The organism is Natronococcus jeotgali DSM 18795 (assembly GCF_000337695.1).
In the GTDB taxonomy this organism is placed as follows: domain Archaea; phylum Halobacteriota; class Halobacteria; order Halobacteriales; family Natrialbaceae; genus Natronococcus; species Natronococcus jeotgali.
The window spans coordinates 56,534-114,204 of sequence record NZ_AOIA01000031.1 but is presented as its reverse complement, the minus strand read 5'-3'; the positions used below and the strand labels follow the sequence as shown (position 1 = coordinate 114,204).

The window sequence follows — 57,671 nt, the reverse complement described above, 5'->3', positions numbered from 1 at the left end:
TTTTCCGGCTCCGAAACCCCGCTGTACCGACCGAAAGTCGACTAAAGAGTTCGTTCGAGTGAAACGAGTTCGGGGTCGGGAACGCGGCCGGCAGCTGCCGGGTCCGCGCGCCGGCGTTCGCCTCGACGCGCTCGATTTCAGTTCGCGAACGGCCGAGGAGGCTTTCGACTGTGGTATCCGCGGCCGTCGCGGCGTGTCCCGTCGCGGCGCGGAACCCGACTACCGTCGCGATAAGCGGCCGGCGTCGGCGTTGTCGCTCCGAAACAGTTAGACAGCTAAGGATTTCGGGGCTTCCGTCGCGGCTACGGAATCGACACGCTAAGGCGGGCCGGCGAGAAAGCCGAACCGATGGCGACGCTTTCGATCGCCGGCGGGCGAGTGTTGTTGCCCGACGGAACGGTGACGCGCGCGGACGTACTGATCGACCGGGACGAGGGGACGATCCTCGAGGTGGGCGCCGACCTCGCGGGCGGGGAGACCCTCGACGCCTCGGGCTCGCTCGTGACCCCCGGGTTCGTCAACGGGCACAGCCACGTCGCGATGACGCTGTTGCGGGGGTACGCCGACGACAAACCCCTCGACGCCTGGCTCCGGGAGGACATCTGGCCGGCCGAGGGCGAACTCACCGCCGAGGACGTTCGGGTCGGCGCGGAGCTGGGGCTGCTCGAGATGATCAAGGGGGGAACGACCGCATTCGCCGACATGTACTTCGAGGTGCCCGAGATCGTCGACGCCGTCGATCGGGCGGGACTGCGCGCGCGGCTCGGCCACGGCGTCGTCACCGTCGCCACGGACGACGCGGGGGCCCGCGAGGACCTCGAGACGAGCCTCGAGGTCGCCCGCGAGTACGACGGCGCCGCCGGCGGCCGGATCTCGACGGCCTTTATGCCCCACTCGCTGACGACCGTCGGCCGGGAGTACCTCGAGGAGTTCGTCCCGAAAGCCCGCGAAGCCGGCGTCCCGGTACATTACCACGCCAACGAAACCGCCGACGAAGTTACCCCGATCGTCGAGTCCGAGGGGGTTCGTCCCCTCGCGTACGCCGCCGAGCTCGGGATGCTCGAGTCCGAGGACTTCGTCGCCCACGGCGTCCACGTCGACGAGAGCGAGATCGGCCTGCTCGCGGAGGCGGGGACGGGCGTGATCCACTGCCCCGCCTCGAACATGAAACTGGCAAGCGGGATGGCCCCGGTCCAGCGCATGCTCGAGGAAGGCGTCACGGTCGGGCTGGGCACCGACGGCGCGGCCTCGAACAACGACCTCTCGATGCTCGACGAGGCCCGCGACGCCGCGATGATCGGCAAGCTCGCCGCCGAGGACGCGAGCGCGGTGCCCGCCGAACGGGCCGTCGAGATGCTCACGCACAACACCGCGGACGCGATCGGGCTCGCGTCGGGTCGCCTCGAGGCTGGCGCGCCCGCCGACCTCGCGGTGATCGACCTCGAGACGCCCCACCTGACGCCGGCCCACGACCCCGTCAGCCACCTCGCGTACGCCGCGGCCGCCGCCGACGTCCGCCACACGGTCTGCGACGGGCAGGTCCTCATGCGAGATCGGGAGGTACTGACCCTCGAGGAGGACGCGGTGCTCGAGCGAGCCGGCGAGGCGGCCGCCGCGCTCGCGGCCCGCGCCGAAGACTGACGAACCGGCTTCGGTAGCGTTTTGGCGCCGCTCGCACTCTGTCGACTCATGACCGACTATCCGCCGATCAGCGATCAGCTGGACGATCCCGACGCCGCGCGGGAGGAGGGTCGTCGCAAGATGGACTGGGCCGCCCAGCACATGCCCATCCTCGAGCACGTCCGCGAGGAGTTCGTCGACGAGCAACCGTTCGAGGGCGAACGGATCGCGATGGCGATGCACGTCGAGGCGAAAACGGCGATGCTCGTCGAGACCCTCGCGGAGGGCGGCGCCGAAGTGGCGGTGGCGGGCTGCAACCCGCTGTCGACCCACGACGACGTCTCGGCGGCGCTGGACGCCCACGAGTCGATCACCAGCTACGCGAAACGCGGCGTCGACGACGAGGCGTACTACGACGCCATCGAGGCCGTCATCGCCCACGAGCCGACCGTCACCGTCGACGACGGGATGGACCTGGTCGCGGCGATCCACGAGGACTACCCCGAGCTGATCGACGGCATCGTCGGCGGCGCGGAGGAGACGACCACGGGCGTCCACCGCCTGCGCGCGATGGACGAAGACGGCGCGCTCGAGTATCCCGTCTTCGCCGTCAACGACACGCCGATGAAGCGGCTGTTCGACAACGTCCACGGCACCGGCGAGTCCTCCCTCGCGAGCATCGCGATGACCACGAACCTCTCGTGGGCCGGCAAGAACGTCGTCGTCGCGGGCTACGGCTACTGCGGGAAGGGCGTCGCGAAGAAGGCCGCCGGCCAGAACGCGAACGTCATCGTCACCGAGGTCGAGCCCCGCCGGGCGCTCGAGGCCCACATGGAGGGCTACGAGGTCCTGCCGATGGCCGAGGCCGCCGAGAAGGGCGACGTCTTCCTCACGACCACCGGCAATCGAGACGTCATCGTCGAGGAGCACTTCGAGGCCATGCAGGACGGCGTCCTGCTCGCGAACGCGGGCCACTTCGACATCGAGATCGATCTCGACGCGCTCGACGACCTCGCCGTCGACCGCTACGAGGCCCGCGACGGCGTCGAGGCCTACGAGATGGCCGACGGCCGACGGCTGAACGTCGTCGCCGAGGGACGGCTCGTCAACCTCGCCGCGCCCGTCTCGCTGGGCCACCCCGTCGAAGTGATGGACCAGAGCTTCGGCATCCAGGCGGTCTGTGTCCGAGAGATGCTCGAGAACAGCGACGCCTACGACGCGGGCGTCCACGAGGTGCCCGACGAACTGGACCGGGAGATCGCCGAGATCAAACTCGAGGCCGAGGGCGTCGAGTTCGACGCACTGACCGACACCCAGCGCGAGTACATGGATAGCTGGGACCACGGGACGTGAGTTTCATCCCCTTCTAGTAGACGACCTCTCGAACCGTCTTTCTCGAGCCGATACGGAGAAAACCTTTTAACAGTTGTAGTTGGTTTCCCTTCCCGTGGGAACTAGCTGCGGTATATAGGTGAATGTCCGTCCTACGTATAGCTGTAAGAGGAGACCCATCATGACTACAACAATCAACCGACTCGAAAGCCGCCTCGGAGGCGTATCGGTAGACGGACGACCCCACCAGCTAAGCGTCTGGGCGATCTTCGGCCTCCGACTCGTCATGGGGTGGGTGATGCTCTCGGCGGGCTTCGGGAAACTCACCGAGGGATTCAGCGCCTACGGCTACCTGGCGAACGTCGATCCGGCGAGCCCGGCCAGCGGACTCTACGGCGCGATGGCCGAGAGCGCGGCGCTGATGGGAGCCATCGACGTGATCGTTCCCGCGACGCAGGTCCTGATCGGACTCGCGCTCGTCGCCGGGGTGTTCGTCCGGCTGGCCGCCCTGGGCGCCGCGACCCAGATGGCGTTGTTCTACTTCGGCAGCTGGGACGTCGCCGGCGGCCTGGTCAACAGCCAGTTCGTCTACGCCGCGGTCTTCCTCGCGCTGGGCGCGCTCGCCGCGGGACGGATCCTCGGCGTCGACCGCTACCTCGAGGATCGCCCGATCGTCGAACGGTACCCGAAACTCCGGTACCTGCTCGGCTGATCGATGATCGCTTCCCGCTACCGCTCTTTTCGTCCCCGTTTCAGTTGAAAGAGGAACGCCCAAGGGTTTCCTGTTCGTACGTCGAGATATGGCAACAGTAGACCGGGCGGGCGGCCAGGTTCGATCGCTACTCATCGCCGTCTTCCTCTCGGTCGCCGGGATCGTCGCATCGCAGTTCACGACGCTGCCGGCGTTTCTGCTCGATCCGACGCTGATCCAGTCTCCGGCCGACGCCTCTAACGCGTCGACGTTCGTCTTGCTCACGCTGAACTTCGTCGGGTTCTTCCTCGTCGGCGGGGCCTACCTCTGGTGGACCGACCGGAGCTGGGACTGGCTCGACCTGCGCGTGCCGACCAAACGCGGGTGGCTCTACGTGCTCGCGGGCGTCGTCGGGAGCATCGCGTTCATCGTGCTCGTCAACGCCGTCGCGACCCTGCTCGAGCTCCCCTCCTCCCAGAACCAGGTCATGAATCTCATCGGCGACGATCCGAACATGGTGTTGCTCATGATCGTGATCGTCTTCCTCTTCAACGCGCCCGCCGAGGAGTTCCTGTATCGAAACGTCGTCCAGAAGCGCCTGTACGCCGCCTTCTCCCGAACCGGGGCGGTCGTCGCCACGAGCATCATCTTCGCGCTGATCCACATCCCCTCGTACGCGCTGGCGGCCGACGGGAGCTTCGCGCCGCCGGGCGCGATCGCCGTTTCCCTCGCCGCCGTCTTCGGCGGGTCGATCATCTTCGGGACCCTCTACGCGAAGACCGACAACCTCCTCGTTCCGATCGCGGCCCACGCCACGTACAACGCCGTCCAGTTCGCCGCGCTCTATCTCGTGCTCCGCTTCGCGCCCGAGGAACTCGAGGCCGCGACGGCCGTCGCGGTCGACGTCCTGACGCTTCTTCCGTAGCGGTCCGCCCCGTTTATTACCGCCCGCCGGCGACTCACCGGTATGTCCCACGCGAAGGGCGACCGCCGCGAACGAGAGCTCGTCAACGCGCTCGACGAGGCCGGGTTCGCGGTCATGCGCGCGCCCGCGAGCGGTGCGGCGACCGACCGTGAACTCCCCGACGTGCTCGCCGGCGACGGCGACACCTTCTACGCGATCGAAGCGAAATCGAGCGCGGGCGACCCGATCTACCTCTCCGGCGAGGAGGTCGAGGCCCTGACCTACTTCGCCCGGAACTTCGGCGCGAAACCCCGGATCGGCGTCCGCTTCGACCGCGAGGACTGGTACTTCTTTCACCCAGCCGACCTCCACGTCACCGACGGCGGGAACTACCGCGTCAAGAAAGAAACCGCGCTCGCCGACGGCACCGACTTCCCCGAGTTCGTCGGCGACACGGAGAAGGTCACGCTCGCGGAGGTCGGCGACGACGGTCCCGACGAGGACGTCGTCCGCGTGCTCAACGCCGTCGAGCAGGGCGTGATGGATGTCGAGGAGGCGGCGGAGCTGCTCGAGTGAGTCACTCGCCGTCGACGGTCGCCGACCTCGAGAGCTCGCCGGGATCGATCGCCGCGTGTCGGACGATCGGGTCGAACGCCTCGAGCGCGAACCGGCCTCCGCCGGTTATCCCGCGCGCGTCGGGCGTCTCGAGTTCGGTCGCGACGAACCGCCGGGCGACGAGGGCCAGCCGCCCGTTCCCGTCCTCGAGTTCGGCTCGGGCCTCCTCGAGCAACAGCGCGGCGGTAAAGACGTCGAACACGTAGTGGGCGAGTCGCTTGGCCGACAGCTGGGCGTACTCGCCGTCCGCACCGGTAAGCGTCGACAGCGCCGCCAGCAGGTCGCGATACTCCTCCTCGACGGTCTCCACGGAGTCGGCCAGCGCCGGGTGCGAGGCCGCTTCGAGCCGGTTCTCGATCGCCTCCCGAAGCGGTTCGTGGGCGTCCTCGCGCTCGAGGGCCCGCAGTACGTCGCAGCGAGAGGACGTTCTCGGTCCCCTCCCAGATGGGCAACACCTGCGCGTCCCGGAGCATGCGGTTGGTCACGTAGTCGTCCACGTAGCCGTCGCCGCCGCGGATCTCCATCCCGTAGGAGGCGGTGTCGACGGCGATGCGGGCGGTTCGGAGCTTCGCGATGGGAACCAGCAGGCGCAGTAGCCGGGAGACGTCGTCGGCCCCTTCGCCCGCTCTGGCCGCGCGTTCTCGCTCCGAGAGCAGCCGCGCGGCCTCGAAGGTAAACGCCGTCGCTGCCTCGTGGGCGACGGTCATATCGACCAGGTCCGCCCGCATCAGGGGATACCGATCGATCGGCTGGCCGAACGCCTCCCGGTTCGCGGCGTGGATCTTGCTCTCGAGCAGGACTCGCCCGACGATCCCGCAGGACGCGGCGGCGTTCGAGAGGCGCTCGAGGTTGAGCATCTCGGTCATCTGTCGGAACCCGCTCTCCGCCTCGCCGACGAGGATCGCCTTCGCGCCGGTGAACTCGACCTCGGCCGTCGGCACCGAGATCGTCCCGAGCTTGTCCTTCAGCCGACGGTAGAGCTGATCGTTGACTTCGTCCGGCTCGAGGGGGCCGTCCTCGAGCAGACGGCCTTTGGTGACCGGCCCGCTTGCTGTCTCCGGATCGGCGTGGGGAACCAGAAACATCGAGAGTCCCGCCGTCCCGTCGGGCGCGTCAGCGGTCCGGGCCAGCGCCAGCGTCCCCTCGGCGTCGACGTTCGAGCAGAACCACTTCTCGCCGTACAGCCGCCAGCGGTCGGCCTCGGCGCCGTACTCGGCGCGGGTCTCGTTCGCGCCGACGTCGCTGCCGCCCTGCTTCTCGGTGAGGAACATCGCGCCCTCGATCAGGTCCTCGTACTCCCGGCTCGTCAGCGCCTCGTAGTAGGGCTCGAGGTCCTCGCCCCCGAACTTCTCGAGGACGAGGGCCGCGCCCGCGGTCATCGCGACCGGACAGTCGAACCCGGGGTCGGCGTAACACAGCAGGTACTGCATCGCGAGGGTATGCGACAGCGGCATCGGCTCGTCGCGGCCGGGCGGGGCCTCGAAGGCGTCGGCGACAATCCCCGCCTCGTAGGCCAGCCGTTCGTTCTCGAACTGCTCGGCCGGATACCGCACGAAATTCCGGACGTCGCCGCGCTCGTCGTAGGGATCCAGTTCGGGGCCGTGGTCGTCGACGTAGTCGGCGTTGTCCGCGATCGCGTGTCCGACCGTCTCGCCGAACGCCTCGAGGCGGGCCTCGGCCCACTCGTACTCGGCGTCGCCATAGATACGGCGGACCTCGCGGCGCAGCGCTCGATCCAGGGTCCAGTAGTTGCAGTGCCGTCCCTCCTCGTAGCGCCCGTAGTCGATCCCGTCGTCCATACCCTGGCACTCGGTGGCAGTGACCAAAAAACGAAAGCTATCCAACTCGTAACCCGTTTCCGGGCGTTGCTACGCCGTCGCGACGCGTCCCGGAACCCGCTTCTCGAGTCGGGTCCGCGGGAAGACGTAGACCCGCAAGGAGTCGGGGACGACGCCGTTGGGCGCGACCGTCGCGTGCGGGTAGACTGCCCCGACCACCGGGACGTCGGGTTCGTAGCGTTCGTTCGTCGCGTACTCGGCGACGGACTCGCCCGTGGCCTCGATCCGGACGGCGTCGGCCCGCAGGTCGGAGACGTCGACGACGGTGAGTCGGTCGCCGGTCTCGCGGTCGACGACGGCGTCGCCCGGGTAAAGCGCGTGGCGATCGCAGTAGATCGGGCCGGCCGCGTCCTCGTCGACGAACACTCGCTCGCTGCAGTCGTGACACTCGACGGCTCGCTCTCCGGGCGGCGGCGTCTGACCCTCGTTGATCTCGATGGCGACGCGACGAATGTGCTTGCACCTGACCCCGCGGAAGACGTGGTCGGGACAGGTACAGCGCCCGCCCTCGAGGTCGACGAGGTAGGTGTGGTCGCTGGCGGACTCGACCTCGTAGAGCCCGTCGCCGAGCGCCAGCACCGACATCGGTTCGGTGCGGGCGCGGCGCGAGCGCTCGGCCATGGAGTCGTCGGACGGTACCGGAAGCTGTGTCTTCGGTGACGCTTTTGTTTTCATGGGTTGCGTCGAAGCGTTGAATCGCCGGCTAACGGCCGGCTCCGTACTCGGCTAGCTATTCGACGATCCTAGGCGCTCGGTCGAAATAACGGGCCTGCTTTCACCAGCCTGCTCGAGATTTATATGAGGATCGTACTTTCAACAGGCTCGCAGGCGCTGTCGACGGTTTGCGTTCGGGGTTCGAGCGCGCGGCCGAACCCCGAGCGGCGCTTCGAAGCGCTTTTGGCTCGGCCGCCGGAACTCGTGGATAATGCTCGAGCGCGAGCGGATCATCGAAATCGTCGTGGCCGCCTCGGCCGTCTTCGTGATGCTCGGTACCATGATCGCCATCGGTTCCGAGTACGGGGGGCCCGAAAGCGCCCTCTCCGCGACGGGGGGCGAGATGCTCGTCGGCGCGATCGTCGGCTTCGTCGTCCTGCTGACCGCGGCCGGGATCGGCCTGGCCTACCTGCTGAACGACCCGGGCGACGGTCTCGAGGACGACGCCGACGCACAGAACGCGGTCTAGCTCGGCGCCGCTTCGTTGCGCGCCTCGGCGCCGCTTCGGCGGCTCAGTCCCCGGCAGCCGGCTCGCCCGATTCCTCGCGCCAGTCCTCGAGGTCGTCCTCGTCGGTTTGCTCGATCCGTTTCTCGTAGTACGCCATCGGGTGGGGAATGCGCTCGCAGAGGTCGTCCTTGTTCACGCAGTCGCCGTAGGACTGCATCGTCGCACACGAGGGCGGGGAGTACTCCGTCGGCGACGTTTCGCCGCCGATGTGATCGGTCTGGTAACGAGTCATCTCCTCGCCGAACGACGAGTTCACCCGGTAGAGCTCGACGATCTCGTCGGTCGACATCCCGATGCTCGTCAGGAACGCGGTGATCGCAAAGCGGGAGTGGTGCGGGAGGTGTTCGCCCTTCTGGATATCGTCGAGTAGCGCCTTCATACACGGCGGGAACAGGTCGGGGACGACGGTGTCGATCTCGCGAGTCAACTCGAGGTCGGCAAGCACCTCGCGGATCTCGGCGGCCTCGTCCTCGAGGCTCGTCGCGATGGCGTCGGGCACCGCGAAGGGAAGCCCCTCCTCGATCCGTCCGCGGATCGCCTCCCGGAGCAGCGCGTGCAGTTCGTCGTCCTCGATCGGCACCTCGCCGCCGGAGAGCGCGCGGTTGACCAGGCGCCACCGGTCGTCTCGGAGCCCGGCCGCCAGCGGCAGGTAGCGCCCGACGCCGATCCGGTAGCCGCCGTCCGTCGAGCGAACGTCGTCCTCGAGGTCGAACTCCCGGAGCAGGTCCTCGAGCTCTAGCCCGCTCGAGCTGACGCTTTTGAGTTCGACGGTGTCCTCGAAGTCGGCCGTGAACCGCTCGTAGGCGGCCTCGGCCTCGGCCCGGGCGTACTTGCGAACGAGGATCCCCTCGTCGACGAGCGAGACGAGCACGCGGGCGACGGGATAGGAGAGCAGTTCGGTGCGGGGGTCGCGGCGGGCGTCGCCGATCTCACCGTCCTCGAGCGCGGTAACCACGCGTTGAGTGGCTCGCTCGACGACCGCCCCGTCCTGTTCGACGATCGTCGCCAGATCGACGGCTTCGGTCGCCACGGCCTCGCGGGCGGCCTCGAGAAACGGGTACCGGGCGTGCAGTCGCTCCATCGGTAACGTAGTGTTACTCGGGGAGGTTAAGCGCCCTGATTGCGCGGCCGCTCCGAACCGTCGAACCAAAGCGCAGTTACCGGCGGTAAGACGACGCTACCGGTGCCGGGATTCGGCTCTGCCTCGAGGGTCGATTTCAAGGGCGTCCGCTGCGTCGGCACGGGTATGCCACGGGTCACTCGCGACGGCGTGTCGATCTACTACGAACGCGACGGCGGGGAGGGAACGCCCGTCGTCTTTCTGCAGGGACTCGGCTTCGGACGGTGGATGTGGCGCTGGCAGCGCGAGGCCGTCGCCGGCGAGTACGGCGTGATCGCCCCCGACAACCGGGGGACGGGGCGATCCGAAGCCGGGCTCCCGCCGCTGTTGCCCCGGCTCCCGCGCAGGCTCCGCGCCCCGCTGATCTTCAAGTTCGCCGGCTACTCGATCGGCGGGCTGGCCGCCGACCTCGAGGCCGTTCTCGACGACGTCGGGATCTACGACGCCCACATCGTCGGCGCGAGCATGGGCGGGATGGTCGCCCAGCGCTACGCGCTGGAGTACTCCCGCACGAAGACGCTGACGCTGTGTTGTACCACCCACGGCGGGGTCGACGCGGTCCCGATCCCCGACGAGACCCAGGAGCACATGTTCGACGTGCCCGACGGCGCGAACGAACGGGAGGTCGTCCGCCACCGGATGCGACCCGCCTTCAACGAGCGGTTCACCAACCGGAACCCGCACCTGATGGATCGCATCATCGAGTGGCGACTGGAGCAAGACGCCGGCGAGGCCGCCCGCGAGGCCCAGGCCGCGGCCGCCCTCGAGTTCGACGTCAGCGATCGCCTCGAACGCATTCGGGTGCCGACGCTGGTCATGCACGGGACGAACGACCGGGTTCTCCCGGTCGCGAACGGCAAGCTACTCGGCGAGAAGATTCCGGACACGCGCCTCGAACTCGTCGAGGACGGCTCGCACTGCTTTTTCATCGAGGACTCGGAGCGGGTCAACGAGACGCTGCTGTCGTTTCTCGCCGACCACGAGTGATCAGTCGCCGGCGACCGCGCCGGAGGTCGCCGGCGGATCCGAGACGCGGATCCGCCCGTCGGTCCGGACGTCGACGTCGAAGCCGGCGTAGGAGAACCGGAGGGTGTGCGCCCGGTTCCCGTCCGTCCGGCGGGCGTGTGCACACAGCGCGTCGATCGCGTCCGGATCGACGACGGCGTACAGTGGCTCGAGTTCGAGCGGATCGACGCCGGCGGCCGCGCCGACCGCCTCGAGAACGGCCTCGCTGGCGCTGTCGCCGGCGGGATCGAACGTCGCCTCGTACCGTCGATCGCTGGGGTCGCTGGTGGAGGGCATGCGCGTTCTCCCTACGCGGAGGGGACTGGTAGGGGCGGTGCTTACCATATCGACGTTTTAAGTCCTGGATCGAGTGAGATACCGTCGCACGCGAAGGAGAAGCGATCGAACGTGATCGAGCGAAAACGGCGGTGTCAGTCGCTCTGGATCCGCGGCGCCAGCATGTAGGTGACCTGGCCCAGTCCCTCCGCGAATCCGAAGTAGATCTTGACGGGGAACTCCTCGCCGAGGTCGAGGGTGACCTCCGCGTCGCCGGGGATCGCCTTGTTCATGTCCTTGAGGTAGTCCAGCGAGAACAGCGAGTGAGCGGGCCCGACCTGCAGGTCGATCAGGTCCTCCCGGGTAAGTTCGAGGTGGACGTCGTCGGTGTCGCCCTCCGCGTCGACGTAGAAGAACTCCTCGCCTTCGTCGACGCCCAGGGCGATGTGATCGGAGACCATGTCGGCGGCCGTCACCGAGCGGTTGACGTCTTTCCCCTCGAGGACGACCCGTGCGGGCAGGTCCAGTTCTGGGATGTCGGGCTCCTGGCGGATCGAGTCGGGGTCGATCAGCGCCAGGGTGTACTCGAGCCCGTCGATCTGGATGTGGAGCTTGCGGGTCTCTTCGTCGAGTTCGAGCTGAATGAGCTGTCCGGAGTCGGCCATTCCGGCGATGTCCTCGAGCCGCGAGAGATCCACTCCGATCAGTCCGCCGTCGGCCTCGTAGGATTCGAACGCGGCCGCCTCGAGCGAGAGATCGACCATCCCGACGTTCGCGGGATCGACGGCCCGGATTTCGAGCCCCTCCTCCTCGAGATGGATCTTGCACTCGTCGACCAGTACGCTCACCGAATCGAGCGCGCTGGTGAGCGTTTCCGCGCTCACGATGGCCTTGAACATATGGCTCGAGGTACGGACGGTCGGCATAAAAATGCACTCTTTACGCGCGGGCGATTCAAAAGAAAGCACGCGAGCGAACCCGGCTCAGTACTCCCCGCGCAGCCGGATCTCCCCGTCGGTGATCTCGTCGATCGCGTCGTTGCAAAGCGGGTACCCCCCTTAGGCGTCGCTGCCCCAGCCGAGTTTCGTCTTCGGTTCGCCGTCGATTCCCTCGCTCGGCTCGACGGAGGCGGTGTCGTCCTCGTCGCCGTCACCCGCCGCCGCTTTCAGTTCGGGTGGCGTTTCCATGGGCGAGCGTTCACGGCCCCACCCGTAAGTTACACGCCGGAACGCGCTCTCCCCGATCAGCAGGTCTTTCCGCTTCAGGTCCCTACTCGAGGTACGAATACGGCCGATCCGTCGCCGGCGTCGCCGACGCCGATCGGATCGGCGCGATCGAACCATGACACGGAAAGACCACTACTACAACAAGGCGAAACAGGAGGGGTACCGCAGTCGGGCGGCCTACAAACTCAAGCAGCTCGACGACCTCGAGAACGTTATCTCCGGGAGCGACACCGTCGTCGACTTGGGGGCGGCTCCCGGAGGCTGGCTCGAGGTCGCCGCCGAGCGGGTCGGTCCGCAGGGACAGGTCGTGGGCGTGGACCTCCAGCGCATCAAGGATCTCGAGGTGGGGGGCGGCACCGACCGCGTCGAGACGATCCGCGGCGACATGACCGAGCAACGAACCCGAGATCGGGTCACCGACGCCGCGGGCGGCGCGGTCGACGTCGTTATCTCGGACATGGCGCCGAACATGTCCGGCGAGTACTCGCTCGATCAGGCCCGGTCGCTGCACCTCGCCCGACAGGCGTTCGAAACGGCCCTCGACCTGCTCGACAGCGGCGGCAATTTCGTCGCGAAGGTGTTCGAGGGTCCCGACGTCGACGCGTTCCGGGCCGACCTCGAGGACGAGTTCCAGTACGTCCGGGCGACGGCGCCCGACGCTTCCCGGGAGTCGTCCTCGGAGCTGTACCTCGTCGCCAAGGGACGGCTCACCACCGCCCTTCGGCCCGGCGACGAACTCGAGGTCGAGATCGTCGACGTCGGCAGCGAGGGCGATGGCATCGCGTCGATCGACGGCTACCGACTGTTCGTCTCCGGCGCCGAGGCGGGCGAAACCGTCGCGGTTCGCGTCGGCGACGTCAAGCCCAACTTCGGATTCGCCGAGCGAATCGACCGGGACTGACGCCCCACCTTACTCGCGCTCGTAGCTGATCCGGACCGTCGTCACCGACTCCTCGCCCGTGGCGACGTACAGCTCCTCGAGCCCGTCGAACACTTCGGGCGGTAGCTCCGTCGTCTCGCCGGCTACGGCGAGTTCGTCGTACAGATGGGCCGTCGCCTCGTGAAGCGCGCGCTGGACCGTCTCCGTCGCGGGGAGTTCGACCGTCTCCGTCGGCGACTCGAGTTCCCGCTCGGTCGTTGGTGTCGTCATGGCACAGGGTACACCGTCGAACCCCCATAAGCAATCTGGTTCTGAGGATCGGTAATTACGACTCCCGTCGTTCGTCGCTCTCGAGTCGGTCGTGGCGGTCGTCGATCTCGTCCAGGATGTCGAGGGTCTTGCGAACCGAGGCGCGGATCGCGTCGCTGCGGTTGACGAACTTTCCGTCGTCGCCGACGTGGCCGTCGAGGTCGTCGAGCAACTCCTGTGGCATTTCGACGCTGATCTTGGGCATGGGTGCCCGTTCGCAGGGAATGCCCTTAAGCCGTCGGCGATCCGTCCGGCTACTCGCCGGACGGGGTCGGCTCGGGGTCGGGCTCGGCCGTCCCGCCCCCGCCGCCTCCGAAGAGGCGACCCCCGCCGGTGAGGACGTACAGCACGACGAGCCCGAGCACGTAGGTTAGCGCGATCGGGATCGCGACCAGCAGCATCGTCAGGATCCCCTTCGGACTGAAGAGGGCTGCCGCGGTGAAGATCCCGACGACGATGGGCCGCCACCGCTCGAGCATCGTCCGGTAGCTGACGATGCCGCCGACGTGGAACAGCGCCATCGTGACGACGATGTTGAACAGGAAGCCGACGCCCAGCGTCGTGTAGATCACGAGCCACGAGAAGCTGTTGATCCGGTAGGAAATTTCCATCCCGTTGGTCACGGCGTCGGTGATCAGATACGAGATCACCGCCGGCGCGATCCAGTAAAATCCGAGGAACAGTCCGATGGCGAACCCGGCGATGATCGCGACGCCCCAGACGAGGAACACTCGGGCATCGCCGCGGACGAGACCGCGCTCCCTGGCTGCCGGCCAGCCCCAGTACATGATCAGCGGGAGGACGGCGATGACCGCCAGGATCGTGCTGACCTTCACCATGAAGATCAGCACCTCGACGGGGTGGAGGGCGATGACGAGTCCCGCCTGATTCAGGATGTCGACCATCTCTACGGTCGTGTCCGCGGCCGCGATTTCGGCCTCGGTCATGTCCGTGACCTCCGCGAGGGCGCCGTCCGGAACGCGCTCGACGAACTGGGTGAGGATGACGCCGAACCCGCCCTGGTAGAGCGCGACGAACGCCCCGCCGAGCACGAGCATGAACACGCCGACAATGTAGAACATCTTCGAGGTGAGGCTGTTGACGATGAACGCGAGGTCGTAGGCGTAGCCGCCGATGTCGTCCTCGGTCGTCTCCTCCTCGGTGAAGGCGTCGAGCATCCCGGCGGCCGTGCTCGAGAACACACCGCCGTCGTCCTCCCCGTCGGCGGCCGCGCCGTCGGCGGCTCCGCCACCGCTTGCACCGAGGTTCGCGTCCGCGCCCGGGCCGTCCTCGGACCGCTGTTGTCGTTTCTGGAGGCCGTCGTACCGGTCGAGGATGGCCTGGGCCTTCTCCCGGTCGTCGTCGTACATCGCCTTCCGGGAGTGTTCGAGGGCCTCTTCCTCCTCCATCGCGAGGAAGACCGTCGCGGGCACCTCCTCGATGTCTTCGGCCTCGAGGGTCTCGAAGTCGACGTCGTCGGCGGTTTCGGCGGACCGAATGTCGTCCTCTCGGGGATAGACGGGAGACTGCAGGACCTTGATCGTGTACCCCACCAGGACGAGTCCGCCGACGGCTGCGGCGGTGATCGCGCCGATGGCGACGAGACCGAGCGCGCCGTGATCGGCGTACAGCTCCCAGAAACCGAGCGTCCCGCCCTCGGGCCGGAGCCACGCGGGGAGGTTCGGGTACACCGCCCGGTTGACGAACGCGAACCCGCCCTGGGAGACGAAGACGACCGCCCCGACGCCGGCGAGCGTGACGAGCCCGAGGAATTGGACGAACCGCCGCTTCATCAGCCCGGTTCCAGTGTCGAGTTCGGCCGCACCGCGGCGCCGGACGTTGGCGACGACCTTCGCCAGACCGAGGCTGAAGACGTACAGCGCGAACAGCGGCAGCGCCCACATGATCAGCGTGAACGGATCCGGCGGGGAGAACATCGCGCCGAAAACCGTGATCGCGACCGCCGCGTGGCGCCACTTGTTGCGGAACGTCTCGTAGGGAACGATCTCCGTGTAGGAGAGCATTCCCATGAACAGCGGCATCTGGGCCGCGAGCCCGAACGAGAGCGTCAGCAGGGCGATGAACTCGGTGAACTCGGTGATGCCCCAGCTGGGGGTGACCCCGGCGTCGAACGCCACGGCGCCGAGGAACTCGAACGCGAACGGAAAGAAGATCGCGTACGCGTAGAAGACTCCGACGAAAAACAGAACGAACGAGGTCGCTGCGAAACCGGCCAGGTGAACCTTCGTGATCGGCACCGTCGACCGGTACCCGCGTTCGCGCAGCTTCTGTCGGGAGAAGTACAGCAGGGCGGGGATCGAAACGATGATCCCGACCAACACGCCGATCTTCGCCTGTAGAAGGATGACCTCGAACGGCGTCCGGGTGATGATGTCGGTCGCGTCGGCGACGACCTGGCTCATCTCCGAGGTCGCCGTCTGCTTGAGGAAGTCCCAGATCCAGATCCGGAGCGCGTAGAAGGACCCGAGGAACCCGACGACGAAGATGATGAACACCTTCTGGAGGTGCGTTTGCAGGCTCGAGAGCATCGCGCCGAGCGTCTCCCGGCCGCTGTTGATGGCTCGGGCCGTGTCCTCGTCGACGGCAGAACTCATTTGCTGGTGGATCGTAACCGACATCCGGTTATCAACCTTTCGTGTACGAAACGGCCGTTTCGAGAACCGACGGCGGCTCCCCGGCCGATTCCGGTGGCCGTAAGAAAAGGCCTATAACTGACGGGCTATCTATATCTCGATAGATGTCGGACGAGTCGGCCACTGATGGGGACGTCGACCCCCCCGAAGAGCCGCGGGACGGTTCCGCGGCGGGGAATCCGAGCGACGTCGACGGACCGGTCGACGACGAACCCGAACTCGAGACCGACGGCGAGGGGATCGTCGGCGACCGTCAGGAGGACTCGGAACCGGACTACCCCGATCCGGACGACGAAGTCGGCGGGATCTCGACCCCGCCGGACGACGAGGAGATGCCCCTGGCCGACCACATCGAGGAGATGGTGCTCCGGCTCGCGGTCGTGTTCCTCGTCGGGGCGGCCGGGACCGCGATCGGGCTGCTGTGGGCCTCCCAGGCGATCGATCACGTCTGGCACAACGTCTTTCCCTCGCAGTTCGAGCAGGTGCCGCCGCCGCATATCTACCACCCGCTCGAGCTGTGGCTGACCCGGATCAAGCTCTCGGCGCTGCTTGGCGTCATGGTCGCGCTGCCGATGTTCGTCTACCAGTGTTACCTGTTTATGAAACCGGGGCTGTACCCCCACGAGCGAAAGTACTACCTCGCGGCGGTGCCGACGAGCGTCGTCCTCGGCGGGGTCGGCATGGTCTTTTCGTACCTGCTCGTCCTGCCGATCCTCTTCCAGTACTTCACCTTCTACGCCGAGGGGAGCGCGGACATCGCCTACGCGCTCGGGGATACGTTCGACCTGATCATCACCCTGACGGGCTTTCTCGCGATCGTCTTCCAGATTCCGCTGTTTATCATGCTCGCGATCATGATGGGCGTGACGACCCGGAAGTGGCTCGCGAACAAGCGCCTGTACTTCTGGGCCGGATTCGCGGGACTGTCGTTCATGTTCACGATGGACCCGACGGGGATGGCCCCCATCATCGTCGCGATTACGATGATCGCCCTGTTCGAGGGAACGCTGTTGCTGCTGAAGTGGACAGACAGGTGACGCGGCCCGACCGAATCGGCGACACTCTCCTCCCCTGATCGCGTTTCGACTCGAGGTCCTCGACCGTCGATTCCGCCTCGAAATCGAGCGCTCGAGCGTTCGCTCGGTTCGGAGATATTCCCTTATACAGATTAGAGCCGATTGGAGATCCGACGCTCGACGTCCAACTCCGTAGATAAGTAGTAATTTGTAAACGATTACAGTTATACAGGTACCGATCGTGTGGGTAGAACGTGAATCGAGTCATGTTTGGAGAGAAAAATCCCGAATTCGGGTTCGATCGTCAGATTGAGGTGGCCGACGATGGCGCATAAAAAGGAAGCCCGAAAGGAGGACTGTTACGGCGACGAGGTTCGCGAGCACGTCCTCGAGTTCGCCGAGAACGGCGGCTACGAGGCGATTCCGGAGGACGAACGCGAGGAGTGGTTCACCCGGTTCAAGTTCTGGGGACTCTTCCACCAGCGCGACGGCCAGGAATCGTACTTCATGATGCGGCTGACCAACGCCGGCGGCGTCCTCGAGCCCGGCCAGCTGCGGACGATCGCCGAGGTCGCCCGCGACTACGCGACGGGTCCCGTCGAGAACCCCGAGTTCGGCAACGGCTGGCTGGACCTGACGACCCGCCAGTCGATCCAGCTCCACTGGCTCAGACTCGAGGACGTCCCCGAGATCTGGGAGACACTCGAGTCGGTCGGCGTCTCCTCCCGGTCGGCGGGCGGGGACACGATGCGCAACATCTCCGGGTCGGCGCTCCGCGGCAAGGTCGAGGAGTACGTCGACTCGGGGTCGCTGCTCGAGCGGTTTCAGGAGGAACTGCGCGGCGACGACGCCCTGTCGAACATGCCCCGGAAGTTCAACATCAGCGTGACGGGGTCGAAATCGGGCTGTGCACAGGACGCGCTCAACGACGTGGGTTTCGAGCCGGCACGCAAGGAGATCGATGGAGAGCTCGTCAGGGGGTTCAACGTCCGGATCGGCGGCGGCCTCGGCGGTCGCCAGCCCCGCGCCGCGAGCCCGCTCGACGTCTTCGTTCGTCCGGAGAACGCCTACGAGGTCGGCCGCGGGTTCGTCGAGCTCTACCGCGACCACGGCAATCGCCAGAACCGATCGAAGAACCGCACGCGCTTTTTCGTCGAGGACTGGGGCGAGGAGCAGATCCGCGAGACGCTCCAGGAGGAGTACGTCGACGTCGAGCTCGAGCCCGCGGGCGAGAGCTTCCGCGAGGAGTACACCTACAACGCCGGCAAACCCGCCGACGCCGGCAAGCGCGACCACGTCGGCGTCCACGAACAGGAAGGCGAGGGGATGTACTACGTCGGCCTGACGGTCCCGGTCGGTCGCATGCCCGCCGACGACGCCCTCGAGCTCGCCGACCTCGCCGACGAGTACGGCTCGGGCGAGCTCCGGCTCACGCGCCGGCAGAACCCCGTGATCGTCGACGTCCACGAGGACGTCCTCGAGGCGCTGCTCGGCGAGGAGCTGCTCTCCGAGTACCGCCCCGAGCCGAGTCCGTTCGAGCGCGGCGCGATGGCCTGTACCGGGACGGAGTTCTGTTCGATCGCGCTGACCGAGACGAAAGCTCGGATGGCCCGCACGCTGCGCTGGCTCAACGAGAACGTCGACCTTCCCGACGACGTCGGCACGATCAAGCTACACTACTCGGGCTGTACGGCCGACTGCGGGCAGGCGATGACCGCCGACATCGGCCTGCAGGGGATGCGCGCCCGCAAGGACGGCGAGATGGTCGAGGCGTTCGACATCGGCGTCGGCGGCGGGGTCGGCGAGGATCCCTCCTTCGTCGAGTGGATCCAGCAGCGGATTCCCGCCGACGAGGCGCCCGGGGCGATCAAAAACGTGCTCGAGGCCTTCGCCGCCCACCGCACGGACGGACAGACGTTCCGCCAGTGGGCCGAGGCGACCGGAACCGAGGCGCTGATCGAGTTCTGCGAACCCGAGGAGACGGACTTCGAGGCGCCGTACATGACCGACGCCAAGCAGTCCTGGTACCCGTTCGCGGAGACGGAGTCGCTGGCGGAGGCGACCGCGAAGAGCTCGCTGGTTCCCTCCGACGACTGAGCCGTTTTCGTTCTCGTCTCGGTCTCCCCTACCGGTGGTCCGCCGTTCGTCGGCGCGCGTACTCGAGGGCGTCCTCGAGGGTTCCGGGCCCGTCGTAGCGCGCGGAAAACAGCTTCATGAACTCGCGGGCGATCCGATCGCAGCGTTCGAAGGTCAACACCGTTCTGACGGGTTTCGTCTCGGAGAGCTCCAGTCCCGGGTAGCTCGTGACCGTGAGCGCGTAGCCGGGGTGAGAGTCGCCCTCGAGGGCGGCCGGAGCGACCTTCACTCGCAGGTCGTCGGACTCGTGACGGTAGGCGAGGTAGCGCAGCTCCCGATCGCTGTCGGCCGCGCTGTAGGTTCGGTCAGTTTCGATCCTCCAGGGGGACGGGGCGTCCTCGTCGTCCATCGGTCATCGATACCCTTCGGACGGCTACGTTCGTATCGACTTGCGCAATATTTCCGAAATATTCCGTAGAAACTCCTTTGAAGTCGAATTTCGGGTCTCGAATCCCGTTAAACACTGTACAGTTGGCTCCTTATGACTGGAATAACTGGACGATAGACGAGTCGGCTCCGCCGAAAGGAACGCGAAACGACGCGCACGTGCCGACGCGATCAGGTCGACTCCGCCGCGAAGACGTCCTCGACGACCGCCTCGTCCTCGGGATCGCGCTCGGTTTCGCCTTCGGGACTGACGCTTCCGGTTCGGTAGCCGTGTAGATCGAGCGTGACGTGGTCGAAGCCGATCTCCGAGAGCTCCTCGCGGACGGTCTCGACGAACTCGAGTTCGAGCGCGCGCTCGAGTTCGTCGGCCGAGACCTCGATACGGGCCAGGCCGTCGTGGTCGCGCACGCGGAACTGGTCGAACCCCCACTGCCGGAGCAGCGCCTCCGCTCGCTCGACCCTCGTCAGGCGGTCCTCGGTGACCTCGAGCCCGGTCGGAATCCGCGAGGACAGACAGGCCATCGACGGCTTGTCGGCCACCGAGAGGCCGTAGTGCTCGGCGATCTCGCGGACCTCTTCCTTGTCGACGTCGTGAGCCAGCAGCGGGGAGTGGACCTCGAGTTCCTCGACGGCCTGCAGTCCCGGTCGGTGGCCTGCGCCCGGATCGTCCGCGTTGGTTCCGTCACAGACCGTCCCGATCCCGAGCTTCCGCGCGGTCTCGATCATCTCGCCCAGCCGCATCGTTCGACAGTGGTAGCACCGATCGTCGTCGTTCTCGACGAACGCGTCGCTCTCGAGTTCGGAGAACTCGACGATCTCGTGGCGGATGCCGATCTCGTCGGCGACCCGCCGCGCGTCCTCGAGTTCGGCCGCCGGCAGCGTCTCGCTTTTGGCGGTGCAGGCGACCGCGTCCTCGCCGAGGGCGTCCTCGGCGATGGCGGCCACCACGCTCGAGTCGACCCCGCCGGAGAAGGCGATCAACACGCCGTCGCGACCCTCGAGGTCCGCGCGCGCGTCCTCGAGTTTCGCCTCGACCGTTGTCATGGCCCCTCGTTCGAACCGGACGGGCAAAAGCGCGTTGTCGTTCGGACGATTCGACGCGTCGGTTCCCCGCGGCTCCGAGCGCGCTTGCGAACTCCGCGAGCGTTCTACCTCGTCGTCGGCCGTCCACTGCACGCCCGGCTGTTAAGTTCGTGTTCGCGGTAGGTGCCACGAGAACACCATGACCGTCTCCGAACGTATTCGACGACTGCGGTCGAAAACGGGTTCCTCGGACGTCACCGGTGCGACGGCCGAGGAGTCCCGCGCCGAACACGCCGCGCGCGCGGCGGTCCGGGGGATCCAGGCGGGGTTCGTCGCGACGCTGATCATGACGGCCTTCCGGCTGCCGATCCTGCGCTCCCTGCCGCCGTCGGCGAACTTCTGGTCGACGTACGTCAGCGGCGACGATCCCGAGAATCACCCGCTCATCGGGCTGATCCTCCATTTCGTCTACGGAATCCAGGGCGGGATGATATTCGGCGCGCTGTTCGCGTTGTTCGACGCCGACCGTTCGATCGAACCCGAACAGCGCGGTCTGGTCTGGGGATCGGTGTTCGGCATGGGACTGTCGGCGTTCGGCTCGCAGATCATGCTCAAGGAACTACTCGACATCCGCCTCGATGCTGACGAACTCGCGCTGTTTCACGCCGCGCACCTCGTCTACGGCATCTCGCTGGGCGCCTGGGTCGGCTCGCGCACCGAGGGCGTCGAGGACCCCGAAGACGAGTACGAGTACGACGACGGAAACTGATCGTTCGCTCCCGCGACTCCCCACTGCCGTGCTTCTCGGCCGCGGCTCAGTTCGTCGCGGCTAACCGTTCGACGTCCGATTCGAGCCGGTTTGCGTACTCGAGGCGCAGCTCGCGGGCGTCGCTTTTGGTCACGTACTGGCGGCCGTCGATCTGGGTCGCGATCGGGTGGTAGTCGGGGACGGAAAACCCCATTCGGTCGAGGTAGTTCACGACGGGGGTCGACTCGAGACCGTTCCGAATCGCCGCGCCGGCGAGGTCGAAAGCGGTATCGTAGTCGGGGAGCCGGATCCCCTCGTTCGTGACGTGGCCGGCTTCGGCCCCGTTATCGCCGTCGTCGATCTCGACGTTCGTGTGGTGGAGCGTCTCCATCACTCCGTAGAGCTCCTCGACGAGCCCCAGCAGTTGGCTCGGGAACGCCGCGTCCGGCGAGCGCCACTCGACGGTCGGCATCTCGTCGCGCAGCCGAACGGGCGTCCAGACGACGTCGTCCGCGGCGAAGTGCTCGGCGACCGCGTCGGCCTCGACGCCGGCCGCGAGGGCTTCGTCCTCGAACTCCTCGAAACACCGCTCGAGACGGCGGGACCACTCGCCGACGCTATCGACGTAGTTCCAGAGCTGGCCGTGGCGCGGGAACTCGGCGTACCCCCGCTTGCGGTAACAGTGCGCCCGCGCGCTGTTGGCGACGCGCTCGCCCTGGTAGTACGGCGACGAGCTGACGAGCGCGAGCGCCGGGTCCAGCGCGATGAGCGCGTTGAGCTGGTCCGTCACGTTGCGCTGTTCGAAGTGGACGTGGGTCCCGGCGCAGTAGTTCGCGTAGTCGAAGTCCGAGCCGATAACCGCCTTCTGGATCCGCCCGCGTTCGCCGGGACGGCGCTCGATCCCGTCGCAGTTGATCGGGGTGCCGAGCGGAACGAGTCCCTTGTCGGCCCGCCGGGCCGCGGCGAGCACTCCCTCGAGTTGCTCGACGAACGTCTCTCGGAGTTCCGCGACCGAGCGACACGGCGGCGTCTTCAGCTCGAGCAGCGGTTCGACGAACTCTCGTTCCGTGTACTCGGAGACGTCCGCGAGCGATTCGGGTGCGGTTAGATCGCCGTCGTCGTCGATCACCCAGTACTCGACTTCGATACTCGTGTTCATCGTGAGTTGGAGCGACGGTAGTTCGTCGGGTCGTGGGACCGATCGGAGCGCACGAATCGACGTCCTTCGTGATAGATTCGAGGGGCCCTCGCGCGGAACCTGGCGTGCCTGCACCAGCCTGCCGTATTTCGGTTCTCGTCTCGACGACCGGGCTCTCAGTTTCCGGTTCGGGACTCGAGTATCGGTTGGTATTTCACCTCCGGACCGCTATCTCACGGCCGTGAAACTCCGACGCCCCCGTCGCCCCCGACGGTTTCGACCGGCGGACTCCGCACAGCAGGTCGTCGGCGGATTCCTGCTCGCGGGTCCGTTCGTCGTCACCGAGGAGGTCTGGGTCCTAGCGGCGAACATGAGCAACGTCCAGGCGCTCGTCACGATCGGCGTCGTGTTCGCCATCGGGTACGCGGCGCTGTACACGGCCGACACCGAACACGATCCGGCGGCCGAACAGCGCGTCGGGAGCGTCGTCCCGGTCCGGTTCGTCTCGCTTATGTGCGTCTCGTTCGGTTCGGTGACGATTCTGGCGCTCCTGTTCGACGCCCCCGACACGTTCCTCGACGTCGACGGCCTGAACGCCGAGACGGCGCTGATCACGTTCAAGGCCGTAAGCGTCGGCTCGATCTTCAGCGTCGTCGGGGCGGCGACGGCCGACAGCGTCTTCTCGCAGCGGTCCGTCGACGGCGAGTGACGGCGCCGTCCTTCTCGGGCTCGCCACCGCGGATTTCTATCCCGACTCGCGGTTCCGCCCGTCGACGGCTCCGAGCGCGTAACCCGTCGCACGTACAGAGCCATTACTCGAGCCGACGTCCCCTCGAGCGCGACCGACGACGAGCGACACGAGTCCGAGTTCTCGGACGCGACGACCGACGGGTGGTACGATCCGTAACTCGAGGACTTCGACATCGACGATCAGAGAGGGGTCGACGACCGCGTCCTCCTCTCGGCGTCGGGATTCCCGTCGGAGAACTTCACCGACCTGGAGTTGCCAGTCGTCGAGCCGAGCGGTGAGCTGAACAGAAACGCCCTGCAGGCAGCCAAAAGCGGCGGCCACGGCGTCGGCGCTTCGAGGACCTCGAGGCCGACCTGCGGACGGAAGTCGACGAGCTGGCGACCGAACGCTTCGAGGCGGCCGACTTCGGCGACTAGACGCTACGCCGTCGAGGTCCCGGCATCGTCGGACCGAAACAGGTTGATGACTCCCTGTGCGGCCATTCCAACCATCACCCACTTCCAGGCGAGGACGGCGACGCCGAACAGCAGGGCTGCGCGAGCGCGGTTGCCCCGCTGGTAGGCCCGCTTCGCGTTGCCAAGCACCGACACGACCGTGAGCGACCGCGTCGCGGTCGACCCGAGGAGCCTCTTGAGTACCATACTCTCTCTTACGGCGTCGGGAGGATAACGACGGTCCCGGATCTCGCAAGGCCGTAAGTGGCCGGATTCGGACTACCGTCCGGGATCTTCGACGGCGGGTAGTCCCGCCGTCAGCAGCCGCCGGAGGAGTACGACGACACCGTTTTGCAACCCCCGGGCGAAGACCGCCTGCTCCGCCGGTTCGTCGTCCGTAGACTCCGGATAGTACGATCCGATCAGGAGCGTCTCCCGATCGACGAGCAGGATTCGACTGATCGCGACCTCTTCGTCGTTCTTCGGCCCCGTGAGCCAGTCGAGTCCCGTTTCGAACACGCGCGCCTTCGGAAGGGTCTGTTCGAGCGATCGGGCAATCGAGCCGGTCTGGCCGCCGATGACGACCGAAATCCCGCGGTCGGTCGCCGTCCGAAGGGTGTCGAACAGCGACTCGGAGAGGGCGTCTTCGTCGACGACGAGGAGCGCGATCTCCGAGTCGGCCTCGCCGATCAACTCGAAGGTCCGCGACTCGATCGCGCTCTGGCCCGTCAGCGACCACACCTCCTGAACGTGGCCCTCGTCATCGATCTCTTCTGTCTTCGTGTTCTGCAGGTGGGTTTCGAGCGTGTCGATGCGGTCGTTGTAGCGCTGTCGGAGGATCTCCGTCGCCTCGTCGGATCCGACGGCGCGATACAGCTGCGGACTCGAGTGCTGGACTTCGACCAGACCCTGGGATTCGAGGACGCGGATCGCGTCGTACACCCGCGTCCGTGGAACCTCGGAAATTTCGTGGATCTCCTTGGCCGTTCCGCTCGGCAGTTTGCTCAACGCTATAAAACAGCGCGCTTCGTACTCCTGTAGCCCGAGGTTCTGCAACAGGCTAACCGCTTCGTCCGTTGTCTTGTCCTGAGTCATGGCCCAACCACGAATTCGGATAACCGAACACCTACTGTAGAGCGTACGGATGGAAAAGAATTCAGGTTCGATATCCCACGGCCGATCGACCGCTGGCGGCTTTCACCCGAATAATCACACAAGCTACTTGAGTACACGCCCGAAAGGGGAGAGTGGCGAGTCCCGCGCTAGCCCAACCACGACGGGACTCGTCAGTCGACTTCTCCGAACTCGACGAACAAATAGCGACGGCGGAAACCGTGACCTATCGGTCCGTCGGCGGAAACCGCGCCTGCTCGAACCAGAACCGATCGATCGCCTCGACGATCGAGACGAACTCCCCGGGATCGACGGGTTTCGTCAGGTAGGCGTTGGCGCTCGCGGTATAACACCTCGAGACGTCGTCCTCGTCGGCCGAACTCGTCAGTATCAACACCGGTAGTCGCCGCAACCGCCGATCGCTCCTGATCTGCTCGAGAACGTCACAGCCGCCGTGACCGGGCAGATTCAGGTCCAGCAACACGAGATCGGGCGGCGGAACCGCCGCGTACTCGTCGGACTGGGAGAGGGCCGCCAGCGCTTCGTCTCCCGTACTGACGGCGTGGAGCTCCGTCTCGACGGTAGTCCGTGCGGTTTCGAACGCCTCCCGAGTCAACCGGACGTCGCCGGGGTTGTCGTCGACCAGAAGGACGTCGATCGGTTCGTCGACGTGTTGGTGATGAATGTGGGTCGCCATCGTGGTTACGAGCGGGTGCAGTCGGTTCCGAACTCCGTTTATCGGTCCCGGCTGACGGCGAGTCGTGGCTGGTACTCGGCGAGCAGTTCCAGAAGCGGTTCGATCTCCTCGAACTGTGGCCCCTCCTCGACGACGCGCGCTCCCGGACCCCAGCGAACGAACCCGCAATCGACCAGTTTCGGGAGATGGACGTGATGCCGCTCGAGGGCAGCGATTTCCCGGCTCTCGAATCCGTCCGGCGGGGAGTCGAGGTTGAGCGGTTCGCTCAGGAGTGCAAACAGTATCCGCCGCCGCTGTTCGTTCGCTAGCGTCTCGAAGACCCTGTCGTAACTCTCGATCATTGGTAACTACACGTGGACCCGAACACTGTTTATCCCCTCACATTTTCACGAAGTTGCGGGTTTTGATTAACCGAGTGACGACGATCGCTCCGCCGAACTGCCCCGCGCCGGGGACGCCGACGGGATCGGAAGCGCGGACGGGACCTTTTTCTCACTTCGGTCTGATACGCCGGTCGAGAACGATGGACCTCGAGTCGATCCCGGGCGTCGGCGAGAAGACCGCCCGGTCGCTGTCGGCCCTCGACGATCCCGAGCGAGCGCTGCGAACTGGCGACGTCGCGACGATCGCGTCGGCGCCCGGCATCTCGCAGGGCCGGGCCGCCCGCATCGCGCGCGGCGCGATCCGGTACGAACACGACGACCCCGGCGAGTTCCTCGCGACGGACCGGGCCCGGGAGGTCTACCGGAGCCTGCTCGAGTTGCTCAAGGACCGCACCGTCACCGACTACGCGGCCCAGCGACTCGAGACGCTGTATCCGAGTTCGCGGCGCTCGCGCATCGAGGAGGTCCAGGCGTTCGCCGAGGCGGCGATCGCCCGCGAGCCCGATCCCGAGGTCCTCGAGGCCCTCGAGGGCGTCGAGCCGCTCCGGCAACCCGACGACGTTCGGGTCCGCGAACGCTGTCTCGCGACGACAGACGCGGAGCGCTACGCCGAGGCGAGGGAGGCGATCCCGGAGCTCCCGGTCGAGGTCGTCGAGGACGCGCAGGGGCTGGCCGAGCTCGCCCGCGGGTACGCGACGGTGATCGCGCTCGACGAGTCGTTCGCGGGGATCGCCGTCGAGGGCGACGTCCGGGTCGAGCCGGACGCCCTCGAGAACCCGGCCGAGGTCGTCCCCGAGCGATCGCTGGCGTTTTTCGCGCGCAATCGGGACCGGATCCGGGCCGCGATCGAGGTCCACCGCGTCGCCGAGCTCGACGCGGACTGTGACCTCGCGGCGCTCGAGGACGGGCTCTCTCGGCTTGCCGCGGACGGGACCGTCGCGGGCGACGCGGAGCTCGATCGACTGACGGCGGCCGCCGACGACGTCGACGCCGCGGTCGGGACGGCCGAGACCGTCGCGAACGACCACCTGCGGAAGGCGATCCGCGAGCAGGACGTCACGATCGAGGGGTCGGACCTGCTCTCGCTGGTCGAGCGCGGCGCGGGCGTCGATTCGCTGCTCTCCCGGGAACTGGCCGACGAGCACGCGGCGGCCGTCGAGGCCGCCCGCGAGCACGTGATCGACGCGCTCGCGCTCGAGCCCGGCGAGGCCGAACTGGCTCGCCGGCTCTTCGCCGACGAACCGACGTTTCCGGTCGAGCGCGACGAGGACACGGTCGCCCGTCTGCGGACCGAGCTGACCGCGGCCAAGGAGCGACGCGCGAGCCGTCTCAAACGGGAACTCGCGGCGGACCTGGCCGACCAGCGGGAGGCGGCCCGTCAGCTCGTCCGCGACGCGCTCGAACTCGACCTCGAACTGGCCGTCGCCCGCTTTGCCGACGAGTTCGCGTGTACGATGCCGACGGTCGGCGACGGCGACGTCGGGTTCGCGATCGAGGGCGGTCGATCCCCGCTGCTCGACGAGCCCGTCGAGGCGATCGACCCCGTCGACTACGAGGTCTCCGGCGTCGCCCTGCTGTCGGGGGTCAACAGCGGCGGGAAGACCTCGACACTGGATCTGGTGGCGAGCATCGTCGTGCTGGCCCACATGGGACTGCCCGTTCCCGCCGCGGACGCGCGTCTCCGGCGGTTCGACGACCTCCACTACCACGCGAAGACCCAGGGAACCCTCGACGCCGGAGCCTTCGAGTCGACGGTCAGGGAGTTCGCCGACCTGGCCCGGAGCGGCGAGGGGTCGCTCGTGTTGGTCGACGAACTCGAGAGCATCACCGAACCCGGCGCCAGCGCGAAGATCATCGCCGGAATCCTTGAGGCGCTCTCGGAAAACGGCGCGACCGCCGTGTTCGTCTCCCACCTGGCGGGCGAGATCCGGGAGACGGCCGGTTTCGACGTCACGGTCGACGGGATCGAGGCCGTCGGACTGGTCGACGGCGAACTCGAGGTCGAGCGCTCCCCGGTGAAGGATCGACTGGCCCGTTCGACGCCGGAGCTGATCGTCGAGAAGCTCGCAGACGAGTCCGACCACCGCCGGGAGTCGGATTTCGGCCCCGGAGGTTCGTTCTACGCCCGACTGCTAGAAAAGTTCGATTAACGTACTGGTCATTATTTTGTATAGTCAACCAGAAAATACTTTTTGATTGTCGGACGCTGTTAATTAGGAGATAATAAGGTGGTATCGACCCTCGCTTCGAACCGACGCGACTAGTTCGAACCGATATCGGTTTGCTATGAACGAACACCCCCCTACCAGAACATGGAACAGAGCGCGCCGTCTCGAACCGACCAATCGGAACCGCACGACGAATCCACCGGTATGAACACGCTCTTAATCGGGATCGACGCCGGGGATCTCTCGGTCTTCGACGACCTCGACGAATCGGAGGAGATCCCGACGATCCACCGCCTCTGTTCCGAGGGAGCGAGCGCGCCGCTCGAGTCCCAGATCCCGCCGTGGACGCCAAGCGCCTGGCCGTCGATGTACACGGGCGCGAACCCGGGGAAACACGGCGCCTTCGGCTTCGTCGGCTACGACGGGTACGACTGGCACGTGACCAGCAGCGACGACGTCAACGAGCACACGGTCTGGTCGCTGCTCGACCGCCACGGCTACTCGAGCGTCGTCGTCAACGCGCCGATCACCCACCCGCCCGAGGCGTTCGACGGCGCCCTGTTGCCCGGGTTCATCGGTCCGGAGAACCCGGACTGTCACCCGGACGGGCTGCTCGAGGAGGTTCGCGAAGCGATCGGCGACTACCGCGTGTATCCCTCCTACTCGCGCGACGACAGCGCGCTACCCGACTCCGAGAAGATGACGGAGTACCGAAACCTGATCCGCATGCGCGGCGCGGCGTTTCGGTACCTCGCCGAGGAGTACGACCCCGACTTCGGGTTCGTCCAGTTCCAGAAGACCGACACCGTCTTCCACGAGTTCTTCGGCGACGAGGAGAAAGTTCGCTCGGTCTACGAGACGACCGACGACGAGATCGCCGCGATCCTCGAGCGGTTCGATCCCGACCACGTCTTCGTCGCCAGCGACCACGGGATGGGCGAGTACGAGGGTTACGAGTTCCGGGTCAACGAGTTCCTCAAAGACCGGGGCTACGTCGAGACGACCGCCTCGGGGAAGGGGATGCCCTCCTGGACGCCGATGCGGCGCAAGCTCCGCGAGGGCGAGGAGTCCGAGACCTGGGAGCCCAGCCTCGGCGAGCGCGCCGCCGCGGCCGTCGCGGATCGGTTCGGCATCACCGCCCGAAACGTCGGCTCGGCCCTCGAGCGCGTCGGCCTGGCCGAGACCGTCAAGAAGTTCGCGCCCGACGGGGTCGCTCGAACCGCGAACGAGCAGGTCGACTTCGAGAACTCGCGGGCGTACGTTCGAGCCCGCACCGAACTCGGCGTCCGAATCAACCTCGAGGGCCGCGACCCCGAGGGCGTCGTTTCGGCGGACGACTACGAGCAGCTCCGCGAGGAGCTCATCCGCGAACTCGAGACCGTCGAGACGCCGGAGGGCGAACCGGTCTTCGAGACCGTCGCGCCCCGGGAGCAGTACTTCCACGGCGAGTACGCCGACGACGCGGTCGACGTCGTGACGATCCCCGCCGAGTTCGACCACGCGATCTCCGAGCAGCTCCGGGGCGAGTACTTCGCTCCGGCCGAGCCCTGGAACCACAAGCTCAACGGCGTGTTCGCCGCCGCCGGAGACGGCGTCGACGAGGACGAACCCCTCGAGCGGGCGCACCTGTTCGACGTCGCGCCGACGATCCTGGCGTCGTTCGACGTGCCCTACAGCGACCGGATGGACGGGAGCGTGATCCCGGTCGTCGACTCGGCCGGTTCGACGTCGTACCCGGCGTACGACGAGTCCGACGCGAACCGGACGGAAGCCGGCGAGGAAGTGACCGAGCGACTGGCCGATCTCGGCTACATGAACTGAGCGCCGTTCCGGCCGTCGTCGATCGGGCGGGTCTCGAGCCCGCTTACGACGACTCGGCGGCGACGGCCCGGAACGCGTCGGTGAGCGTGACGACCGTCAGATCGCGCTCCTCGATCCACTCGAGCATCGTGCGAATTCCCTCCTCGTCGACCTCCTCCTTGAACGAGTGGGCGCCGACGATGCCGATCGCACCCTGCGTGGCGACCTCGTCGAGTTGCGTCTGGATGTTCCGGGGATCGGCGTACTCGATGAAATAATCGCGGTTGGTATCGAACGGATCGAACGACTCGCGGTCGTTGACCATCGATCCTGGGTTGGCGTTCGCGATTCCGTCGTAGTACTCGTCGGCGATCTCGACCGTCCACTCGTCGCAGATGTCGTACGGCGCGAGCAGCGTGTCGACCTCGAACCCCCACTCCTCGAGCTGGGCCTTCGAGTCGCCGAGGAACTCGTGCATGAGCTCCTCCGGGTAGCGCTCGACGGTCTCGCCGGCGGCGAAGGACTCACCGACGGGTTCGTCGAACTCGAGGTAGGCGCCGATCCCGTCGTGGTCGGAGTCGACGACGGTTCGCACCGCCGAGTTCTCGCCGTCGGTGACTTCGATCTCGTACCCGTGGTGGAAGCCGTGGTTTCGTTCCTCCGGATAGACGCGAACGTCGTCCGGCTCGACGTCCTCGACGAGCTCGAACTGCCCCAGCGCCGTGTGTGCGGTCGTGTGGGAGTTGATCTCCCAGCCGGCCTCGGCCAACTCCTCGAGGTGTTCGACGTCCATCCAGTCCCTGCCGTCGAAATCCTCGCGCCCGACCCACTCCGTGACGACGCCCGCGCTCGCCGGCGCGTCGAACTCCCGGTGGACCGGGAACGCCTGTTCGTAGTCCGTCATCGGCCCGTCGTCGTACGTGAACACGACCGCCCCGCCGTCGATATCCGGAAGCTCCTCGGACTCGGGCTCGCTCGGCGCCTCCTCGTCGGGCTCCGCTTCGCCGTCGGATCGGTTCGAGTCGTCGGTGCTGGGGCCGCTCTCCCCGTTTTCATCGACACCGCCGTTCAAACTCTCGAGACAGCCCGCGGTCGCTCCGAGGGCGCCGGTGCTGAGACCGCCGAGGAGCGCCCGGCGCGTCGTCTTCTCGTTCATCATGGCTCACTGATAGTTCGGCCCTCCTATTTATCCCCCGATTAACGCCAGCTCCGACCGATCGCCGCCGTCTCTCCGTCAAACTTCGCGGCCTCGAGGGCGTCGAGATCGCCCGCTCCCGTTCGACCACCCCTTCCGCCCGGCTGCGGGAACTTAATGCGGTTATAATAAGGACTCCCGGAATAGAGCTTCGACCACTGTGGGTACCACGCAAACACCGCTAGCTTCGGCGTCGGGAGCGGGCCGACCGCGCTGGCCCCGGGGGTCCGCGTGAATCGGACCCCTCCCGGCGGTAGTCCGTCGCTCGGTAGCGCTACGGTTGCACTTTTGCTCGCGGGAATCGTCTCGGCGCCGCTCCTCTTCCGACTGCTCGGCCCGGCCGGGTTCGGCGACTACTCGTTTCTGCTGTCCCTGTTCGCACTCTACATGCTCCTCGTGCAGTCCGGACTCACCGGCGGCGTCCGCGAGTTCCTCGCGAAGAGTCGATCGATGGCCGACTGGAAGTCGTACGTTGTCGGCTACTACCTTCGGCTGGCGGTGTTGTTCGCGCTTGCGGCCGCGGTCGTTACGATCCTCGCCTCGCGGAGCGGCTACGTCGCGGCGCTGTTCGGAGCAGAGTACACGGGCTACGTCTACGGACTGGCGCTGCTCGGCATCGTCGTCCAGCTCCAGACCTACTCGCGCGAGGCGCTCGCCGGACTCGACCTCGAGCGCTACGCCGAACGGCTCGACGTCCTCGACAAGTTCGCTTTCGTCGTCGTCGCGATCCCGCTCGTCGCCCTCGGATTCGGTGTCTCCGGGGCGCTGGTTGGATACGCGGTTGCGAGTCTCGTCTGCGCCGTCGTCGGGCTCGGATTGGTTCACCGGCGCGTGTCGCTCTCGAGCGTGTTTCGGATCCCGCCCCGGAGGTTCCCCCGACGGGAGCTGCTGACGTTCAACTCGAGGAACCTCGTCCTGCTGTTCCTGCTCGCCTCGCTCTATCACGTCGACGTCATCATGCTCCAGCGGTTCCGGGAGAGCGCGGCGGTCGGGAACTACCGGGCGGCGCTGCTCCTGGCGGAGGCCCTCTGGTTCGTCCCGATCGTCATCTGGACGGTGCACGGCCGCTCCACCTCGGAGCTGTGGTCCAGAAACCGGTTCGACGAGATCACGGCCCTGGCGGCGAAGACCACCCGCAACACCCTCCTGCTGACCGCGGTCGCGGCCGTCACCCTCGCCGCGCTCGCCGACGCCGTCGTTCCGCTGTACTTCGGCCCGGACGCGACGCCGGCGATCGAACCGCTGTTGCTCCTGATTCCCGGCGCGCTCGGGTTCGCCCTGGCGCGTCCCGTCCTCGAGATCGCGACGGACGAGGGGTCGCTCCGATACCCGATCGGGGCGACCGCCTGCGCGGCGGGGCTCAACGTCGTGCTCAACGCCCTGTTGATCCCGGGGTACGGCATGCACGGCGCTGCGCTCGCGACGACGATAGGGTACGGGTCGATGTTCGTCTTCCACGTCCTCGCCGCGCGACGGATCGGAGTCGACCCGCTCGCGGGTGCGCGACTGGGACGTGCCGTCGCGGCGACCGCGCTGGCCGCGGTACCGATCTTCGCCCTCGCGACCGTCGTCGTCAACCCCTGGCTGTCGTTGCTTCTCGTGCCGCCGTTCGGGTTGTTCGTCTATCTCGTCTTCGCCGTGCTGACCGGAACGATAGCGCCGGCCGAGCCGTTCGACGCACTCGCCGGGCTTCCGGAGCCGCTCGGCCCTCGGGCCGAGCCGATCCGTCGGCGTCTCGAGGGGGTCAACGGCGATCTAACGGTCGTCGGATGGTTTCAGAGCATGCTCTTTCTGGCCGGTATCACGCTGCTGGTATCGGGGTTACTCCTGGCGACGTTCGGTCCGGACACCGGCGTTCCGGTCTTCGGCTAGTCTGACCGATCTCGCCGACCGCTCGCCGGGACCCGATCGTCGCGCCCGCCTCTCGCCGAGGTAACAACGCGACTTAGTCCGTCGATAATAAAGCGCCGGGGGACCAGTATCGAACGAAATGGCACTGGTTAGCGTCATCGTTCCGACGTACAACCGGGAGGAGACGGTTTCGAGAGCGATCGACAGCGTCCTCGCCCAAACCTACGACGAGCTCGAGGTGGTCGTGGTCGACGACGGATCGACGGACGACACGCGATCGGTCCTCGAATCCTACGACGACGATCGGGTGCGTCCGATCTACCACGAGACGAATCAGGGGGCGAACGTCGCCCGAAACACGGGGATCGAACATGCACGCGGAAAGTACGTCGCCTTCCTCGACTCCGACGACGAGTGGCGACCGGAGAAACTCGAGGCCCAGCTCGACGTCCTCGAGAAGCGATCCGAGGAGTGGGTCGCGGCCTACTGCGGCTTCGCGTTCGAGCTCACCGGTCCGATCGATCGACTTCGCGGGCTGGCGGCCAGCGTCCTCTCCCGTGCGGACGACCGACCGCGGATGGAAGGCGGGACGGAACTCGTCGGCGAAATCCTCGCCGACAACGTTCACACCGGCGCCGGATCCACGCTGATCGTCCGGACCGACGTCGCGCGGGAAGTCGGGGGGTTCGACGAAACGCTCGATCGCTTCCAAGATCCGGAATTCGTGCTGCGAATCCTCGAGGTCGGGAAGCTCGCGTACGTCGACGAACCGCTGGTCGTCCGCGAGGAGACGGGGACGCCGCCGGCGGATACGATCAGACGAGCCGACGAACAGTACCTCTCCCTGTACGCCGAGGACGTCGATCGCTTCGAATCCGAGGGGTACGCGATCCGCTCGAGTCACGAACTCGTCCTGGCGAAGAGTTACTTCAGCGAGGGACGACTGCTTCGAGGGTGGTGGCACCTCGCCCGTGCCAGACCCGAGATTCGTCACGTGCCCGGCGTCGCCTGGTCCGCCGTCTCCGGCGTTCGCCGGCGGCCGACGCCGTTTCTCGTCGCCTGCGTCGGCCTCCTCTTCGCCCTGGTCGGAAGCTGGCTCTGGCGCCGTCCCTAGGCGCGGCGAACCGAAACGCACCCTACTCTTCGATAGCTGTACCGACGATAATTCAGAAGGCCGCCACGTTCTGTGCGTGGACTAGCAAACCAACGGTCGGGGACACCCGTTCAACAAGCGACGCGCCTCGAGGGCGCAATCGGATCGCCCCTTCGCCGATACTCAAAACGAAGAGATGCCGAGCGACGAAACGGCGGCCTCGACGGACGAAGGTCGATCCGGAAGGCGATCAGTGACCGTTTCGGCGCATCGTCCAGAGGTCGTCGAAGTCGATGGTCTCGACGCCGTCGGTGTCGGCGATGTACTGCAGCAGTTCCTCGTAGTCGTCCACGCCCATCGTGTTGTCCAGTTGGAACTGGTGGAAGTTCAGGATCGTACACTGACGGTGTTCGGCCGCGATATCGACGCAGGTCTTCGCGGTGTCGAGATCGTAGCCGATCGTTCGAGGGAGTACCATCGGATCGAACCCGTGGACGCCGGTCAGGTTCGGACTACCCGACTGGTTGAACCCGCCCGCGTAGTAGTAGTTCGTGGCGACATCGAGGACTCGGGCGTCGAAGTCGTTGTGCGGAAAGACGATGTAGTTTCCGCCCTTGAGTTCGCTGTTGACGGCCCAGTTCTTGTCCGTGTTTAGCGTATCCTCGAGTTCCGAGTCGCTGAGTTCCGTAAGCCGCGTGTGGGTCCCGTGGGCGACGATCTGATCGCCGGCTTCCTGACGTTCCTGGAGCTGGTCGATCGTCATGATCCCCTCGCGCTGTCCCCGTACCCACTGGCGGACGACGGACATGACCGCGGTGATGTCGTACTCGTCGTGGAGCGAAGCAGCCGGGTCGTAGAAGTCCTGGTACCCGTCGTCCCAACTGAGAACGACGTATCCCTGATCGGGTTTCTCGTGGGTGCGCAAGTCGTCGACCCACACCTCGGCTTCGGCGCCGGTGTTGTGCACGATGATACGGATCTCCTCGATCGAGTTCTGCTCGACGGGAGTCGTACTCTCGCTGAAGAACCCGGGACAGATCCGGAACCAGCCGACGTTGTCAGTGCCGTGCGTTACCTCCCGAAGCGAGTAGCTCGCGTGTCCGCCGTAGATGTCCCGCAGCTGGATCTCGAGGGCGATATCGGCGGGTGTCGTCGTCCTGACCGCCAGAGACACGTCGAGGTCTTCCATATCGGTCGCCTCGCCCAGATCGGTCGCGACGGCTGCGTTGCCCTCGTTTTCGGCCATGAGCCGAAGGCTCTGGTCGCCCTCGAAGGTGACGTCCTCGTCGACCTCGGCCTGCCCCTGAAGGAGTTCCCAGTCGTCGGCGCTCTCGAAATCGTCGAGCTGGTCGCCGGGCTGTCTGAACTCCTCGCGGCTGTTGTACTCGGTTTCAACGGCAAGTTCCGGCGAGTCGTACTCCTCGGAGTCGCCGTTTCCGCTGCTCTCGTTGCTGCTGTTGCCGCCGTCGCCACCGCTCTCGTTGCCGCCGTTACCGTCTCCGTTATCGGAGAGAACGTCCGTGCACCCGGCCGCGGCCGCGAGGGCCGTCGCGCTAGAGGCTGCGAGGAATCGTCGGCGGGTGTTCCGTCGTTTCGTCATTGGTGGCTTCGGCTAGCGACAGCAGCGGTATTATTATGGAGCCGATAGGGGGGTAGAACCTTCAGGTCGGGTCGTTTATATGGGTGTTAGTGACGGGGAATATTGTTGATAGAGGGCCTCTATCCAGGCAATACCGGTTCTTGTAGGTGTGTTTATTGGTCTCACAGATACGATTCACTTTGTCGCTCTCTTAGTGGAACTATAGTTAATGGTGCCTCGTCTCAAGTGTATTGTAGTCCGACGCGTGCGTGACGTTCGGTCGAGTCAACTCGCGAGTAGCCCCTCGATCGGAGTCCCACGCCGCGAACCGCAGCGAGATGGTCTCGAGATGAATACGGAACTCTTCGGCGTCTTTGGCGGTACAGAAGCGTTTACCCGGTTTCGGTCGATGGACGAGTTCGACGACGTCGTCGTCGGACCGTCCATAACCGTCGGGATCAGAGACTTCGGTCTCGGCACGCCCGGCTGGAGCGCAAGCTACGAAGGGGATACCGGCTGCTGTGTCATCTGGGGGGAAGTGTACGTTCCCGGTCGAGAGACGAACGCCGCTCGTTGGTTCCTTGACGCCTACGAGCGCAACGGTACCGAGGCGCTGGCCGAGCTCAACGGATCCTACCTCGTGGTCCTCGATACCGGAGACGAGGCTTTCGCCGCGACCGACATGGTCCGTTCCCGCGAGTGTTTCTACACCGACGAACCGGGGGTTCGCGTGTTCGGAACCGACTCCGCGACGGTCGCGGAGACGATTTCCGCCCCCTCGTTTCGCCGGGACGGCATTCTCGAGTTCCTTCATCTGGGCGTTACGCTCGGCGAGAAAACGAGTATCGAACAGCTTTCCAGGCTCCCGATCGATAGCCAACTTCGGGCGTCGTCGGTGACGGAACTCGAGCGGTTCGTCTACAATAGCAGCGAATTCGACTACGCGGGTACGCTCGCGGATCGGCTCGAACGGGCGATCGATCGCCGATCGGTTCTCCCCGGGCGGAAGGGACTACTGCTCTCCGCGGGGTACGACTCTCGGACCTTGCTCTCTCAGCTTCCCGCGATCGAGCACTGTTATACGGTCGGCAACTCGACAGCTCAGGAGGTCGTCGGTGCGAAGCGACTCGCGGCCCAGTACGGCGCCGATCACACGGCGTTCGGTCCCGACGAGCGGTATCTCTACGCCGACGAGTCGAAGGTTCGGTACTCTCAGGGGGTCAAGGAGTCGCTTCACATCCACCACGCCGGGTACACCGACGAAATCGACGTCGACACGATCTACCACGGTCTTCTGTGCGACACCTTCTTCCGCGGTCACTTCACCGCACACGTCGACCTCGAGGTGTTCGGCAAGCGAGTCCCGTTCGAACGGCTCGACCCGGATCCTGATCCGATCGACGTCCTTCTCTCACGGTTCGGCTACACTCGGTCGGCGAGCCAGGATCTCGCAGAACGAACGGCCTTCGACGTCGATCCCGAATCGTTCGTCAGACAGGCCGTCAGAGACGAGTTCGAAGCCGTACTCGACCGGTCCGATTCGATTCAGAACGCGATCAACTGCTGTGGAATCGCCAACCAGCCGTCGATGCCGTTCCACACCCACCTCGCCGACAACTTCTTCGCGTCGTTTCTGGCGACCGACACGGAACTGCTCGACTGGCACCTTCGTGCGCCTCCGTCGAAGCGGTCCACCGATACGTTCCTCGAGGCGTGTAAGCAAATCGACCCGGAAATGCTCCGACACCGACCGCCGGACCGACCGCACAACGTAACGCTGTTCAACGAGATGGAGCGGTTCGTCCGGCGCAAGACTCCGTTTTTCGACTCCTTCGAATCGCCCTGGCCGGATCGGAAGCAGCTCTTTACCCGTTACAACTTTGATCAACGACTGTTGCCGGAACTCGAACACGTCCACGACCTGCCCGCGAGGCACAAGCTTCGTCTTAATGACTTTCTGGGTTGGGTCGAGAGCTGGGACGGCCACGCCGACCAGCATCTAGAGTGGATCGGACGTAATTCCACTTTCGCCCGATAGTTCTTCTCGTAATAGGGGTTTTTCGCACACTGTAAAATGTTTATCCTCGGTTTGAACGCGTGAACAAACGCCCGCAACGAATTTATCACGTGCTATCGAGAGCATATTTATAGTACCAGACGTGTGTGATTGGCAATATGCGTCTGACGCCGTTTGGAAAGACCTCCTCTTCGGACTCGAGTGGCGACGAGTCCACCGTTCAAGCGTCGACGTCTGTTAGAGTGCTCGAGTACGACGAATCGTCGATCGTCTCCGATGACCGTGAGACGAAGACGACCGGAACACCGCACGAGCTCGAATGGAACGTCGTCTCTCTCCTCGAATCGCGCAACGGACCCGTAACGATCGACGAAATCGCCGACCAGCTCTACGACGCCGGCAAAGGCGACGACGTTGAGGCCTGGGGTAACGTTCACGAACGTCTTTCACAGACTGACCTCCCCACTCTCGACGCGTCAGGAGTGATCGAGTTCCGTCCCGAACGCGGAACCGTCTCCCTGCCCGACGATCACTCCGATAGCCGCCGGAACTACCTGCTCGCGTTCGTCCTCGCGGCGTCGTTAGCGCTGATTCTCGCGCCGCTGGCCTTCGAGATTACGGCGGCCGTTTCGCTCGTTGGCTTCGTCGCTGCTTGCCTCGGCATCGTCGCTACGAACGACTAGCACCCGGTGTGGTCTCTCACCTGACGTACTGACCGATCGTCAGCGTCGTAAACATCAACAGGATCAGCGCGCTCAGTCCGATTCCCGTAATGACGGAAAACAGCGGTAGTTCGAAGAACGCTCCCAGGAGCAAGACTGCACCGGTGCCCGCAGCCCCGATATAGTAATCGTCCCAATCCGCTCCCTTCGTTCCAGCGTCGTTGCTCGTACTGTTGTTCGAATCCGCGTTGAGGTAGTAATCGAGCTGACGTGCGAGCGGTCGCCGTTCGACGACGCCGCGGTTCTGCTGGTAGTCGATGATGCCGGCCTTGTCCAGCTTCGGAAGATGCGACTGGTAGAGCGGGATGTAGACGCGCTGTCGCTGATCGGAAGTCAATTCCTCGACCGTGGTATCGTTTTCCCAGGCCGCCACCTGCTCGGCGACGTCGCGCATCCGTACGGACTCGTCCGTGCCCTGTAAGTACTCCAGCACCATTCGACGGCGCTCGTTCTGAAGAATATGAAATATCTCGTCGACCGGGAGTTCGTCGTTGTCAGATGCGATCTCGTCGTCCCGGTTCTCACCCCTGTTTTCACCCGCCGTAACGGTCTCTGTGGAACTCATCGAGTTGCTCGATCGCACTCACGGACCGGTATTAAAGACTGAAAATCGTCCACAGATGAACGGTTTGACTTCGGTGAAATCCGTACTAACCTACCCGTTCAGACAGTTTCAAATATCGTATTGTGGTGAGAGAGCGATCTAGAAGACTATTTTCTACATTTTCATATAGGGAGAATAATGTGACTATGATAACTATCGATACGGTTATTTTCGATATAGAACGTTCTGCTATTCGGAACGAACGCCGAATATCGACCATCTCTCTTCGAACGGCCCGGCCGGTCGGCGCGTATCCAGCACCGTTCACCCGGTAGCGAGTCGAACGGCGATCCGAAGCCCGACGCCGCGAGCGACCGTTATATGACCGATAACTAAACGCTCGAGATTCGACTCTCCAGTAATGAGTGACTCCGACTGGTGGTTTTTCGATCTGACGCTCGTTATCGCAGTTACCGGGTTCGTCACGTTCGGATTATTTACTTCCATTTCCGGTCCGATTCGAATCCTTCTGGGACTTCCACTGTTACTCTTTCTTCCCGGCTACGCGTTCGTTTCAGTGTTGTACCCGGATGCACCGGAAACCGAGTATCAGGCGTTCGACGACGAGAGCCCTGGATCCGAGCGATCCGTGCTGAACAACGGTGGGCTCCAACCGACCGAGCGGTTCGCCCTCTCGGTCGTCGCAAGCCTCGCGATCGTTCCGGCAGTAACACTCGTTTCGACGGTAACGCCGTGGGGAATCACGTTACTTCCGATCCTCGCCGGGACGGCGCTCGTAACGCTCGTACTATCTCTCCTCGGAATCGTTCAGCGGTACCGTTGTCCCGTGGAACGTCGGTTTACACCCTCGATATCTGACTCGACGCTGCTGTTTTCTAGTACGGGTGATTCGTTCGGCCGATCCGATCCGAGCGTCAGACCGTACAACATCATGTTTCTGGTCGCGCTGCTCGTGCTGGTCGCTATCGCCGGTTTCGCCGTTGCGAACCCGCCCGAGCACGACAGTTACACCGAGTTCTACCTCGAAACCGAGGAGGTCGACGGCGATACTGAGTACGTCTACAACGAGTCGCTGTCTACCGGTGAGTCCAATTCGGTGACGGCCTACATCGCAAACGAGGAACAGGAGGAGCGGTCCTACACCACCGTGGTGGCGATCCAGGACGTGAGCTACGGAAACGACAGCGCTACCGTCAACGGCCAGGAAGTACTCACAAGCGAATCGGTGACGGTCTCCGACGGCGAGACTCACGAACAAAGCCTCGAGTTCGAACCGGCGTCGATCGGCGAGAATCATCGATTAGTCCTGTTCCTCTACGAAGGCGAGGCGCCGGACGAACCGAACGAGGAGAGTGCCTATCGGACGATTACCCTTCCAGTAACGCTCTCGTAGTACCGAGTCGGGATCCGAGCTTCAGGCCGCTCGGATCAGAAGTCCCCGAACGATTTCGAATTCGACCGCTTCGTAGCTGAACGGGAGGAGATGAAACCCGCTATCTCACCCGGGGGTCGTACTGGCCCGGTCCAAAACGCGGGTCGCCGAGAGAACTGGCGGGCCCGCGAACCTCCCCGCTCGTGGGACCCCGTCTGTAACGGGAACCCGCGACTGAAGTCGTGAAAGGAGCACCGATCAGCTCTCGTCGTTTCTGCGTGCTTTGTGTCCTTCACAATCAGTAGATTCTGGCTGATCGGTTATCGTAGAGTTTCGACTGTTACTGTCCGCCCGAACCGGCGCACGACGCCCCCCAAGGATCGATCCGTCGATCTCGAAGTCTGAGTGCGGGTCGCGACCGTCACGTCTCGGTGATCCTCGTGGCCGACCACCAACGAGTTCGCGGCCGTCCTCGAGGCGGTTTACGGCGCGCTCGAGGTAGATTCGATCCCGAACGGCGTCGGCAGCGTCGCCCGCGTCAGCGGCGAGGACGACCCGTACAGACGGTTCGGTGACGTGGCGAAATATCGAGCGACTCGACGTCGGCGCGCCGAGCGGTCGTTCTCGGGACTCTCATAGCAGCGTCGTTTCACGACCAGTTTGGCATCGATTGCCCCGATCGAGCGACTGCAGGTACCGTCTCGGATCGATCGCGGGCCGTCCTATCGGTCGAGCCGGAAGTTCCGAACCGGATTCGTTCCGGTACGTGTTTCGAGGACGATTTGACGATCACTGCACGCGTTCGGTTCGCGAACTCCGATCCTTTGGATCGAACGCCGACGTCGAGTTCTGCGACGATCGTCGCTCGATGAGCGAGCATGCGTGGCTTTCCGAACTCGATTCGGAGAGCCGCGAACGGAAGTCGAATCGATCCTCTCGTCGGTTCGGAGGCGATTTCGTCCTCCGGAATCGGCGTGGGAGCCGTTCGAACGACCGATCGATCGTCCTCTCGAGGGAAAGGGAACTGCGATCGCGGGGGCCGACGGCGTCGCTGCGGTAGCGATTTCGTCTCCCTCGAGGGACTCGCTTCGATCGATCCGTGGGGACGGATACGAAAAGCTTGACTCGAGGACTTACCCTTGTGCGGGCGAGGGCGTACAGAAGCGCACGTCGCCGTTGTCGTACACGGTCGACTGGGTCGTCCGACAGACGCGTTCCGCGGGCGGATTAGCGATGTACCCTGGCCCGTCTCCGCTGCTGAAGAAGGTCGCATCCTCCGACTGCGCCGTTCGGTAGACGACGTAGTCGTGTTCTACGGACCCGCCTTCGGGGAGGACCGCCGGGCTAACCGACGGGTAGGCCCCGGTTCGATCGAACACGGTCTGATACGGGTGATCGGTGTACAGTCGTTGATCCTGGCGGAGGTCGCTTCCCTCGGGAGACCCGGTCATTTCACCGATCGTGTCCACCGCCGCGAGTTCGGACTGTTCGTAAGCCAACTGCTCGTGCTGGTTCGAGAACACCGGGTTGTCGGGATTGCTCTCCGCGGCGAGCATCATTCCGCCCGGATACAGCAAAACGATGACCAGGAGGACGGCGACGACCGGAGCCGGCGAGAGGTTGCGACTGAGCGTCCGGAGCCCGATCGCGCCGACGATCGCCATCAGCACGTAGAGGAAGGCGAACCATCGCGTCGGAACGAAGTTTCGGATTCCGAACATCGGGAGTCCGAGGACGAAAAACAGCATGATCCCGATTCCGAGCACCAGGGTGAACACCGACTGTTCGGCGCGTCGGCGGTGGACGACGTACAGACAGCCGACGAGCGTAATCCCGAGGAGCAGGAGGAATCCGATCTCGTTGACGTAGGGAACGATCTGATCGAGTAGCGTCGTTCCCGTGTCGGGGACGGCGGCTTCTTCGCTACCCGATGCGCCGGGCGATGCGAGGTTCAGGAACCCGGCGCTCTCTTCGAGGGTTTCGCCGAACCACTCGAGTACCGTTCCCAGGAACGAGTCACCCCGGAACGGCGTCAGCGACCAGACGAAGATCGAGAGCCCGAAGTTGAACACGAGGAGGCCGATCAGGTTGACCGGTTTCTTCGTTCGAAACACGCTCGTATCGAGTCTCGTGAGCCCCAACGGCCCGGCCATGAAGACGACCTGCGCGAGAAACGCGGCGCCGAGCAGGACCAGGACGATAAACGTCGACACCTGGTGTGTCAGGATAACCGCGATCGAGAGAAAGACGAGAAACGTGAAGTCGCGACCGGTGTACTCGATCCGCATCACCCGGATCAGCGCGTAGACGATCGCGATGAAGAAGACGAGTCCCATGCTGGTCGGAATCAGGTGGACGCCCCACATGACGGTGTAGCTGGCGACCGAGAACAGCGCCGCGGCGAACGTCGCCCACCGCGACGGAACGAGCAGGTTCGCTCCGGCGTAGACCCCCAGAATCGAGAGCGGCATCACGACGCCCACCGATAGGTAGACTCCCGTTCGAAGCGAGGCGTCGTAGACCAGCGAGGAGGCGACGACGAACAGGTGGAAAAACGGCGAGGCGAAGTGTTTGTTGTCGCCGATCGCTCCCAGTGACTGTTCGAGATAGATCGACCGGGAGAGATCGGTGATGTGCGTCCAGATGTCGATTCCGATGTACCCCGGGGTCGCGTACAGCGCGGCGAATCGGAACACGAACGCGAACGCTACGATCTGAAACAGGAGCAGGCCGCGGTGAAAGTCTCGGTCGCTCGTGAACAGGATCTGTCCGAACAGCAGGGATCCGACCGCACCCGCAATCACGAAAAACAGCGGCGTGCGAGCGCCCTGCAGGATCGTTACGAGGACCATGATCGCCATTCCGACCGTGACCACGCTCGGTAACACCCTCGCCGCCGGCGTCGACAGCGTCGGCAACGTCCGCTCGTCCTCGTTCTGGTGAACGGCGAGCAGGTACAGAATACAGCCGAGCCCGACGACGATCGGGATCGTGTTGATATATATCTGGGAGGCGAAAAATCGGAGCGGAAACAGCAACAGCGCGACCAACAGCCCGGCGATGGCCGCCGCCGTATCCAGCCGCAGCGGCCGCACGTTCGACAGCGATAACCTAGATGCCATGGTACGTTCCCTCCCTCTCTTCGGTCTGTTCGGGTGACAATTCCGTCGTATCGCGTCCCCGTTGCTCGAGGACGGTCCGATAGCACTCGATGAGGCGATCGCCCATCGATTCGAGGCTCAGGCCGTCGATCGCCTCGCGGCCGTTCGATCGACGAGAGCCCGCGAGAACGGACTCGAGTCCGGCCGCCAGCTCTCTGTCGTCGTCGCTGACGACGCAGTTGTCCACTTCGCCGACGGTTTCCCGGACGAAGCCGACGTCGGTCGAGACGACGGGAACGTTACAGGCCGCGGCCTCCTTGACTGCCATCGGTCCCGCCTCGCGCTTCGAGGTTACGAGGAGGAGATCGCTCGCGTTCATGTAGTACGGCATCTCTTCGTAGGGAACGCCCTCGATCGTCCGAACGTCCAGCTCCGCGTCCGCAAGATCCGCGATCCGCTCGGCTCGGGGGTAGTCCTTTTCGTCCCTGTCGGGATCGTACGGGAACAGCGCGATCCGTTCGTCGGCGTCCCAGCCGACGCGCTCGCGAGCGTCCCGACGAGGGATCGGCCTGAACAGGTCCGTGTCGATACCGAACGGGATCTCGAGGTGATCGACGTCGAGCTCGCGGGACATCGCCGGGCTGGGAACGATCGCCGCGTCGGCGAACCGGGCGCCGTACCGGCTGATCGTCTCGAGCCAGCCCATGTCGCTCATCAGATCCGTTCCCCAGAGACTCATCACCACCGGGCGCGTCGGCTGGGCGAGCGCGAACGGCGCGACGAGTCCGTAGTGTCCGTGCACCAGATCGTAGTCGCCCGTTCGAACGTGGGAGAGCACCTGCGGGTAGAACCGAAGGTAGTCCGTCGGGGTCCGGGGCGAGTCGGCGGTGTACTCGCCCGGGACGCCGATAACGGTACAGTCGACACCACGGTCCTCGAGGACGGATATCTGCTGTTCGAAGAACGAACGCGTGGTGGTGATGAGGTGTAGTACGTGCATGTCGTGTCAGTCAGCGTTTGCGGCAAGCGCGGAACGATCCGGGTCGATCCCCGCGACGGTCTCGAGCTCCCGGACGATGACGTCGGTGACGTCGATTCGGTCGGCCAGGAGCCGTTCCCGCCGTCGATTCCAGGTCCCGTCGTCGCCGGCCTCGATGATCGAAACGGCCTTTTCCAAGGAGCGGACGTGTCGATCATCGCCGTTGAAGTTGAAGACGAGACCGTACTCCTCCTCGAGTTCCCGCATGTAGCCGAGCGAGAGCGAGTTCACGTAGACCGCCGGGGTGCCAAGCACCGCCGCTTCGGCGGCCATCGTCGCACCCTCGCCGACGAAACAGTCCGCGTAGGCCAACAGGTGGTGCATCTGCTCCGGCGACGTCGTGGTGCGGTTGGATTCGAGCGCCTCCGGCAGCGGAACCTCCGAGGTGATCAGGACGGTCGCTCCGGCATCCTCGAGGCGCCGGACGGCCTCGATCGGATCGTCGAAGCCGCCCTGTCCCATATCGTGCGAGGAGTCCCAGCTGCTTAGACGCATTACGACGAAGGTGTCGTCGGGCTCCAGCCCAGCAGCCTCGAGTACCGACGGATCGGGTTCGAACCGATCGGGGTGGAGGTACGCCAGTTCGTGGTAGCCGGGGTACTCGATTTTCTTCGAGCCGACATCACCGTCGTAACACTCGGGGGTACAGACGGTGTCGGCGAACGGGTACGCGAGCATCTTGATCAGCGTGGCGTGCTCGGTGTCGTAGAAGACGACGCTTTTGGCGCCCACGAGTTTCGCCACGTGGGTCGCTGCGGGGCCGCCGATAGCGGTTATGACGTCCGGCTTGATTCGGCGGGCTCGCGCCAGTAGTCGCGCCTCGTAGGTCGCCTGTACCGCCGCCAGCGAGAGCAGCGAGTTCGACTCGCCGGCCAGAATCTCGTGGTCGATCTCGTAGCGATCGAGGAGCTCCGAGACGACTTCGTTCTCGCGCGCGAAGACGAAGACGTCGTGTCCGTCCGCCTCGAGTTCCGCGATAGCGTGTTTGAAGAAGTGGACGTGGGCCGGGTGCTGGATCGTTACGATGACGCGCATCTATCGTCGCACCCCGTTCTCCGCGTTGTTGACGGCGTCGATTCCCATCGCGATCAGGAACGCGACCGCGCTCGTCGCGAACGCGGAGGCGATTCCGGACAGATCACGCGCCGAGGCCTCGCCCTTCAGGAGGGACGATCCGATACCAATCGCGGAGGTCAGTGCGCCCGCCAGAGACACGAGTCCGGCTACGTAACCGATCGCGGCCGGGTCGAGTCGATCGTCGGAAAGTTGTGTGTACATTCGTCGAAGGAATCCTCTGAGGAGGGTTACGGACGTAACGGGGACGAACCGCCTGTACTCGATGGTCGACTCCTCGTCGTCGTACATCGCGGGCATGGAGACGTCGGCGACGCGCATGTCGGCGATATTCAGCCTCACGAGCAGGTCGTTCGGGTACTCGTGGTCGGCGGGGAGCGACTCGATGTCGACCGCCGACAGCGCCTCCTGGGAAATCGCGGTGTACCCGTTCTGTGGATCCTGAAGCGTCCAGTATCCGCTCGCGATCTTCGTTAGTTGGGTCAACAGCCAGTTTCCGAACAGGCGAAACGGCGGCATCTCCTGTCGACTCTCCCGATCGCCCAGACGGTTCCCCTTCGCGTAATCGGCGACGTCCTCGACGATCGGCTCGAGGAGACGCGGAAGCTGTTCGGGATCCATCTGTCCGTCGGCGTCCATCGTGGCCACGATATCCATCCCGTCTTTGCGCCCGCGGACGTATCCCGTCCTGAGCGCCCCGCCGGCGCCTTGATTTTCCTCGTGACGGATCGGGACGATCTCCGTTTCGCCGACCCGTCCCCCGTCAGCTACCGATGCTCGAATTTCGGGTCCGAACTCGCCTTCGGAATCGAGGGGTTCGTCGTCGGTCACCCGTCGCGAGGCCGCCGCGCACTCCCGGATGATCTCCCAGGTGTCGTCGGTCGATCGGTCGTCGACGGCGTAGATCCGATCGACGAACTCCGGCACCGTCGCGAGAACCTCTCCGACGTGAGATTCCTCGTTGTACGCCGGTACGATGACACCGACCGTGTGACCGCGGTACATTATACCCTCCGGTAGACGAACCCGTGATCGGTCGCATCGTCGGCATCGAACGCCCCCGCGATGTCGATCAGCGCGGGATCGTCGCCCAGCGCCGTCGCCACGTTCCCGAGATCGAGATCGTCGAACTCCGCGTGCGGCGTCGCCAGTATGACGCCGTCGAAGTCGGCGAACGAAAGTGACTCCTGTACGTCGATCCCGAACGTCCGCTCGACCGCGTCGTCGTCGGCGTGTGGATCGTAGCCGACCACGTCGATACCGTACTGGTGAAGCCGATCGATGACGTTCGAAACCTTCGAACTCCGGATGTCACCGACGTTCGGCTTGTAGGATACCCCGAGCACGAGTACTCGGCTCTCACAGAGGGTCTTATGTCCGTCGTTGAGCGCTTTGATCGTCAGCTCGGCGACGTGGTCCGGCATCGACTCGTTGACGTCTCGGCTCGTGAGGATCAACTCCGGGTCGGCGCCGGACTCTTTCGCCCGGTGGGCGAAGAAGTACGGATCGACCGGGATGCAGTGGCCCCCGACCAGCCCCGGCCGGTAGTCGTGAAAGTTCCACTTCGTGCCCGCGGCCTCGAGGACGTCGTGCGTGTCGATATCCATCTTCTCGAGGGCCATCGAGAGCTCGTTCATCAGCGCGATATTGACGTCGCGCTGGACGTTCTCGACGACCTTGCACGCCTCGGCGACCTCGATCGACGGCGCGCGGTGCACGCCCGCGTCGACGACCGACTCGTACAGCGCCGCGACGTTCTCGAGGACGTCGTCGTTCTGCCCGCCGACCACTTTGACGACGCTGTCGAGCGAGTGCTCGCCGTCGCCCGGCGTCGCCCGCTCCGGCGAGTACGCGACGAAGAAGTCCTCGCCGGCCTCGAGACCGGACGCGTCCTCGATCGCCGGTGCGAACTCCTCGCGCGTGACCCCCGGATACACCGTCGACTCGAGGACCACCGTCGTGTCGCGCGTCAGGTGTTCTCCGACGGTTTCGGCGGCGCTTTCGATGAACGCGAGGTTCGGCCGCTCGTCCTCGACGGGCGTGGGAACCGTCACGAGCACGTAATCGGCATCGCGTACCGCCGCCGCGTCAGTCGTGTATGTGATATCTCCGTCGAGAACGGCCGAGTCCGAGAGATCCCCGGTCGTGTCGACCCCGTTCTGCAGCGTTTCGACCTTCGAATCGTCGACGTCGAAGCCGATCACGCGGTAATCAGCCTGCGCGAATCCGACCGCGAGCGGGAGTCCGACGTAACCGAGACCGACGACGCAGACCGTCGTATTTCGAAGGCGCTCCTCGGTCAGCTGTTCGGCCCGCTCATCGCTCTCCGGTCCGTCAGTTCGTCTCTCAGTATCGCTGAGTGGTGGGGTCATGGTGGTGTATCACGTACCCGACGCCCGACAACGCGCGCCGGAACATGCGCCGGCCGCCCTCGAGACGGCCGGCACGCCTCGTCCGAACGGAGACAACCGCATCGGTTTACTATATAGCCGATAAACGGCCCCATCACGCGCCGTTCGGATTCGTCAACAGTGTCGTTGGCTCTCAACCCTCGTTCAGCCTTGGTTTCTGCTCTCAGTCCGTGAGATCTTATTTCGCTGTTAAGCGAATCTGTTTGACCACATAATGAAGTTGGATGTCATATTGTGTGCTAATACGACCGATGTGAATATGTTCTCTCACGTTCGGTCAGACCCGAATCTAGCAACCATGGAGTTCAGAACGATCGATACCGTATCCGAATCCGTCTCCAGCGACGTACTGGTTACCGTCGGCGACGTATCTACAGCCGCGTCGGTTCCGTTGCCTGACGGCGCAATAGTGAATTCAACGGCGACGTCTTTCGCTGTCGTCGCTCAACTCGGTCAGCTTATCGGTGAAACGCCACTCTGGGAACTCGTCTTGGTCGCTGCCGCGGTGGTGATCATCGGCGTCCTTATCGGCGCTCGCCTCATCGAGGCGCTCTCGAATCGCGACGTGACGTTCGATCCGTCGGCGGTATTTGCTACGGAGGGCGACGACGAACGCGACGACGAAGCGTCGACGGATGACCCGACCCACACCTACAAAAGGTACATTTCGCCGGAGACGCCGGACGAACTACTGAGCGACAGGGGACAGATCATCCGGATACTTGTCGAAAACGACGGACGAACGTATCAGTATCGGATCGTCGAAGAAACCGGCTGGTCGAAATCGAAGGTCAGCCGCCTCCTCTCGGAGATGCACGACCGGGGTGAGATCGGAAAGGTCTCGGTCGGCCGGGAGAACGCGATCGTTCTCGCCGACCACGGCCCCGACGAATCTTCGGGTGCCGATGAGTCGTCCGTCACCGTAACCAACTCGCCGCAGTAATCGCGCTGAACGTCGCTGGCTGTCTTCTCTTTTCCCGTACGGCGCGCTACTGGTATCGAGCCGTACGGGTACGGCCCCCGCTACCGGGTACGGGTTGCCATCGTGCACGCTATGGCGGTTAGTGGTCGACGGGTTGCCATCGTGCACGCTATGGCGGTTAGTGGTCGAATAAAGACGCGTCGTGCGTCTGCAACAGAACGTGGTCCCTCGATCACGATAGACCGCCGATCGTCATCGCTCGTCGACGGCACCTCTCCGGAACAATGAACGTGGGTTCTGGTTACACAAATATGTATCTATACTAACTATATATGGTGGAATAGTGGAACGGATCGTCCGTTTCTCGTTATTCGACCCATAGTAATGGGCCATGTGGGTTACGTATCCTGTAACGCCGGGTCGACGTTTAGGGACGAAAGACCCGGAAGAAGGAGATCTATGACACGTTACAGGACTGCGCGCCGCACTGGCGTACCGACCCGACGGTTGACCGATCCGACCCGCTCTATTTGTGCGCTCTCCGCACTCGATCCGGCGGAGGTGTTCGGCTGATGTGCGGAATTATCGCTCGCATCGGTACCGACGACGCCGCCGATACGTTGCTGACGGGACTCGAGAATCTCGAGTACCGCGGCTACGATTCGGCTGGGATCGCGGTACAAAACGGTTCGGGCGTAAAGGTACACAAGACGTCCGGCGAAGTATCGGACCTCAAATCGAAGCTCAACTACCTTCCGACCGGAAACGTCGGGATCGGTCACACCCGCTGGAGTACCCACGGTCCGCCAACCGAGGAGAACGCCCACCCTCACACGGACTCCGCCGAGGATATCGCCGTCGTCCACAACGGCGTCATCGACAACTACGTGGAGCTCCGAACGGAGCTGGCCGAGAAAGGACACGTCTTCCAGAGCGATACTGATACCGAGGTCATCCCGCATCTCATCAACGAGTACCGCGACGAGCTGTCGACCGAGGCCGCGGTTCGCAAGGCGGTCGAAACCCTCGAGGGGAGCTACGCGATCGCGGCGATCGTCGAGGACGAGGATCGGGTCTACGCGGCCCGAAAGGGGTCCCCGCTGGTGCTCGGTCTCGGAGCCGACGACTGGTTCCTCGCCAGCGACGTCCCCGCGTTCCTCGATTACACCGACGAGGTCATCTACCTCGAGGACGGTGACGTCGTCGTTCTCGAACCCGACTCGTACGCGATTACCGACCTGGCCGGCGAGCCGGTACACCGAGAGATCGATACGGTCGACTGGGATCCCGAAGACGCCGGCAAGGGCGAGTTCGACCACTACATGAAAAAGGAGATCCACAGCCAGCCGACCGCTCTCTCGAACACGATCGAGGGCCGCGTCGAGGACGGCGAGGTTTCCCTCGAGGCGCTGCCGGCCGGCTCCTTTACCGACATCGAGGAGGTCCAGTTCGTCGCCTGCGGCACGTCCTATCACGCCGCGGTGTACGGTGCCCAACTGCTGAAATCGGCCGGCGTTCGCGCCGACGTGATCCGTGCGAGCGAGTACGAGTCCGTCGCCGGTCCGGTCGACGAGACGACGCTGACCGTCGCCGTTACTCAGAGCGGCGAAACCGCCGACACGCTGAGTGCCGTCCGCGAAGCGGCCGATCGCGGTGCGCGAACGCTCGCGGTTACCAACGTCGTCGGTTCGACGGCTGCCCGCGAAGCGGACGACGCAGTGTACATTCGAGCCGGCCCGGAGGTCGGCGTCGCCGCGACGAAGACGTTCTCGTCGCAGGCCGTAACGCTCGCGCTGGTCGGACAGCGAATCGTCGCGGACGTTCCCGCTGCCGACCACCCCGACGACGCCGAAGCGATGCTCGAGAGCCTCGCCGACCTCCCCGAGCAGGTCGAGTCGATCCTCGAGACGACCGACGCCGAACGACTGGCCAAACGATACATCGACAGCCAGTCGTTTTTCTTCATCGGTAACGGCCTCGGCCACCCGGTCGCTCTCGAGGGCGCGCTGAAATTCAAGGAGATCACCTACGAGCACGCCGAAGGATTCGCCTCCGGCCAGCTCAAGCACGGTCCGCTCGCGCTCGTGACCGAGCAGACGCCGGTCTTCGCCGTTTGCACCGGCGGCGACGATGGAAAGACGAAGACGAACGCGATCGAGGCCCAGACACGAGGGGCACCGATCGTTTCGGTCTCGCCGGACGACCATCCCGTCGTCGACGCTGCCGACGCCCACCTCTCCGTTCCGGACACCCATCCCGTCTGGACCGGGTTACTGGCGAACGTTCAGTTGCAACTCGTCTCGTACTACGCCGCCGATCTGCTCGATCGGCCGATCGACAAACCCCGAAATCTGGCAAAGAGCGTCACGGTCGAGTGACGGTCCGATAGATCCCTTCGGCGCACCCCAGTCCCTTCTCTCGTCGCTCCCTCCACTCGAGTCGAATCCGACTCTTCGGAGCAGTGTGTCGATCCGTTCTTTCGACCCCCGAGTCCCGTTCGTCGTCGGTCAACGTGAAGGCGGATGGGCTCGTACGCCGAAGCGCGAGCATCCGGATCCGTTACGACGGCCACTCCGGCGCACCGACATCGTATCCGGGTCGCGTTCTCGATGCAGGTCGTTCGTCGGCACACTCCGACGGCGAACGCGGGTCGTTCGAGCGATTAGAGATTCGTCGTTCCGTCGCGATGCGGGTTGTCGATGCCGTATCTCGCAACGCGTGCTCACCGATCGGTCTCGAAACTACCGATAGGGACACGTTTCGAACCACGGCCACTGTCGTCACTACGTATTGCTACCGACGCCAACGAACACGGTTCGTTACAGGGACCGTCCTGAACGCGTAATCCGGGATACAACTCGAGGAGTCCTCGGCCTGAACGATCGTAGCGGAAACGTCCGACAGCGCCAAGAACATTCGACCGACCCGCAGTTACACGGATTCAGCGCGAAAGCCCACGACCTCAGTCGTGGGAGGAGGTCAGAAAGGGAACGGCTACGATGTCGAATTATTCGAACCAGGTGTCGTCATCGCCGTCATCACTGTCGGAATCGTTGTCGGTGTCGGTATCGCCGTCGGTGCCGTTGTCGCCGTCGTCACTGTCAGTGTCGTTATCGCTGTCAGTGTCGTTGTCGCTGTCAGTGCCGTTGTCGCTGTCAGTGCCGTTGTCGCTGTCAGTGCCGTTGTCGCTGTCAGTGCCGTTGTCGGTGTCGGTATCGCCGCTCTCGGAGTCGTTATCTCCGTCGCCAAACGGTGAGCTATCGCCGTTACCACCGTCGCTATCATCGGCACCGTTACCGGTGTCGTCAGCGCCGTTACCGGTGTCGTCAGCGCCGTTACCGGTGTCGTCAGCGCCGTTACCGGTGTCGTCAGCGCCGTTGCCGGAGTCAGCTGTGGAGTCTTCCCCGCTGTCGGTATCAGCGCTTCCGTCGCTGTCGCTCTCGTCCGTCCCGTTGTTTCCTCCGTCGTCGGTCTCTCCACTACCCTCCGTGTTCGGCTCGTTGGGGTTCGTCTCCCCGTCGATCTCGTCGTCGTCGGTGCCAGTGATCGTGTCGTCGATACCCGACCCGCTTGCGGCGAGTGCGATCCCCGCGACGAGAAAACCGATTCCGGCGACGATCAACAGGAGCTGGGCGCCGGTCGAGACCGACCGTACGTTCTGTTGTGGGCTCGAGTGACTCATACTGAGAGCGTCGATAACTGCGCTGTTGAGGTCCGGTACACCTGTCCTATCCGATACGCCGATGTCGTGAAACCCGGCGTCTCGCGAGCGACGCGGGACCGGTCGAATCGACGATCGGTCGACGCGGCTCGCTTCGCGCCGTGGCTCGTCGGATGCGCCCCCAGAGGGAGACTACAGTGGCGCTCGGCTCGGTCTCGCGCGTGCCACGACGAGATACCTGTTCCCATTGGTTGCTATTCGTAACGTATGACGCTTCATTATACGGCCGTTAAACGAACCGTCTATCTCTCCGGATCGATCGACTCTTCGCGATCAGCGGACGAGATCCGGACTTCCGGACGGTCCGTTTGCGGACTCGATCCGCTTTCGCTTCCCTCGCAAACAACTAAGTAACTACGACAGCGTGGTGAAAGTGATGGCAGACGACCCCGAAGAGGGGATGTTGTCGTGGGACGAGTCCGTGTTCAGAAACGAGCACGTCTTCGAGATCGACTACGTTCCCGAGACGTTCAAACACCGCGAAACGCAGACACAAAACCTCACGTACGCGTTGCGACCGGCGGTTCGCGGCTCCCGTCCGTTGAACGTCATGGTTCGGGGTCCACCGGGAACGGGGAAGACGACGGCGATCCAGAAGCTGTTCGACAAGGTTGGGACCCAGACCAGCGACGTACGGACGATCCGCGTCAACTGCCAGGTTAACTCGACACGGTACTCGGTGTTCTCGCGACTGTTCGAGGGAACGTTCGACTACGAGCCCCCGTCTTCGGGGATCTCGTTCAAGAAGCTCTTCGGCCAGATCGCCGAGAAGCTCGTCGAGGAGGACCGCGTCATGATCGTCGCGCTCGACGACGTCAACTACCTCTTCTACGAAAACGAGGCCTCCGATACGCTGTACTCGCTGTTGCGTGCCCACGAAGAGTATCCCGGTGCGAAGATCGGCGTCGTCGTCGTCTCCTCCGACCCCACGCTCGAGGTCATCGACGAACTCGACTCACGGGTTCAAAGTGTCTTTCGGCCCGAAGAGGTGTACTTCCCGGTCTACGACCAGCCCGAGATCGTCGACATTCTCGACGAACGAGTGCGGCGCGGGTTCCGCGACGGAGTCATCTCGCGCGATACCCTCGAGCGCGTCGCCGATCGCACCGCCGAGGGCGGCGATCTTCGGGTCGGGATCGACCTGCTGCGGCGCGCAGGACTCAACGCCGAGATGCGTGGCAGTCGAACCGTCGAGCTGGAAGACGTCGAGGAGGCCTACGAGAAGTCGAAGTACATCAACCTCTCCCGGAGCCTCTCCGGCCTGTCGGATACCGAGCGGGCGTTGCTCGAGGTCATCGCCACCAATGACGGCGGACGGGCTGGCGAGATCTACGAGCGCTTCCACGAGGAGACCGACCTCGGCTACACCCGCTACTCCGAGATCGTAAACAAGCTCGATCAGCTCGGGCTGATCGACGCCGATTACGCCGATATCGAGGGGCGAGGGCGATCGCGGTCGCTGTCGCTGTCCTACGAGAAAGACGCCGTCCTGGATCGCCTCGAGTGAGCGACGATCCGCGCCCGTCGCGTCAGCTGCCGGCCTGCCGTTTAACTCCGCCGTCGCGGTCCCGTGTGTATGGGACCGCTCCTGATCGACGGCTCGTACGGATACGCCGGTCGTCCGGTCGCCGAGGACGCGATCGACCGCGGGCTAGATCCGGTTCTCGCCGGCCGCGATCGGGACCAGCTGCGCGAACAGGTTGCCGCCCTCGAGCAGCCGGGCCGACGGTTCTCGCTCGAGGACCCGGACGTCGTCGCCGCGGCCCTCGAGGACGTCGACTGCGCATCAAACTGCGCCGGACCGTTCTCGAACACGGCCGAGCCGCTGGTCGAGGGCTGTCTGCGTAGCGGCACGGAGTACGTCGACATCGCCGGCGAGATTCCGGTCATCGAGTCGATCCAGGACCGCGACGACGAGGCGACCGCCGTGGTCGAGACGGTCCTCGAGGCCGTCGACGAGAGCGAGCGCGCCGCCGTCGTCGACCAGTTCGAACACTACGGGTTCGAGGACCTGCTCGGCGGGATCGACACCGACGTCACGGACCGAACGCCGCGAGAACAGTAGGTCAGGCCTGGTCGATCCCTTCCCGGTACTCCTCGGCGGTCTCGAGGGCACTGTCGAGGTGGTCTTTCGTATCGTTCTCGGCGCGATCGCTGAGCTGTCGCATCCCGTTCAGGTGCTCGTCCATGAGCGCGTGATCCGGGTTCTGATCGCCGACGGTGTAGTCTTCGAAGGCGTCGACGTGCTCGTGGATGTCGTCTCGGAGGCCGTCGTCGTCGGTCACTTTCGCTGCCTGCTCCAGTTCGTCGCGTACCTGCTTCAGTTCCTGAGCCATATTCGACGCCACGACGAGCCGACCCATAACGGTTGGCCAGACACCCGCCCCGCTATGAAGGGCGGGCGACGGTCGAGCGCGCTCGGCGCACCGGGCGGTACCGTTTCGCTGGTAGGAAGTCCGTACACCGAACGGTTCCAGAGGCAACGACGGGAGAATCACGGCTACTGACTGTCGGAGTTTTGTGCCGGAAGTACCCATTCACGGTTGCAATGTCCGAATCAGTATCACGACGTACGGCCCTGAAAGCGGTCGGTGTAGCGGGTGGGTTGAGCATCGCCAGCGGCGCTGTCTTCGCGCAGGGTGAGCACGCGGACGACGAGCGGCCGGCGGACGACGACGCCGCGACCGACTCCGACGATACCGCAGCCGCGGTTCGCATCGCGCACTTCTCGCCGGACGCGCCGAACGTCGATGTCCTCGTCGACGGCGAGCAGGTGCTCGCGGACGTGTCCTACGGAACGATCTCCCCGTACCTGGAACTCGAGCCGGGGACGTACACCGTCGCCATCGCGGCCGCGGACGATCCCGAGACCGTCGCGTTCGAGGGCGAGGTCGACGTCGGGGAGGGGCTCTATACGGTCGCGGCGATCGGGGAACTCGGTGCGGAAACGTTCCGGCCGGAGGTGCTCGTCGACGCCGATCCGCTTCCCGAGGACGCCGCGGACGAGTCGGCGTTCGTCCGCGTCGCGCACTTCTCCCCCGACGCCCCCGCGGTCGACGTCTACGCCGACGACGCGCCGCTCGTCGAGGACGTTTCCTTCGGCGACGTCTCCGATTATCTCGCGGTCCCCGCCGGGGAGTACGCGCTCTCGATCCGTCCCGCCGGCGAGGAGACTGAGGTCGCCTCCTTCGACGTCTCGCTCGAGTCGGAGACGGTCTACACCGGGTACGCGATCGGATACCTCGAACCCCCCGAGGGGGTGACCGACCGCGACTTCACCGTCGAACTGGCCGTCGACGGGCCGGAGGAAGACCAACCCCCGGCGGACGCACCCGGCGACGGGAACGGCGAGAGCGAGCCGGCCGACGGAGGGGAAGCGGACGACCAGAAGGGCGCGGCCGAGGAGCAAAAACGGGCGGCAAACGATACGAAGCAGACAGCCGGGGCGACGACCGACGACTGTTGAGCGGACCCTCGGCGGTATCGCTTAGACGCCCGCCGTGTCCCCTCTCGCGGGCGTGCGGCGAACGACCGGTCCGGAACCGGTGAATTCGAGCCCGCGCTCGCCACCGCATGCGAGCGCGTCAAGTGTCTCGAGTCCCTGATACCGACGATGAGTGACACTCGAGGGCCCCTCCAGCCGGATCGTCCCGACGTCGACCGACCGTTCGAGGTCGACGCGCCGTTCGACCCCGCGGGCGATCAGCCCGAGGCGATCGAGCAACTCGCCGACGGCTTTCGCTCCGGGATGGACAAACAGACCCTGCTCGGGGTGACGGGGTCGGGCAAGACCAACACCGTCTCCTGGACGATCGAGGAGATTCAGAAGCCGACGCTGGTCATCGCCCACAACAAGACGCTGGCGGCCCAGCTCTACGAGGAGTTCCGGAACCTCTTTCCCGACAACGCCGTCGAGTACTTCGTCTCCTACTACGATTACTACCAGCCCGAGGCCTACGTCGAGCAGACCGACACGTACATCGACAAGGATGCATCGATCAACGACGAGATCGATCGGCTGCGCCACTCGGCGACCCGGTCGCTTTTGACCCGCGAGGACGTCATCGTCGTCGCTTCCGTCTCTGCTATCTACGGACTCGGCGATCCCCGGAACTACGTCGACATGTCGATGCGACTCGAGGTCGGCGAGGAGGTCGGCCGCGACGAGTTGCTGGCGCGGCTGGTCGACCTGAACTACGAGCGCAACGACGTCGACTTCACGCAGGGCACCTTCCGCGTGCGGGGCGACACCGTCGAGATCTACCCGATGTACGGCCGCTACGCCGTCCGCGTCGAGCTGTGGGGCGACGAGATCGACCGCATGGTCAAAGTGGACCCGCTCGAGGGCAAGACCCAGGGTGAGCAACGGGCAGTCCTCGTCCACCCGGCGGAACACTACTCGATCCCCGAGACGAAACTCGAGCGCGCGATGGACGAGATCCGCGACGACCTCGACAGCCGGATCTCCTACTTCGAGCGCCAGGGCGACATGCTCGCGGCCCAGCGCATCGAGGAGCGAACCACCTTCGACCTCGAGATGATGCAGGAGACGGGCTACTGTTCGGGCATCGAGAACTACTCGGTCTACCTCTCCGACCGGGAGTCGGGCGAGGCTCCCTACACCTTGCTCGATTACTTCCCGGAGGACTTTCTCACCGTCGTCGACGAGTCCCACCAGACGCTACCCCAGATCAAGGGCCAGTACGAGGGCGACAAGTCCCGAAAGGACTCGCTGGTCGAGAACGGGTTCCGGCTGCCGACGGCGTACGACAACCGCCCGCTGACCTTCGAGGAGTTCGAGGAGAAGACCGACCAGACGCTGTACGTTTCGGCGACGCCGGGCGACTACGAGCGCGAGCAGTCGGAGCGGATCGTCGAACAGATCGTTCGCCCGACCCACCTCGTCGACCCCGAGATCGAAGTCTCGCCCGCCAGCGGCCAGATCGACGACCTGATGGACCGCATCGACGAGCGCATCGCGCGCGACGAGCGGACGCTGGTGACGACGCTCACCAAGCGGATGGCCGAGGACCTGACCGAGTACCTCGAGGAAGCCGGCGTCGACGTCGCCTACATGCACGACGAGACGGACACCCTCGAGCGCCACGAGATCATCCGCTCCCTGCGGTTGGGCGAGATCGACGTGCTCGTTGGCATCAACCTCCTGCGGGAGGGGCTGGACATCCCCGAGGTCTCGCTCGTGGGGATCTTAGACGCCGACCAGGAGGGATTTCTCCGGTCGGAGACGATGCTCGTCCAGACGATGGGACGGGCCGCCCGTAACGTCAACGGCGAGGTCGTCCTCTACGCCGACGACCCCTCGGAGGCGATGGAGTCGGCCATCGAGGAGACGCGGCGACGCCGCGAGATCCAGCGGGAGTACAACGAGGAACACGGGCTCGAGCCGACGACCATCGAGAAGGAGATCGGCGAGACGAACCTGCCCGGAAGCGAGACCGACACGGCGGAGGTCTCGGGCCGCGAGATCGCTGACGACGAGGAGGCCGCCCGCTACGTCGCCGA

Annotated in this window: 51 protein-coding genes and 1 pseudogene (1 of these 52 cut by a window edge); 25 read left to right on the top strand and 27 right to left on the bottom strand. The window is 64.9% G+C overall.

Annotation, left to right across the window (positions count from 1 at the left end):
- Positions 1-348 precede the first annotated feature (348 nt).
- The 5 genes from C492_RS04685 (at position 349) to hjc (ending at position 5,123) form a co-directional block, all read left to right on the top strand.
- Positions 349-1,641 carry an amidohydrolase gene (locus C492_RS04685; protein WP_008420950.1) on the top strand — a complete coding sequence of 431 codons (1,293 nt, stop codon included), beginning with the start codon at positions 349-351 and terminating at the stop codon, positions 1,639-1,641.
- Positions 1,642-1,689: 48 nt separating this feature from the next.
- A complete protein-coding gene (locus C492_RS04680; protein ID WP_008420949.1) occupies positions 1,690-2,973 on the top strand; it encodes an adenosylhomocysteinase in 1,284 nt (427 codons plus the stop codon).
- A gap of 157 nt (positions 2,974-3,130) precedes the next feature.
- Positions 3,131-3,664: a DoxX family protein gene (locus C492_RS04675; protein ID WP_086009414.1), complete on the top strand. Its 534-nt coding sequence runs from the start codon at positions 3,131-3,133 to the stop codon at positions 3,662-3,664.
- Between the two features lie 88 nt (positions 3,665-3,752).
- Complete coding sequence (locus tag C492_RS04670) at positions 3,753-4,568, top strand: CPBP family intramembrane glutamic endopeptidase (protein ID WP_008420944.1); 816 nt, start codon at positions 3,753-3,755, stop codon at positions 4,566-4,568.
- Positions 4,569-4,610: 42 nt separating this feature from the next.
- On the top strand, positions 4,611-5,123 hold the full coding sequence (gene hjc, locus C492_RS04665; protein ID WP_008420942.1) for a Holliday junction resolvase Hjc: 513 nt from the start codon (positions 4,611-4,613) through the stop codon (positions 5,121-5,123).
- Position 5,124: 1 nt separating this feature from the next.
- Here the strand turns inward: hjc and C492_RS04660 are convergent.
- Together C492_RS04660 and C492_RS04655 are read right to left on the bottom strand one after the other, a co-directional pair.
- Positions 5,125-6,961: pseudogene (locus C492_RS04660) on the bottom strand (acyl-CoA dehydrogenase family protein).
- A gap of 69 nt (positions 6,962-7,030) precedes the next feature.
- On the bottom strand, positions 7,031-7,675 hold the full coding sequence (locus C492_RS04655; protein ID WP_049892722.1) for an SWIM zinc finger family protein: 645 nt from the start codon (positions 7,673-7,675) through the stop codon (positions 7,031-7,033).
- 250 nt (positions 7,676-7,925) lie between these two features.
- Between C492_RS04655 and C492_RS04650 the strand changes: the two genes are divergently transcribed.
- A complete protein-coding gene (locus tag C492_RS04650) occupies positions 7,926-8,183 on the top strand; it encodes a DUF7472 family protein (RefSeq protein ID WP_008420934.1) in 258 nt (85 codons plus the stop codon).
- 43 nt (positions 8,184-8,226) lie between these two features.
- Here C492_RS04650 and priL read toward each other — a convergent pair whose 3' ends face one another.
- Positions 8,227-9,303, bottom strand: coding sequence for a DNA primase regulatory subunit PriL (gene priL, locus C492_RS04645; RefSeq protein WP_008420933.1), 1,077 nt, complete (start codon positions 9,301-9,303; stop codon positions 8,227-8,229).
- Positions 9,304-9,468: 165 nt separating this feature from the next.
- Here priL and C492_RS04640 point away from each other — a divergent pair, with 165 nt between their 5' ends.
- A complete protein-coding gene (locus C492_RS04640) occupies positions 9,469-10,329 on the top strand; it encodes an alpha/beta fold hydrolase (RefSeq protein WP_008420931.1) in 861 nt (286 codons plus the stop codon).
- Here C492_RS04640 and C492_RS04635 read toward each other — a convergent pair whose 3' ends face one another.
- The 3 genes from C492_RS04635 to C492_RS25505 all read right to left on the bottom strand — a co-directional run bounded on the left by C492_RS04635 (position 10,330) and on the right by C492_RS25505 (position 11,810).
- Positions 10,330-10,644: a HalOD1 output domain-containing protein gene (locus C492_RS04635; RefSeq protein WP_008420929.1), complete on the bottom strand. Its 315-nt coding sequence runs from the start codon at positions 10,642-10,644 to the stop codon at positions 10,330-10,332.
- Positions 10,645-10,778: 134 nt separating this feature from the next.
- Entirely contained in the window at positions 10,779-11,522 is a 744-nt protein-coding gene (locus C492_RS04630; RefSeq protein ID WP_008420927.1) for a DNA polymerase sliding clamp, read from the bottom strand.
- A gap of 159 nt (positions 11,523-11,681) precedes the next feature.
- On the bottom strand, positions 11,682-11,810 hold the full coding sequence (locus C492_RS25505; RefSeq protein WP_275040322.1) for a hypothetical protein: 129 nt from the start codon (positions 11,808-11,810) through the stop codon (positions 11,682-11,684).
- Positions 11,811-11,964: 154 nt separating this feature from the next.
- On the opposite strand from C492_RS25505, the gene C492_RS04625 reads away from it, so the two are divergent.
- A complete protein-coding gene (locus C492_RS04625) occupies positions 11,965-12,750 on the top strand; it encodes a 23S rRNA (uridine(2552)-2'-O)-methyltransferase (protein ID WP_008420926.1) in 786 nt (261 codons plus the stop codon).
- Between the two features lie 9 nt (positions 12,751-12,759).
- On the opposite strand, the gene C492_RS04620 is transcribed toward C492_RS04625, so the two are convergent.
- Genes C492_RS04620 through C492_RS04610 form a run of 3 tightly spaced genes read right to left on the bottom strand, consistent with a single transcriptional unit; the run spans position 12,760 to position 15,653 of the window.
- Entirely contained in the window at positions 12,760-12,999 is a 240-nt protein-coding gene (locus C492_RS04620) for a hypothetical protein (RefSeq protein ID WP_008420924.1), read from the bottom strand.
- A 55-nt stretch (positions 13,000-13,054) separates the two neighbouring features.
- Positions 13,055-13,243: a ribbon-helix-helix domain-containing protein gene (locus tag C492_RS04615; protein ID WP_008420922.1), complete on the bottom strand. Its 189-nt coding sequence runs from the start codon at positions 13,241-13,243 to the stop codon at positions 13,055-13,057.
- A gap of 49 nt (positions 13,244-13,292) precedes the next feature.
- Positions 13,293-15,653 carry a twin-arginine translocase subunit TatC gene (locus C492_RS04610; protein WP_008420920.1) on the bottom strand — a complete coding sequence of 787 codons (2,361 nt, stop codon included), beginning with the start codon at positions 15,651-15,653 and terminating at the stop codon, positions 13,293-13,295.
- A 143-nt stretch (positions 15,654-15,796) separates the two neighbouring features.
- Here C492_RS04610 and tatC point away from each other — a divergent pair, with 143 nt between their 5' ends.
- Positions 15,797-16,729, top strand: coding sequence for a twin-arginine translocase subunit TatC (gene tatC / locus C492_RS04605; protein ID WP_008420918.1), 933 nt, complete (start codon positions 15,797-15,799; stop codon positions 16,727-16,729).
- Between the two features lie 303 nt (positions 16,730-17,032).
- Positions 17,033-18,805 carry a nitrite/sulfite reductase gene (locus C492_RS04600; protein ID WP_008420916.1) on the top strand — a complete coding sequence of 591 codons (1,773 nt, stop codon included), beginning with the start codon at positions 17,033-17,035 and terminating at the stop codon, positions 18,803-18,805.
- Positions 18,806-18,833: 28 nt separating this feature from the next.
- Here the strand turns inward: C492_RS04600 and C492_RS04595 are convergent, their stop codons facing one another.
- Both C492_RS04595 and larE read right to left on the bottom strand, forming a co-directional pair.
- Positions 18,834-19,193, bottom strand: coding sequence for a hypothetical protein (locus C492_RS04595; protein ID WP_008420914.1), 360 nt, complete (start codon positions 19,191-19,193; stop codon positions 18,834-18,836).
- A 209-nt stretch (positions 19,194-19,402) separates the two neighbouring features.
- Complete coding sequence (gene larE, locus C492_RS04590; protein ID WP_049892730.1) at positions 19,403-20,275, bottom strand: ATP-dependent sacrificial sulfur transferase LarE; 873 nt, start codon at positions 20,273-20,275, stop codon at positions 19,403-19,405.
- A 178-nt stretch (positions 20,276-20,453) separates the two neighbouring features.
- On the opposite strand from larE, the gene C492_RS04585 reads away from it, so the two are divergent.
- Positions 20,454-21,023 (top strand): DUF6789 family protein, encoded by a 570-nt coding sequence (locus C492_RS04585; RefSeq protein ID WP_008420911.1) that lies wholly within the window; start codon positions 20,454-20,456, stop codon positions 21,021-21,023.
- 46 nt (positions 21,024-21,069) lie between these two features.
- On the opposite strand, the gene C492_RS04580 is transcribed toward C492_RS04585, so the two are convergent.
- A complete protein-coding gene (locus C492_RS04580) occupies positions 21,070-22,161 on the bottom strand; it encodes a glutamate-cysteine ligase family protein (protein ID WP_008420909.1) in 1,092 nt (363 codons plus the stop codon).
- Positions 22,162-22,381: 220 nt separating this feature from the next.
- Between C492_RS04580 and C492_RS04575 the strand changes: the two genes are divergently transcribed.
- Positions 22,382-22,849, top strand: coding sequence for a DUF2391 family protein (locus C492_RS04575; protein WP_008420908.1), 468 nt, complete (start codon positions 22,382-22,384; stop codon positions 22,847-22,849).
- A 36-nt stretch (positions 22,850-22,885) separates the two neighbouring features.
- Here C492_RS04575 and C492_RS24850 read toward each other — a convergent pair whose 3' ends face one another.
- The 5 genes from C492_RS24850 to C492_RS04550 form a co-directional block, all read right to left on the bottom strand.
- A complete protein-coding gene (locus tag C492_RS24850; protein WP_008420906.1) occupies positions 22,886-23,212 on the bottom strand; it encodes a hypothetical protein in 327 nt (108 codons plus the stop codon).
- A gap of 98 nt (positions 23,213-23,310) precedes the next feature.
- The gene (locus tag C492_RS04565; protein WP_008420904.1) at positions 23,311-23,532 is read right to left on the bottom strand and encodes a hypothetical protein; all 222 of its coding nucleotides are present in this window, start codon (positions 23,530-23,532) and stop codon (positions 23,311-23,313) included.
- 72 nt (positions 23,533-23,604) lie between these two features.
- Complete coding sequence (locus C492_RS04560) at positions 23,605-24,420, bottom strand: TrmB family transcriptional regulator (protein ID WP_008420902.1); 816 nt, start codon at positions 24,418-24,420, stop codon at positions 23,605-23,607.
- Positions 24,421-24,664: 244 nt separating this feature from the next.
- Positions 24,665-25,135, bottom strand: a complete 471-nt coding sequence (locus C492_RS04555) for a response regulator (RefSeq protein ID WP_008420901.1) — start codon at positions 25,133-25,135, stop codon at positions 24,665-24,667.
- Positions 25,136-25,173: 38 nt separating this feature from the next.
- A complete protein-coding gene (locus C492_RS04550; protein WP_008420899.1) occupies positions 25,174-25,476 on the bottom strand; it encodes a hypothetical protein in 303 nt (100 codons plus the stop codon).
- 182 nt (positions 25,477-25,658) lie between these two features.
- Between C492_RS04550 and C492_RS04545 the strand changes: the two genes are divergently transcribed.
- Together C492_RS04545 and C492_RS04540 are read left to right on the top strand one after the other, a co-directional pair.
- Positions 25,659-27,668 (top strand): MutS-related protein, encoded by a 2,010-nt coding sequence (locus tag C492_RS04545; RefSeq protein WP_008420897.1) that lies wholly within the window; start codon positions 25,659-25,661, stop codon positions 27,666-27,668.
- 162 nt (positions 27,669-27,830) lie between these two features.
- Positions 27,831-29,507, top strand: coding sequence for an alkaline phosphatase family protein (locus tag C492_RS04540; protein WP_008420895.1), 1,677 nt, complete (start codon positions 27,831-27,833; stop codon positions 29,505-29,507).
- A gap of 43 nt (positions 29,508-29,550) precedes the next feature.
- On the opposite strand, the gene C492_RS04535 is transcribed toward C492_RS04540, so the two are convergent.
- Positions 29,551-30,642 carry a polysaccharide deacetylase family protein gene (locus C492_RS04535; protein WP_083898741.1) on the bottom strand — a complete coding sequence of 364 codons (1,092 nt, stop codon included), beginning with the start codon at positions 30,640-30,642 and terminating at the stop codon, positions 29,551-29,553.
- A gap of 327 nt (positions 30,643-30,969) precedes the next feature.
- Between C492_RS04535 and C492_RS04530 the strand changes: the two genes are divergently transcribed.
- Positions 30,970-32,553: an oligosaccharide flippase family protein gene (locus tag C492_RS04530; protein WP_008420891.1), complete on the top strand. Its 1,584-nt coding sequence runs from the start codon at positions 30,970-30,972 to the stop codon at positions 32,551-32,553.
- Between the two features lie 118 nt (positions 32,554-32,671).
- Positions 32,672-33,646 (top strand): glycosyltransferase family 2 protein, encoded by a 975-nt coding sequence (locus tag C492_RS04525; RefSeq protein ID WP_008420889.1) that lies wholly within the window; start codon positions 32,672-32,674, stop codon positions 33,644-33,646.
- Positions 33,647-33,875: 229 nt separating this feature from the next.
- Here the strand turns inward: C492_RS04525 and C492_RS04520 are convergent, their stop codons facing one another.
- Positions 33,876-35,225, bottom strand: a complete 1,350-nt coding sequence (locus tag C492_RS04520; protein WP_008420887.1) for a polysaccharide deacetylase family protein — start codon at positions 35,223-35,225, stop codon at positions 33,876-33,878.
- Between the two features lie 328 nt (positions 35,226-35,553).
- Here C492_RS04520 and C492_RS04515 point away from each other — a divergent pair, with 328 nt between their 5' ends.
- Positions 35,554-37,242 (top strand): asparagine synthetase B family protein, encoded by a 1,689-nt coding sequence (locus C492_RS04515; protein ID WP_008420885.1) that lies wholly within the window; start codon positions 35,554-35,556, stop codon positions 37,240-37,242.
- Between the two features lie 221 nt (positions 37,243-37,463).
- A complete protein-coding gene (locus tag C492_RS04510) occupies positions 37,464-37,904 on the top strand; it encodes a DUF7344 domain-containing protein (protein ID WP_008420882.1) in 441 nt (146 codons plus the stop codon).
- 16 nt (positions 37,905-37,920) lie between these two features.
- On the opposite strand, the gene C492_RS04505 is transcribed toward C492_RS04510, so the two are convergent.
- Positions 37,921-38,508 carry a DUF7344 domain-containing protein gene (locus C492_RS04505; RefSeq protein ID WP_008420880.1) on the bottom strand — a complete coding sequence of 196 codons (588 nt, stop codon included), beginning with the start codon at positions 38,506-38,508 and terminating at the stop codon, positions 37,921-37,923.
- 400 nt (positions 38,509-38,908) lie between these two features.
- Here C492_RS04505 and C492_RS04500 point away from each other — a divergent pair, with 400 nt between their 5' ends.
- Positions 38,909-39,901, top strand: coding sequence for a DUF1616 domain-containing protein (locus C492_RS04500; protein ID WP_008420878.1), 993 nt, complete (start codon positions 38,909-38,911; stop codon positions 39,899-39,901).
- 1,112 nt (positions 39,902-41,013) lie between these two features.
- Here the strand turns inward: C492_RS04500 and C492_RS04490 are convergent.
- The 5 genes from C492_RS04490 to C492_RS04470 are packed head-to-tail and all read right to left on the bottom strand — an operon-like array spanning position 41,014 to position 47,466.
- Positions 41,014-43,002 carry a hypothetical protein gene (locus C492_RS04490; protein ID WP_049892718.1) on the bottom strand — a complete coding sequence of 663 codons (1,989 nt, stop codon included), beginning with the start codon at positions 43,000-43,002 and terminating at the stop codon, positions 41,014-41,016.
- Positions 42,992-43,981: a glycosyltransferase family 4 protein gene (locus C492_RS04485; RefSeq protein WP_008420873.1), complete on the bottom strand. Its 990-nt coding sequence runs from the start codon at positions 43,979-43,981 to the stop codon at positions 42,992-42,994. Before C492_RS04485 ends, C492_RS04490 begins: the two co-directional genes overlap by 11 nt.
- A 6-nt stretch (positions 43,982-43,987) precedes the next feature.
- A complete protein-coding gene (locus C492_RS04480) occupies positions 43,988-45,055 on the bottom strand; it encodes a DUF354 domain-containing protein (protein ID WP_008420871.1) in 1,068 nt (355 codons plus the stop codon).
- Positions 45,056-46,099 (bottom strand): glycosyltransferase family 2 protein, encoded by a 1,044-nt coding sequence (locus C492_RS04475; RefSeq protein ID WP_008420870.1) that lies wholly within the window; start codon positions 46,097-46,099, stop codon positions 45,056-45,058.
- A complete protein-coding gene (locus C492_RS04470) occupies positions 46,099-47,466 on the bottom strand; it encodes a nucleotide sugar dehydrogenase (protein ID WP_008420868.1) in 1,368 nt (455 codons plus the stop codon). The genes C492_RS04475 and C492_RS04470 overlap by 1 nt, the downstream gene beginning before the upstream one ends.
- A gap of 337 nt (positions 47,467-47,803) precedes the next feature.
- Between C492_RS04470 and C492_RS04465 the strand changes: the two genes are divergently transcribed.
- Together C492_RS04465 and glmS are read left to right on the top strand one after the other, a co-directional pair.
- On the top strand, positions 47,804-48,448 hold the full coding sequence (locus C492_RS04465; RefSeq protein ID WP_239643382.1) for a helix-turn-helix transcriptional regulator: 645 nt from the start codon (positions 47,804-47,806) through the stop codon (positions 48,446-48,448).
- Positions 48,449-48,999: 551 nt separating this feature from the next.
- Positions 49,000-50,805: a glutamine--fructose-6-phosphate transaminase (isomerizing) gene (gene glmS / locus C492_RS04460; protein ID WP_008420865.1), complete on the top strand. Its 1,806-nt coding sequence runs from the start codon at positions 49,000-49,002 to the stop codon at positions 50,803-50,805.
- A 629-nt stretch (positions 50,806-51,434) separates the two neighbouring features.
- On the opposite strand, the gene C492_RS04455 is transcribed toward glmS, so the two are convergent.
- Entirely contained in the window at positions 51,435-52,109 is a 675-nt protein-coding gene (locus C492_RS04455) for a hypothetical protein (protein ID WP_008420863.1), read from the bottom strand.
- A 415-nt stretch (positions 52,110-52,524) separates the two neighbouring features.
- Between C492_RS04455 and C492_RS04450 the strand changes: the two genes are divergently transcribed.
- Both C492_RS04450 and C492_RS04445 read left to right on the top strand, forming a co-directional pair.
- Positions 52,525-53,655: an ORC1-type DNA replication protein gene (locus C492_RS04450; protein ID WP_008420861.1), complete on the top strand. Its 1,131-nt coding sequence runs from the start codon at positions 52,525-52,527 to the stop codon at positions 53,653-53,655.
- A gap of 69 nt (positions 53,656-53,724) precedes the next feature.
- A complete protein-coding gene (locus tag C492_RS04445; RefSeq protein WP_008420859.1) occupies positions 53,725-54,213 on the top strand; it encodes a saccharopine dehydrogenase NADP-binding domain-containing protein in 489 nt (162 codons plus the stop codon).
- A gap of 1 nt (position 54,214) precedes the next feature.
- On the opposite strand, the gene C492_RS04440 is transcribed toward C492_RS04445, so the two are convergent.
- Positions 54,215-54,484, bottom strand: a complete 270-nt coding sequence (locus C492_RS04440; protein ID WP_008420858.1) for a DUF7553 family protein — start codon at positions 54,482-54,484, stop codon at positions 54,215-54,217.
- Between the two features lie 212 nt (positions 54,485-54,696).
- On the opposite strand from C492_RS04440, the gene C492_RS04435 reads away from it, so the two are divergent.
- Together C492_RS04435 and uvrB are read left to right on the top strand one after the other, a co-directional pair.
- Positions 54,697-55,614 (top strand): DUF4397 domain-containing protein, encoded by a 918-nt coding sequence (locus tag C492_RS04435; RefSeq protein ID WP_049892711.1) that lies wholly within the window; start codon positions 54,697-54,699, stop codon positions 55,612-55,614.
- A gap of 147 nt (positions 55,615-55,761) precedes the next feature.
- Positions 55,762-57,671, top strand: the 5' portion of a protein-coding gene (uvrB, locus tag C492_RS04430) for an excinuclease ABC subunit UvrB (protein WP_008420854.1). The gene runs 148 nt beyond the window's last position; only the first 1,910 of its 2,058 coding nucleotides appear in the window; its start codon is at positions 55,762-55,764; its stop codon lies off the right edge, out of view.

Coding starts and splice junctions, on each gene's coding strand:
- C492_RS04470 (WP_008420868.1), bottom strand. CDS start 47,466: ATGACCCCACCACTCAGCGATACTGAGAGACGAACTGACGGACCGGAG.
- C492_RS04560 (WP_008420902.1), bottom strand. CDS start 24,420: ATGACTCAGGACAAGACAACGGACGAAGCGGTTAGCCTGTTGCAGAAC.
- C492_RS04505 (WP_008420880.1), bottom strand. CDS start 38,508: ATGAGTTCCACAGAGACCGTTACGGCGGGTGAAAACAGGGGTGAGAAC.
- C492_RS04540 (WP_008420895.1), top strand. CDS start 27,831: ATGGAACAGAGCGCGCCGTCTCGAACCGACCAATCGGAACCGCACGAC.
- C492_RS04595 (WP_008420914.1), bottom strand. CDS start 19,193: ATGGACGACGAGGACGCCCCGTCCCCCTGGAGGATCGAAACTGACCGA.
- C492_RS04435 (WP_049892711.1), top strand. CDS start 54,697: ATGTCCGAATCAGTATCACGACGTACGGCCCTGAAAGCGGTCGGTGTA.
- C492_RS04545 (WP_008420897.1), top strand. CDS start 25,659: ATGGACCTCGAGTCGATCCCGGGCGTCGGCGAGAAGACCGCCCGGTCG.
- C492_RS04610 (WP_008420920.1), bottom strand. CDS start 15,653: ATGAGTTCTGCCGTCGACGAGGACACGGCCCGAGCCATCAACAGCGGC.
- C492_RS04520 (WP_008420887.1), bottom strand. CDS start 35,225: ATGACGAAACGACGGAACACCCGCCGACGATTCCTCGCAGCCTCTAGC.
- C492_RS04485 (WP_008420873.1), bottom strand. CDS start 43,981: ATGCACGTACTACACCTCATCACCACCACGCGTTCGTTCTTCGAACAG.
- C492_RS04490 (WP_049892718.1), bottom strand. CDS start 43,002: ATGGCATCTAGGTTATCGCTGTCGAACGTGCGGCCGCTGCGGCTGGAT.
- glmS (WP_008420865.1), top strand. CDS start 49,000: ATGTGCGGAATTATCGCTCGCATCGGTACCGACGACGCCGCCGATACG.
- C492_RS04670 (WP_008420944.1), top strand. CDS start 3,753: ATGGCAACAGTAGACCGGGCGGGCGGCCAGGTTCGATCGCTACTCATC.
- C492_RS04685 (WP_008420950.1), top strand. CDS start 349: ATGGCGACGCTTTCGATCGCCGGCGGGCGAGTGTTGTTGCCCGACGGA.
- C492_RS04640 (WP_008420931.1), top strand. CDS start 9,469: ATGCCACGGGTCACTCGCGACGGCGTGTCGATCTACTACGAACGCGAC.
- C492_RS04455 (WP_008420863.1), bottom strand. CDS start 52,109: ATGAGTCACTCGAGCCCACAACAGAACGTACGGTCGGTCTCGACCGGC.
- priL (WP_008420933.1), bottom strand. CDS start 9,303: ATGGAGCGACTGCACGCCCGGTACCCGTTTCTCGAGGCCGCCCGCGAG.
- C492_RS04465 (WP_239643382.1), top strand. CDS start 47,804: ATGGAGTTCAGAACGATCGATACCGTATCCGAATCCGTCTCCAGCGAC.
- C492_RS04450 (WP_008420861.1), top strand. CDS start 52,525: ATGGCAGACGACCCCGAAGAGGGGATGTTGTCGTGGGACGAGTCCGTG.
- hjc (WP_008420942.1), top strand. CDS start 4,611: ATGTCCCACGCGAAGGGCGACCGCCGCGAACGAGAGCTCGTCAACGCG.
- C492_RS04555 (WP_008420901.1), bottom strand. CDS start 25,135: ATGGCGACCCACATTCATCACCAACACGTCGACGAACCGATCGACGTC.
- C492_RS04580 (WP_008420909.1), bottom strand. CDS start 22,161: ATGAACACGAGTATCGAAGTCGAGTACTGGGTGATCGACGACGACGGC.
- C492_RS04650 (WP_008420934.1), top strand. CDS start 7,926: ATGCTCGAGCGCGAGCGGATCATCGAAATCGTCGTGGCCGCCTCGGCC.
- C492_RS04480 (WP_008420871.1), bottom strand. CDS start 45,055: ATGCGCGTCATCGTAACGATCCAGCACCCGGCCCACGTCCACTTCTTC.
- C492_RS04655 (WP_049892722.1), bottom strand. CDS start 7,675: ATGAAAACAAAAGCGTCACCGAAGACACAGCTTCCGGTACCGTCCGAC.
- C492_RS04620 (WP_008420924.1), bottom strand. CDS start 12,999: ATGACGACACCAACGACCGAGCGGGAACTCGAGTCGCCGACGGAGACG.
- C492_RS04680 (WP_008420949.1), top strand. CDS start 1,690: ATGACCGACTATCCGCCGATCAGCGATCAGCTGGACGATCCCGACGCC.
- C492_RS04515 (WP_008420885.1), top strand. CDS start 35,554: ATGAATACGGAACTCTTCGGCGTCTTTGGCGGTACAGAAGCGTTTACC.
- C492_RS04565 (WP_008420904.1), bottom strand. CDS start 23,532: ATGGTACTCAAGAGGCTCCTCGGGTCGACCGCGACGCGGTCGCTCACG.
- C492_RS04535 (WP_083898741.1), bottom strand. CDS start 30,642: ATGAACGAGAAGACGACGCGCCGGGCGCTCCTCGGCGGTCTCAGCACC.
- tatC (WP_008420918.1), top strand. CDS start 15,797: ATGTCGGACGAGTCGGCCACTGATGGGGACGTCGACCCCCCCGAAGAG.
- C492_RS04550 (WP_008420899.1), bottom strand. CDS start 25,476: ATGATCGAGAGTTACGACAGGGTCTTCGAGACGCTAGCGAACGAACAG.
- C492_RS04445 (WP_008420859.1), top strand. CDS start 53,725: ATGGGACCGCTCCTGATCGACGGCTCGTACGGATACGCCGGTCGTCCG.
- C492_RS04600 (WP_008420916.1), top strand. CDS start 17,033: ATGGCGCATAAAAAGGAAGCCCGAAAGGAGGACTGTTACGGCGACGAG.
- C492_RS04525 (WP_008420889.1), top strand. CDS start 32,672: ATGGCACTGGTTAGCGTCATCGTTCCGACGTACAACCGGGAGGAGACG.
- C492_RS04615 (WP_008420922.1), bottom strand. CDS start 13,243: ATGCCCAAGATCAGCGTCGAAATGCCACAGGAGTTGCTCGACGACCTC.
- C492_RS25505 (WP_275040322.1), bottom strand. CDS start 11,810: ATGGAAACGCCACCCGAACTGAAAGCGGCGGCGGGTGACGGCGACGAG.
- C492_RS04635 (WP_008420929.1), bottom strand. CDS start 10,644: ATGCCCTCCACCAGCGACCCCAGCGATCGACGGTACGAGGCGACGTTC.
- C492_RS04625 (WP_008420926.1), top strand. CDS start 11,965: ATGACACGGAAAGACCACTACTACAACAAGGCGAAACAGGAGGGGTAC.
- C492_RS04585 (WP_008420911.1), top strand. CDS start 20,454: ATGACCGTCTCCGAACGTATTCGACGACTGCGGTCGAAAACGGGTTCC.
- C492_RS04440 (WP_008420858.1), bottom strand. CDS start 54,484: ATGGCTCAGGAACTGAAGCAGGTACGCGACGAACTGGAGCAGGCAGCG.
- C492_RS04475 (WP_008420870.1), bottom strand. CDS start 46,099: ATGTACCGCGGTCACACGGTCGGTGTCATCGTACCGGCGTACAACGAG.
- C492_RS04500 (WP_008420878.1), top strand. CDS start 38,909: ATGAGTGACTCCGACTGGTGGTTTTTCGATCTGACGCTCGTTATCGCA.
- C492_RS04630 (WP_008420927.1), bottom strand. CDS start 11,522: ATGTTCAAGGCCATCGTGAGCGCGGAAACGCTCACCAGCGCGCTCGAT.
- larE (WP_049892730.1), bottom strand. CDS start 20,275: ATGACAACGGTCGAGGCGAAACTCGAGGACGCGCGCGCGGACCTCGAG.